Annotated in this window: 49 protein-coding genes, 1 rRNA gene, 1 pseudogene and 1 riboswitch (1 of these 52 running past the window's edge); of the genes and pseudogenes, 4 read left to right on the top strand and 47 right to left on the bottom strand. The window is 47.5% G+C overall.

Annotation, left to right across the window (positions count from 1 at the left end; translation table 11 throughout):
• From ftsH to RQP52_RS33955, 34 genes and pseudogenes are all read right to left on the bottom strand, one after another.
• A protein-coding gene (ftsH, locus tag RQP52_RS34120; RefSeq protein ID WP_315955961.1) for an ATP-dependent zinc metalloprotease FtsH crosses the window boundary here: on the bottom strand, window positions 1–218 show its beginning. The gene continues 1,735 nt to the left of window position 1, outside the view; the window shows 218 of its 1,953 coding nt (coding positions 1–218); its start codon is at window positions 216–218; the stop codon falls past the left edge of the window.
• Between the two features lie 97 nt (window positions 219–315).
• Window positions 316–855: a hypoxanthine phosphoribosyltransferase gene (hpt, locus tag RQP52_RS34115; protein ID WP_127457153.1), complete on the bottom strand. Its 540-nt coding sequence runs from the start codon at window positions 853–855 to the stop codon at window positions 316–318.
• A 70-nt stretch (window positions 856–925) separates the two neighbouring features.
• Window positions 926–2,341, bottom strand: a complete 1,416-nt coding sequence (gene tilS / locus RQP52_RS34110; protein WP_315955960.1) for a tRNA lysidine(34) synthetase TilS — start codon at window positions 2,339–2,341, stop codon at window positions 926–928.
• Window positions 2,342–2,377: 36 nt separating this feature from the next.
• Window positions 2,378–3,289, bottom strand: coding sequence for a serine/threonine-protein kinase (locus RQP52_RS34105; protein ID WP_315955959.1), 912 nt, complete (start codon window positions 3,287–3,289; stop codon window positions 2,378–2,380).
• Window positions 3,273–3,992, bottom strand: coding sequence for a vWA domain-containing protein (locus RQP52_RS34100; RefSeq protein ID WP_127457174.1), 720 nt, complete (start codon window positions 3,990–3,992; stop codon window positions 3,273–3,275). Before RQP52_RS34100 ends, RQP52_RS34105 begins: the two co-directional genes overlap by 17 nt.
• A gap of 143 nt (window positions 3,993–4,135) precedes the next feature.
• Window positions 4,136–12,364 carry an S-layer homology domain-containing protein gene (locus tag RQP52_RS34095; RefSeq protein ID WP_315955958.1) on the bottom strand — a complete coding sequence of 2,743 codons (8,229 nt, stop codon included), beginning with the start codon at window positions 12,362–12,364 and terminating at the stop codon, window positions 4,136–4,138.
• Window positions 12,365–12,690: 326 nt separating this feature from the next.
• Window positions 12,691–16,083, bottom strand: a complete 3,393-nt coding sequence (locus RQP52_RS34090; RefSeq protein WP_315955957.1) for a collagen binding domain-containing protein — start codon at window positions 16,081–16,083, stop codon at window positions 12,691–12,693.
• Between the two features lie 183 nt (window positions 16,084–16,266).
• A complete protein-coding gene (locus RQP52_RS34085; protein WP_315955956.1) occupies window positions 16,267–17,028 on the bottom strand; it encodes a class D sortase in 762 nt (253 codons plus the stop codon).
• A 93-nt stretch (window positions 17,029–17,121) separates the two neighbouring features.
• Window positions 17,122–19,614, bottom strand: a complete 2,493-nt coding sequence (gene spoIIE, locus RQP52_RS34080; RefSeq protein WP_315955955.1) for a stage II sporulation protein E — start codon at window positions 19,612–19,614, stop codon at window positions 17,122–17,124.
• Window positions 19,615–19,964: 350 nt separating this feature from the next.
• On the bottom strand, window positions 19,965–20,555 hold the full coding sequence (locus RQP52_RS34075) for a S1 domain-containing RNA-binding protein (protein WP_157324483.1): 591 nt from the start codon (window positions 20,553–20,555) through the stop codon (window positions 19,965–19,967).
• Window positions 20,556–20,660: 105 nt separating this feature from the next.
• Window positions 20,661–20,981: an FtsB family cell division protein gene (locus tag RQP52_RS34070; RefSeq protein ID WP_161407612.1), complete on the bottom strand. Its 321-nt coding sequence runs from the start codon at window positions 20,979–20,981 to the stop codon at window positions 20,661–20,663.
• 15 nt (window positions 20,982–20,996) lie between these two features.
• Window positions 20,997–21,572: a spore cortex biosynthesis protein YabQ gene (yabQ, locus tag RQP52_RS34065; protein ID WP_315955954.1), complete on the bottom strand. Its 576-nt coding sequence runs from the start codon at window positions 21,570–21,572 to the stop codon at window positions 20,997–20,999.
• Window positions 21,569–21,856 (bottom strand): sporulation protein YabP, encoded by a 288-nt coding sequence (gene yabP / locus RQP52_RS34060; RefSeq protein ID WP_157324487.1) that lies wholly within the window; start codon window positions 21,854–21,856, stop codon window positions 21,569–21,571. Before yabP ends, yabQ begins: the two co-directional genes overlap by 4 nt.
• Before the next feature lie 117 nt (window positions 21,857–21,973).
• Window positions 21,974–22,237 carry an RNA-binding S4 domain-containing protein gene (locus RQP52_RS34055; RefSeq protein ID WP_127457143.1) on the bottom strand — a complete coding sequence of 88 codons (264 nt, stop codon included), beginning with the start codon at window positions 22,235–22,237 and terminating at the stop codon, window positions 21,974–21,976.
• A complete protein-coding gene (locus RQP52_RS34050; protein ID WP_029197991.1) occupies window positions 22,237–22,509 on the bottom strand; it encodes an HU family DNA-binding protein in 273 nt (90 codons plus the stop codon). Before RQP52_RS34050 ends, RQP52_RS34055 begins: the two co-directional genes overlap by 1 nt.
• A gap of 168 nt (window positions 22,510–22,677) precedes the next feature.
• Complete coding sequence (yabN, locus tag RQP52_RS34045; protein WP_315955953.1) at window positions 22,678–24,195, bottom strand: bifunctional methyltransferase/pyrophosphohydrolase YabN; 1,518 nt, start codon at window positions 24,193–24,195, stop codon at window positions 22,678–22,680.
• A gap of 387 nt (window positions 24,196–24,582) precedes the next feature.
• A complete protein-coding gene (locus tag RQP52_RS34040) occupies window positions 24,583–26,325 on the bottom strand; it encodes a putative polysaccharide biosynthesis protein (protein ID WP_315955952.1) in 1,743 nt (580 codons plus the stop codon).
• 95 nt (window positions 26,326–26,420) lie between these two features.
• Window positions 26,421–26,963 carry a stage V sporulation protein T gene (gene spoVT, locus RQP52_RS34035; RefSeq protein ID WP_315955951.1) on the bottom strand — a complete coding sequence of 181 codons (543 nt, stop codon included), beginning with the start codon at window positions 26,961–26,963 and terminating at the stop codon, window positions 26,421–26,423.
• A gap of 250 nt (window positions 26,964–27,213) precedes the next feature.
• Complete coding sequence (locus tag RQP52_RS34030; protein ID WP_127457140.1) at window positions 27,214–28,320, bottom strand: peptidylprolyl isomerase; 1,107 nt, start codon at window positions 28,318–28,320, stop codon at window positions 27,214–27,216.
• Window positions 28,301–31,828, bottom strand: a complete 3,528-nt coding sequence (gene mfd, locus RQP52_RS34025; protein WP_315955950.1) for a transcription-repair coupling factor — start codon at window positions 31,826–31,828, stop codon at window positions 28,301–28,303. The genes RQP52_RS34030 and mfd overlap by 20 nt, the downstream gene beginning before the upstream one ends.
• Before the next feature lie 95 nt (window positions 31,829–31,923).
• A complete protein-coding gene (locus RQP52_RS34020; protein WP_145669352.1) occupies window positions 31,924–32,148 on the bottom strand; it encodes an anti-sigma-F factor Fin family protein in 225 nt (74 codons plus the stop codon).
• Window positions 32,149–32,277: 129 nt separating this feature from the next.
• A complete protein-coding gene (gene pth, locus RQP52_RS34015) occupies window positions 32,278–32,838 on the bottom strand; it encodes an aminoacyl-tRNA hydrolase (RefSeq protein WP_315955949.1) in 561 nt (186 codons plus the stop codon).
• A gap of 389 nt (window positions 32,839–33,227) precedes the next feature.
• A complete protein-coding gene (locus RQP52_RS34010; RefSeq protein WP_315955948.1) occupies window positions 33,228–33,866 on the bottom strand; it encodes a 50S ribosomal protein L25 in 639 nt (212 codons plus the stop codon).
• 142 nt (window positions 33,867–34,008) lie between these two features.
• Window positions 34,009–35,412, bottom strand: a complete 1,404-nt coding sequence (glmU, locus tag RQP52_RS34005; protein ID WP_315955947.1) for a bifunctional UDP-N-acetylglucosamine diphosphorylase/glucosamine-1-phosphate N-acetyltransferase GlmU — start codon at window positions 35,410–35,412, stop codon at window positions 34,009–34,011.
• A gap of 138 nt (window positions 35,413–35,550) precedes the next feature.
• Window positions 35,551–35,835, bottom strand: a complete 285-nt coding sequence (spoVG, locus tag RQP52_RS34000) for a septation regulator SpoVG (protein WP_028557369.1) — start codon at window positions 35,833–35,835, stop codon at window positions 35,551–35,553.
• 118 nt (window positions 35,836–35,953) lie between these two features.
• A complete protein-coding gene (locus RQP52_RS33995) occupies window positions 35,954–36,337 on the bottom strand; it encodes a RidA family protein (protein WP_315955946.1) in 384 nt (127 codons plus the stop codon).
• 4 nt (window positions 36,338–36,341) lie between these two features.
• Entirely contained in the window at window positions 36,342–37,178 is an 837-nt protein-coding gene (purR, locus tag RQP52_RS33990) for a pur operon repressor (RefSeq protein WP_315955945.1), read from the bottom strand.
• 271 nt (window positions 37,179–37,449) lie between these two features.
• A complete protein-coding gene (gene ispE / locus RQP52_RS33985) occupies window positions 37,450–38,304 on the bottom strand; it encodes a 4-(cytidine 5'-diphospho)-2-C-methyl-D-erythritol kinase (protein ID WP_315955944.1) in 855 nt (284 codons plus the stop codon).
• Between the two features lie 349 nt (window positions 38,305–38,653).
• Window positions 38,654–38,824: pseudogene (locus RQP52_RS33980) on the bottom strand (small, acid-soluble spore protein, alpha/beta type); the annotation flags it as partial.
• Between the two features lie 154 nt (window positions 38,825–38,978).
• Window positions 38,979–39,254: a biofilm formation stimulator Veg gene (gene veg / locus RQP52_RS33975; RefSeq protein ID WP_028557365.1), complete on the bottom strand. Its 276-nt coding sequence runs from the start codon at window positions 39,252–39,254 to the stop codon at window positions 38,979–38,981.
• A 264-nt stretch (window positions 39,255–39,518) separates the two neighbouring features.
• Window positions 39,519–40,391: a sporulation peptidase YabG gene (gene yabG, locus RQP52_RS33970; protein WP_315955943.1), complete on the bottom strand. Its 873-nt coding sequence runs from the start codon at window positions 40,389–40,391 to the stop codon at window positions 39,519–39,521.
• 55 nt (window positions 40,392–40,446) lie between these two features.
• The gene (gene rsmA / locus RQP52_RS33965) at window positions 40,447–41,355 is read right to left on the bottom strand and encodes a 16S rRNA (adenine(1518)-N(6)/adenine(1519)-N(6))-dimethyltransferase RsmA (RefSeq protein WP_379174471.1); all 909 of its coding nucleotides are present in this window, start codon (window positions 41,353–41,355) and stop codon (window positions 40,447–40,449) included.
• 62 nt (window positions 41,356–41,417) lie between these two features.
• Window positions 41,418–41,960, bottom strand: a complete 543-nt coding sequence (gene rnmV, locus RQP52_RS33960; RefSeq protein ID WP_157324505.1) for a ribonuclease M5 — start codon at window positions 41,958–41,960, stop codon at window positions 41,418–41,420.
• Window positions 41,961–42,076: 116 nt separating this feature from the next.
• Entirely contained in the window at window positions 42,077–43,216 is a 1,140-nt protein-coding gene (locus RQP52_RS33955; RefSeq protein WP_315955942.1) for a ubiquitin-like domain-containing protein, read from the bottom strand.
• 290 nt (window positions 43,217–43,506) lie between these two features.
• Window positions 43,507–43,700: riboswitch (cyclic di-AMP (ydaO/yuaA leader) on the bottom strand.
• 282 nt (window positions 43,701–43,982) lie between these two features.
• Between RQP52_RS33955 and RQP52_RS33950 the strand changes: the two genes are divergently transcribed.
• Entirely contained in the window at window positions 43,983–44,726 is a 744-nt protein-coding gene (locus RQP52_RS33950; RefSeq protein ID WP_157324507.1) for an ABC transporter ATP-binding protein, read from the top strand.
• Window positions 44,723–45,955, top strand: coding sequence for an ABC transporter permease (locus RQP52_RS33945; protein ID WP_315955941.1), 1,233 nt, complete (start codon window positions 44,723–44,725; stop codon window positions 45,953–45,955). The genes RQP52_RS33950 and RQP52_RS33945 overlap by 4 nt, the downstream gene beginning before the upstream one ends.
• Here the strand turns inward: RQP52_RS33945 and RQP52_RS33940 are convergent.
• Window positions 45,941–46,708, bottom strand: coding sequence for a TatD family hydrolase (locus RQP52_RS33940; protein WP_315955940.1), 768 nt, complete (start codon window positions 46,706–46,708; stop codon window positions 45,941–45,943). The two genes, RQP52_RS33945 and RQP52_RS33940, sit on opposite strands and share 15 nt — an antisense overlap.
• A gap of 27 nt (window positions 46,709–46,735) precedes the next feature.
• Entirely contained in the window at window positions 46,736–48,013 is a 1,278-nt protein-coding gene (locus RQP52_RS33935; protein ID WP_127457123.1) for an HD domain-containing protein, read from the bottom strand.
• A gap of 371 nt (window positions 48,014–48,384) precedes the next feature.
• On the opposite strand from RQP52_RS33935, the gene RQP52_RS33930 reads away from it, so the two are divergent.
• On the top strand, window positions 48,385–48,639 hold the full coding sequence (locus tag RQP52_RS33930; protein WP_127457122.1) for an AbrB/MazE/SpoVT family DNA-binding domain-containing protein: 255 nt from the start codon (window positions 48,385–48,387) through the stop codon (window positions 48,637–48,639).
• 370 nt (window positions 48,640–49,009) lie between these two features.
• On the opposite strand, the gene rsmI is transcribed toward RQP52_RS33930, so the two are convergent.
• From rsmI to RQP52_RS33880, 10 genes are all read right to left on the bottom strand, one after another.
• A complete protein-coding gene (gene rsmI / locus RQP52_RS33925) occupies window positions 49,010–49,897 on the bottom strand; it encodes a 16S rRNA (cytidine(1402)-2'-O)-methyltransferase (RefSeq protein WP_315955939.1) in 888 nt (295 codons plus the stop codon).
• A gap of 54 nt (window positions 49,898–49,951) precedes the next feature.
• The gene (locus tag RQP52_RS33920; RefSeq protein ID WP_315955938.1) at window positions 49,952–50,707 is read right to left on the bottom strand and encodes a tRNA1(Val) (adenine(37)-N6)-methyltransferase; all 756 of its coding nucleotides are present in this window, start codon (window positions 50,705–50,707) and stop codon (window positions 49,952–49,954) included.
• 82 nt (window positions 50,708–50,789) lie between these two features.
• A complete protein-coding gene (gene yabA / locus RQP52_RS33915) occupies window positions 50,790–51,131 on the bottom strand; it encodes a DNA replication initiation control protein YabA (RefSeq protein WP_127457119.1) in 342 nt (113 codons plus the stop codon).
• A gap of 59 nt (window positions 51,132–51,190) precedes the next feature.
• Window positions 51,191–51,994, bottom strand: a complete 804-nt coding sequence (locus RQP52_RS33910; protein WP_127457118.1) for a PSP1 domain-containing protein — start codon at window positions 51,992–51,994, stop codon at window positions 51,191–51,193.
• Window position 51,995: 1 nt separating this feature from the next.
• Window positions 51,996–52,973 carry a DNA polymerase III subunit delta' gene (holB, locus tag RQP52_RS33905; protein WP_315955937.1) on the bottom strand — a complete coding sequence of 326 codons (978 nt, stop codon included), beginning with the start codon at window positions 52,971–52,973 and terminating at the stop codon, window positions 51,996–51,998.
• Window positions 52,974–52,989: 16 nt separating this feature from the next.
• Window positions 52,990–53,436: a YaaR family protein gene (locus RQP52_RS33900; RefSeq protein WP_315955936.1), complete on the bottom strand. Its 447-nt coding sequence runs from the start codon at window positions 53,434–53,436 to the stop codon at window positions 52,990–52,992.
• 33 nt (window positions 53,437–53,469) lie between these two features.
• Window positions 53,470–53,799: a cyclic-di-AMP receptor gene (locus RQP52_RS33895; RefSeq protein WP_079417169.1), complete on the bottom strand. Its 330-nt coding sequence runs from the start codon at window positions 53,797–53,799 to the stop codon at window positions 53,470–53,472.
• Window positions 53,800–53,862: 63 nt separating this feature from the next.
• Window positions 53,863–54,519, bottom strand: a complete 657-nt coding sequence (gene tmk / locus RQP52_RS33890; protein WP_315955935.1) for a dTMP kinase — start codon at window positions 54,517–54,519, stop codon at window positions 53,863–53,865.
• Window positions 54,520–54,559: 40 nt separating this feature from the next.
• Window positions 54,560–56,071 (bottom strand): aminotransferase class I/II-fold pyridoxal phosphate-dependent enzyme, encoded by a 1,512-nt coding sequence (locus RQP52_RS33885; protein ID WP_315955934.1) that lies wholly within the window; start codon window positions 56,069–56,071, stop codon window positions 54,560–54,562.
• Window positions 56,072–56,166: 95 nt separating this feature from the next.
• Entirely contained in the window at window positions 56,167–56,367 is a 201-nt protein-coding gene (locus tag RQP52_RS33880; protein ID WP_315955933.1) for a sigma factor G inhibitor Gin, read from the bottom strand.
• A gap of 133 nt (window positions 56,368–56,500) precedes the next feature.
• Between RQP52_RS33880 and RQP52_RS33875 the strand changes: the two genes are divergently transcribed.
• Window positions 56,501–57,028, top strand: coding sequence for a hypothetical protein (locus RQP52_RS33875; RefSeq protein WP_315955932.1), 528 nt, complete (start codon window positions 56,501–56,503; stop codon window positions 57,026–57,028).
• A gap of 523 nt (window positions 57,029–57,551) precedes the next feature.
• On the opposite strand, the gene rrf is transcribed toward RQP52_RS33875, so the two are convergent.
• Window positions 57,552–57,668, bottom strand: a 5S ribosomal RNA gene (gene rrf / locus RQP52_RS33870).
• Window positions 57,669–57,671: the final 3 nt, after the last annotated feature.

Genomic DNA, 57,671 nt, shown 5'->3' with positions numbered 1-57,671 from the left:
CCGCTTGGAGGATTAATATACTTACCTTTAATCAAATACGTGTATCCATCGAACTTGAGGGTTACGGATTCCACATTTTTGTTAACAACCGCTTGGCGGAATTTATCGTAAGTAATTAATTCCTTTTGTTCGTTTTGGGTACTGATGAAATGGACGATACCTACTGTTACCAAAAATATAAGTAAATAAAAACCGGTATTCCGGATAATTCGATTCATCCCAAGCCTCCTCTCGAACGGCACACTTTTATTATTTTACCATATCCCGGTAAAGCACTACAACATAACCGCAATGAAGAAGCCCGGAGATATGACATTAGGTTGAGTAAATCTCTGGTTTCAATATGCCGATAAATGGAAGGTTACGGTATTTCTCTGCATAATCCAGACCATATCCGACAACGAACTCGTCTGGAAGCACATAACCTGCGTAATCAGGTTCGAGTTCAACGGTTCTGCGTGCCGGTTTATTAAACAGCGCAACGACCGAAATCGTCTTCGCATTGCGTCGCTCTAGCACATCTATCAGATAACTCAGTGTTAAACCGCTATCGATAATGTCTTCCACAATAAGAATGTGCCGTCCTTCTACGGGAACATCAAGATCTTTGATAATCTTGACGACACCGGATGACTTCGTGGATTGACCATAGCTCGAAACGGCCATGAAGTCGAGTTCCAATGGCACTTTAATTTGCTTCACAAGGTCAGCCATGAAAATAAAAGCTCCCTTAAGCACGCAAATGACCAACGGATTCTTGCCTTCGTAATCTTTGGAGAGTTGTTCTCCTAATTCTTGAATCTTCCCTTGAATCTGTTCTTCACTGTAAAGAACGTCTTGAATGTCGCTGTACAAGGATGAACCCCCTAGTTTATATTATGAATCCTTATAAATTTACATTCTAGAAGAACGAAATTTACGCATGTTACTTCAGCACGAGCTTCAAATGAAGCACACGTTCTGTATCGGGACCAACAAGAGCGTGCTTGGACCTACGAAAGCCGGCAATCCAGAGGATTTGTCCGGAAGCATCGACCAGTAACGGGATGACATCACGCCGACTTAACGGCATTTTGGCATCAATGAACATATCTTTTACCTTTTTGGACCCGTTTAAACCATACGGTTCCAATCGATCTCCTGTTCTGCGGCTACGAAGAACTAGCGGCAGCTGAAGTTGATCCAGATCCAAAAATACGTCCGTTGCGGATGAGAGCAAAGCTGCTGTCTCTAGCGAACTGACGGGCATCCATGAGCAAAGCAGTTTGGCTTCTATTTCCGGCAGGTTCAGTTCATCCGTATCGGATCCGATCGCATAAGCATAAGGCTTCGGCGAAGGAGCAGATATCTGAAATTGAATGGCTTCATATTCTCTCACAATATAAAGGGCATCATCAACCTGCAGTACTTGATTAGAAACCTGATCCTGCAAGATCAGCTCGCGGATACTTTCAATCCGGTTAAATTCCAGCCGGTCCATTCCCAAACAAAGACAGTTTAATATTAATTTAATCAAACGCCTTTGTAAAGCAACGTGAAGTCCGCTGAAATCACTTCTCTGTAGCCGGCAAGCCGCTTCCTGAAAAGTCACTATCCGGCGTAAAACCTGCTCGGTCTCCCCAGCCAAATAATCATCTTCAGCGCGCATCATATCCGTCAATCGATTCAGCGACTCCGGCAGATGTTCATTGTACTGCTTCAGCATCGGCATAACATCCAGCCGAATTTGATTGCGAAAGTACTTCCGCAGCTCATTGCTGCTGTCTTTACAATAAGTAATGTGATGCTGAGCGCAATAATTCACAATATCTGATTTGTATATACGTAGGAAAGGACGAATCAGTTCCACTTTTTTTTCTCGCCTGCGTTCCGGCATCCCGACAAGCCCGGACGGGCCTGTTCCTCGGAGGATTCGCATCATAACCGTTTCCGCTTGATCATCGGCATGATGCGCGAATGCAATTCGCTGAGCATCATAATCTTCCGCAACTTGATGAAGGAATTCGTACCGCTTCTCACGCGCGGCTGCTTGCCCATTCAACGCCGTTTCCTCTATATAAGCCGGTACATCGATGACGCCAATTTCACAAGGTAGACCTAGCTTCTTCGCCAACTCCATCACAAAATCAGCTTCCCCGTCCGATTCCGCACCCCGGAATTGATGATTCACATGAGCTACAACCAACTTCCAGTTGAAACTGGGTATCAGCGCAAAAAGGACATGAAGCAGCGCCACGGAATCAGGTCCTCCTGAAACTGCAACGATGACGACATCTCCCGAATCCGCCAACTTCTCTTCGGTCACTCGCTGCCGCACCTTGGCGACAAGATCGATTTCCATACTGTCTTCCTTTCCGACTTGCATGTTCCCTAATTATTAATTTAACCAGTAAAGATAAACAGTTGCTACAAAAATAAAAATGGAGGCCGCGAAGCAAACCTTAAGCCACGGCATTTTCAGAGCGGGCTGTGAAAGTTTTTTACCCAAAATGAGTTTTTTCCAATAATGAAAAGCTTCCTGCGATGTAGTAAACTCGCCTCTCAATGCTTTTTGAAGAAATGGCGCGATCTGGGCCGCTGCTGAATTTTCTCGCATAATGACCATAAGCTGATCGACATCTCTATTTTGAGGGAGCATCTTGCTCATTGCCGTGAAGCGTTTGCGCTGATCGAGCGATTTTAAAAGTAAAATGGCAAATGAAAATAAATCATAGCTCTCTTCCGCTACCCGTTCCCCCATCTTCCAATAGCCGCGGTCATACACTTCGGTCAGCTGCTTAATCGCTCTGCCTTTGGGTGTCACCCCACCGAAATCAATGAGATCCACATCGCCATACTTGGATACGATCATGTTCTCAATCTTCAAATCCCCAAACACATAACCGCTCTTATGAATCTCCGTCAGCTTTCTGAGCAGGTTGGAGCCAATGACATAGATCCAGTCCTGCCCACGCTTATGTATAAAATGAGAAATTGTCATTCCATCAATATACCGCATGACATAGAAAGAGATCTCTTTCCCGCGAACCTGCATATCATCCGCATCGATTAAGAAGTTCTTAAAGGATGTATCTGTGAGGGATATGGCGAGAAGCGAATTAATCTCCGATTGGTGGTCAACCGTTTCATGTCCTGCTTTTAGAGCAAATCTGGCCGTTCCTCTTCGTACGAGAACCACAACACCGTTAGAGCCAGCACCTAATAAACGTTCGACCACATAACTTCGGCCGTTCCATTTGCCTTGGATTTCTGTCCCTGGACGGAAAGCTTCCTCATACCACGTAGTCACTCAGCATCCCATCCTCGGTTGTTGGTGCGACAGGCTTCTCCGTCACGAACTGCAGCGTCTGCAGGAGCGCCGGACCTGTCGGAGTCGTACCCTTCATGTTTATTTTATAGAACATCTTGTCTAAATTTGCAAGTTGATTCGTCCAGTTGAGATCCATCTCCAACTCTTGGTCCCTCGTTTTTGTTGACGGAAAGTGGAACACGGCTAATTCACTTTTGCCGCTGCGGGCCCTAAGACTTAGCAGAAGATCATGAATAGCTTCCCGCACCGCTGCAAGCTTGGGCTTCATACTAGCACTAGCATCTATTAAAAGCGCTACGCGAAGGGAAGTAGTTTCACTCATGGAATCTATCACCTGCACGACCTCTGCCCGCTTCTCAGGCGGCAGCTGCTCTAATTGATTAATCCCCAGAATGCTTTGCAATTCTTTGCCTACCGCATGCTGTATCGTCGTTGTTACGGTTTTGCGCGTCATCATTTGAACGGTTTGGGACAGCTGGACTGAATTGACAATACGGCTCATCCCCCCGCCTGCTGCGGCAATCTCACGAATCTCCTCCGTCCCTAACAGGCCTAACTCCCCTTGGTCGACCACACCTATGACATTCACAGTTACACCTTCCGTATGCGCTTGTGCAGCCGCTATGACTGGACTCACGCCAACATTCGAACATCCATCTGTAATTAACAAAATCTGTTTCATCATAACAATTGCCTCCCTGACATAAGGAAAATTTGCTCTCTAGCAGCTCATCTCCTAGTTTTTCCATTTTTGAGAGGCTCTAATCACCTGGAAGAGAAAGAAAAGAAGCAGGATCCCCCAAAGGGCTCCTGCCTCTATTTTCATTACCAGAGTGGCTCCGGTATCATCTTGGTTAATGTTTCTGAGCCGTCTTCATTGCGTTTGTACTCGTGCGTATTGGCGCTTTCCTCTACTTGCTCGAAGCCCCAATAAGACGGGGAGACGTCAGGGAAAGACTGACTGGCGTTTTTCAATGGACCGCGGTGCAGGAGACGATTAATCATCGTCACCGCTTCTGCGCGAATCATCGCTTGCCCCGGTTGGAAGGAGCCGTCCGGATATCCGTTAATGATGTGATAACGGTAAATCTCCTCGATCTCATTCTTCGCCCAGTGCGCAGAAATATCATTGAAATGAAGATTGTTGGATGCATCTGCTTTCAGGTTCAGGTAACGGGCTATGACAGCCGATAGCTCAGCACGCGTAATCGCGGTATCCGGCCGGAAGGATCGATCCTCATACCCGCCAAATAAGCCGGCTCTCGTAGCAGCCTCAATGTACTCACTGCCCCAATAAGCGATTGGCACATCCGGGTAGAGCACTTCCCCTTTCACTGTGCTGCGCAGATCCATGATCCTTGCGAAAATTGCCGCCACTTCTGCTCGGGTAATATTGCGCAGTGGCTTAAACTCCAGATCAGGGTATCCCATGATATATCTGGTGTGCTTGCTATTCTCATAGCGGTTCGAGAACAACATCACTTGAAGTGTAGACTTATCGTCTTCCAGATGTACGAGTGTTGTCTTACTTGAAATCCATGCTTCGTTCGTTACGTTTTGTTCCGCTTTAAGAAGGGCGTTGGATAACACTTTCACTTTGTAGGTCAACGACCCTTTTCCATTCGCGGCCAAATCACCGATCGCCCACGTGATCGTATTTCCGTTCACGGATCCGCCTGCTGCGTCAGCGACCGTCGTGTAGGTCGGAATTTGTGCGCTAACGCTAACTCCCTGCGCTAATATACCTGTTTTGTTGCTGTATTCAACCGTAAACGTGATTTCTTGTCCTTCTCCATAATTGGCTTTATCCGAAAATAAATGCACGGACAAGTCAGTTTGGCCCGGCAGAATCATACCGCCTCCGACAGAACCGCCATTGCCTTTGTCTGATGTTGATTCCCGCTGCATTTGCAAATCATGCTTAACGATTGCATATTCTACGGATATCGTCGGGCTGATATACGTCACATATCCCGGTTTCGTGACTCGGATGTAGTAATCCGATGTCGGGAAGACCATATAAGCGTAATCTCCGGCAGCGTCTGTATTCTGCGGGTTCTTGTTATCGTTTGGCGCGAAGCCTACAAGAACAGGGAGTGGAACCATGGTATGCTTAGTTTTTCCATTAATTGCATTTCTAGGCGTATCTGCATAGTACAGCTCAACATGCGCATCTTCGATTACTTCTCCCGTGATGGCATCCGTAACTTTACCATAAGGGTCGATTAGTTCAAGCGCAATGTTCAGTTCGCCATCGCTGCTGATTTTCAGCTTCGACAGTTCCCCTTGGGCGTTCTCATTCAGCACAATGAATACGCCCGGCTCTACTTCGTAGCTAATTTCCATCTTGTATTCGCCTTGCGTCAGGCCGTTCATACTGAACGTTCCGTTGGCTTGAAGCGGAGCGTTCGAAATTTCATGATTCGAGCCGTCCAGCAATCGAACTCGCATTTTGTTCGTCATGTCCGCAGGAAACACACCGACACTCTGATTGTCGTTACCTACTGCAATAAGACCGCTGGCCCCTTTGGAAGGCATAAATTCTTCATGTCCTGCTCCGGAAACCACACCTGCCGTTATCGTTTGTGTGTAAGTAATAAGCTGAGTGTGTCCGCCGATTTGAACGGGCTTCGTAATTTGCATTTGATAATCGACGCCTCCGCGAGGGATCGCGATCTTGTAATAGCCTTGGTACGTATCTTTCGTAACCGTGTAAGCTTCTCCGGTAAAGTCGATGCCGGGATTCGCGTCAAAATTAGCCGTAATGACAACATGAGCACCATTAACCGGTGTGACAACGCCATCGATCATCTCAGTAACAATCCCTACAATACTCGCCGGCTCAAAAGTCATGATAATTTGCGCTTTGGCATGCAGGTCACGCGGACTGTCGTCAGCAATTGCCTGAATCGGGAACCGCTCGGAGATGATGCCTTCAATAACGGCAGACTTGAACGTTACCTTTGCTTCACCTTTTTCATTCGTGACAGCCGATGAGCCACCAACGAAAGTACCTATTGGAGCACTGAAGTTAACTTGAACATTCGAAAGCGGTTGACCCGCTTGATCCAATACGACTGCCGTTAAAATAGTCGTAGACTGCCCATCGCCGACAATGCTGCTAGGATCAGCTGTTAAGATTAAGCGATATTGGCTGAGCTCGGCATCTACGATAACTTGGTTGCTTCCAACCGTGCTCGGTATCGCATAGAATGCTTTGCTTGCCTCTGCGTAATTCTCAGCTTGTACTACGATGCTGTAACGTGCTGCCTTACGTTGTCCAAAATTGTAGCCACCGTTTGCATCCGTTGTTGTTTTCGCGATTTCCACATGGCTGGCATCTTCATTGTACAAGGTAACGGTAGCACCAGCGATTGGCCGGTGTTCTCCTGCAACTGTAATGGTACCCAGAATTTCAATCGCATTTTTCACCGTAAAACCATTATTGCCGCCAAATGCGCCGTTAGGTGCATCTGTCTGGATGTCATGACCGCCGATTGCCGTATCATAACCCTTGAAGGTTAATTTGAACGACTCTGACGTCTGATTACCCAGAATATCGTCCGGCAACCGTGTCAGTACGTTTTTCCATTCTTTATGGCCATCTGTGATGTATGTTTCCGAATTCGTCAGGACGAATTGAATGACTTCGGAATGGGTGCCATGGATATAAACAGCTTCCACTCGCTGTACATCGTTAGAGCTAACGGCTGAAAGCTTCAATGGATCCCCTGGTGCAAGCACCGGCTCTGTCCATGGCGAGCGCGGCTGACTACCTGCCCATCCGTCAAGCGGATCCCCAACAACGTATAGCTTATCTTGAATGCTCTCTTCTTTTCCGCTCTCAACAGCCGATGCCTTCAGGCCGATCAGATACGGATGATCGTTGTCATACGGAGTGCCTTCCGGAACATGAACGACTAACTGCAGCGCCTGCTGCTCTCCGGCATTTAACTTGAAGCCAGGAACTCCGCCTTGATTCACATCCGGGGAGATATAGGTCCATTTCCACTGCCCTTGATCGAATGCCCACGTGGCTGCCACTTGGCCATTAACGATCACATCCGTAGTAAATGGCGTGTTCACTTCAAGCTTAAAGAGATCTACACCCGCTCCAGTATTCGTCACGATGTGCGGGAACGTTGCCGTTTGTCCGGCCTTCACACTTTGATCCGGAGCTGTATTCAACGTGTGCTGCCCAAGTACAATGGCGTTGATTAAGTTCGAACTCAGCTCATCATACTTCTTCCCGCCCTTTGAAGGGAGAGAATAGTATTCGTTCAAGGTATACTTGACGCTATATACCGAGCTAACGACGGTTGCGTTATCCGCCTGTACCTTGAATTGTAATTCACTGTTGCTGCCAGGCTGAATCGGTAGGCTTTCCCAAGTCAAGCTATAGGTAGATCCGCTTACTGTAGCCCTAGGGTCTGCCCAGCTGATATGAACGCCGGTTGGAAGCTGGATCGTCGTGAACGGGTTGAACGCGGTACTTTGCCCGTTATTCGTCAGCTTCATCGTGAAGAGAAGCTCTTCACTCGCCGTATCGAACGGAACGGAGCCGTCCTGACGAGCCGGTTTGCTGCTGCTTAGCAGCAGGGAAATGTCGGGTTGCACGACGTTCACGGACAGCATCTCGGCTGATATTGTTCGTGGCGCGCCTGCAGTCTCCGCCGTCTGATAATCAAGCTTCGGCGTGATCTGTGCGATGTAGCTACCCGCCGGTCCATCCGTTTTCAACCTTGTAACAATTTGATACTGCGCGGATGGGTCCATCGGACTGGCATCCCCTGTAATAGACCCGAGTGGATACTTATCTCCAACTTTCGGAATGTCAGTGACCGAGCCGCCAACGATTTTACCTACCGAAATGATTTCCTGTTGAACAAGCCCTGACAGCGAATCAAGATTTACATGATACGTGGTCGTATTAAGCGGCTGATCCAGACTCAGGAGATAGGTCACTTCATCGCCAGGGCGCACTGTCGTCGTGCTGTTGTTTGTCGATTCTTTGATCGAAGCCGATACCGTCAACACATCGACAGAGAGTACCTGCGGCAAGGACACTACAGGCGTGTAAATGGCAACTGGGGTGCTCTCCCGGGACTCGTATCCGGTTATTTTACCGTTGATCGTAATACCCGTTGTCCCCGGTAAAACTTCTGGCTTCGTAGTGACTATGAAGGTCACTTTCTTTTTGCCGCTTACAGCAAGATCAGAGAGCGCTGACCATGTAAGCGTGTCGCCACCGCTAAGGGATCCGCCATCCGAAATCGAGCCTGGCTTCACATTCAGTTCGCTTGGCAGCTTGACTTCCACCGAAGGTTTGTATGCTGTCGCGTTCCCAACGTTGTTCAGTTCAAACTCAACTGTGATTTCGGTGTTGGTTTTGGAAAACTTCGTATCGGCAATCGCCACCAGAGCCATGGTTAATTTCGGCTGCAAAATTGCAATGCTTGTTACTGCATCAGCCGTTTGCGCTGAGTCGGAGCCGTTCTGCTTATTCCACTTGGCCACGGCCGTAGTTTTGTACGGAACTACTTCACTTGCGTCGAAAACACCTGCCTTCGCTCGTGCTTGAAAGGTGTATGTGAAAACTTTGGCCCCCAGTGAGGCATCCGTCTCCGAATTAGTTAGAACTTTGGTGAGCTTGTTTCCTGAAACTGTAAAATTATAAGGATTGTTCGTTAACGTAAAGTTGCTTCCAAGAGAGTCGACTACATCTTCGACAACAACGTCGTACGCTATCGTCCCGTCAGGTATCGTAACTTCAACTTTGTAGTCTACGGTATCTCCTGGACGAATCTTGGTGATATCGCCACTGCTCGTTGCCGTAATAACATTTGTAATCGTGACGCGCGGAACATCAACGGTAGCTGAACCTGCTACGTAATCATACTTGGCGCCGCCACTATCAGGCAGACTGTAGTAGTCTCCAGTGGAAGCTAAAATGCTTTGCGTTGATCCTGACCCCTTGACGTTGTCAAGACGAGCAGTGAATGCGTATGTTTGCTCGGCATTATTAGCAAGTGTCGCAACTTGCGGGAACGTCATCGTAACCCCAGCGGCCGTCCCGTCTCCAGAAACAAAACTAAATCCTGCAGGCAGAGTTACTGTTGGCGTAAAGGTATAGGCCGGGTTCAGCCCCTTGTTCTTCACAGTGACGGTGTAGGCTCGGGTGTCGCCTGCTTTCATGGATGTTGTACCAGGACTTAAGGTGATTTCCAGCTGCGGCGCTTTAATGGTCACCGTAGGCTTTTGTGCGCCCTGAACAGATAAGGTTTTCTCTGTTGCGGATGCTTCTGGCTTCCATTTGAAGGCTGCGCCGGATGTATCACTTACGGATGTACCGGCATTAATCTTCTTAACGGTGGTTTTAACATAATACGTATACGTCGCGCCCGGTACCTCCGCCATTCCGGCGAGTTTAATGAGGCCTGCTGTTGTCGTATCAACAGTTGGTGATCCCGTACCTGTATGTGTCAGGGAATCATACCCCGTATACGTCGCAACATAATCTTCATTACTTGGTATTTCAATTTCTACCGATGGTGAATAAGCCACATTGTTAGCCGGGACTTTCACTTCCACCTTGTAGACTACCCAATCTCCAGGCTTCAAAGAGGTTTTCGTACCCGAAGTATCCTCAACCGTCTTCGTAATCGTCGGTCCGGCTGCTGTCAGATTGGTCGTCGTCGTCTCCTGCCCGGTGTAAGGGCGATTGATGACTCCTGCTGATGTATTATTTTGCCCATAGTAGGTCCAGCTCGCATCTTTCAGCACAATATCTCTGCTCGCGCCGATTGGATCGATTAACTGAGCTGTATACGTCAGCGTCACCGAGTTGGCATTGCCCGGTTCTATGGTAGGAATTTCATTGAATTTGATCGAAGTGCCTGTCTGCGTATAGTCTTCACTACCCGGTAAGTCCTGCAAGCCATCCGCTAACTTATCCGTCAGCTTCACATGATAGGCCGGTGTCGATCCATTGTTCGTTAGCTTGATTGTAACTGTAACGGATTCATTTCCGTGAAGGTCAATCGTTTTGTTCACTGTGCGCGTTATGCTCACATCTGGTTCTACATAGGCTAATTCAACTTCCTTGCGCTTGCTCTCAACAATACCTTCAGAATTCTCATAGGTAAGGACGACCAGGTTTTTAGCCCCTTTGTCCTTGGTGACGTAGCTGGTATCGTTTTGAATCCGCACTTTTACCTCGGTGGCAAGTTGGCTTACCTGACCCTCAACTAGATCCGTGTTGCCAAAATCCCACACGAGAGCTTGCATATCATCTTCGTATGTAGGCGTTATTCCATTAATTTGATAAGTGCTAAGTGAGCCTTCATACATGGTACCGAGAGGCAGATAGTCATAAAGCTTAACTTTGTGCTGTTTCGCCGGCAGGCCCACAGCGTCGTATGCCACTTTAAAGCTAGCTGTATCACCTACAGTTACCGCTTGCTTCAGCTCATTAACCGGCTGGCCTCCCACGGTAGTTCCATCGTTCACTCTAACGATTTTTTCACTAACACTAGGCGTTGTCACATGAATGTCCGTTGAATCGGAATCGGTAACCGTTCCTGACGAAACAGATACACCGCTTACCTCAGCTTTGTTGACGAGAACGTCCGCTGCAACTACATTGCTTCCACCGGATTTAGCAACCTTCCAGGTCGACCGAACGGTGGCTTCATAAGTAATCGTGAATTCACGATCCGTAGCACTCGCGTAATCCATATTTCCTAGCGTCCACGTTAAGGCTGTAGTTCCATCCACTGAAGCTGTTTCCGATAAACCACGGGATATTGATGCACCGGTTGCATCCTTAACTTCTGCCGAACCATCGACAAAGACCTGCCCGTCACCCAGCGTATCTTTCACAGTGATCCCTGTCACAGGAACGTACTCGTTGACTTTGACACGCAGCGTGTACACAAGCCTGTCGTTGTATCCGACCTCGCTTCCCGCTGAAGAACCCGCCTTCTTCTGTACACCTTTATAAATCACGATATCTCTAGCAGTCACCTTCTGTGTCACAGACCCCGTAAAAGTTTGACCATCCACGGTAGCAGAATAGTCAAACTTATCGTCCTTCTGTGTGCCATGCGTCATGATATGATTGCCTGCGTCCGTATTTAAAAAGGCCGCCTGATAACTAAACGTTTTCTTGCCTTTTCCGTCCTCGCCTGCCACTGTTAGTGCCGGAAGCGTCCAGTTAATGGTGCGCACCCCGTTGGCAACCGTTTGTGTCGGCGTTCCGGTTTGGCCTGTAAAACCGTAGTGCTCAACTGCCGCATCCGTTGTCTCTTTAAAGAGTGTAAATGTTGTAGATGACCGTGCATTGTTAACCATTTCGATCTTATAAGGAAGCTCTCCCCACTCTGCGCCTCCTGCAGGAGGTGCATCATCAGGGCCCGCCCCCTTCACATTCTTCACATCATTGATAAGTCGGATGGAAAAAGGCGTGACCTTAATGGCTTTGCTCCACGTCTTGGTAGGAAGCGCAGCGTCATAGTATAACTTGCGGGGATCACTGCTCGCATATAACCGAACCGTAGGCGTCAACATGGTCCCAAACGGAACCAGACCGCCGCTATTTGCTTTCCTGTAGTTATTAGAAACTTTGATTTTCACAGGAAAATCGAAGCTTTCCCCGGCAGCGATATCTTTGATATCCTTCCAAAAAGCTGTAATGGTTCCTGTTACGCCATCCGTTACCACCGTACTGGGACTCATATCCGATGCCAGCTCAAGACCGTCCGGCAGTACAACTTCAACGCCAGCGTTGAAGGCCATCGTTCCCGGAGCTTTATTATGGGCATGGACCAAAATTTCCGTATCGCGTCCTAGTACAGCTTCCGATAATTCTTTCTTTTGTAGTCCATCCGGATCATTAGGATCTGAATCGTACCCGGTTACATTAAACTCATCGAGCTTGCTTCCGTCAAATGCATAGGATGGTGCAGCCTGCACCGCGCCAAGCATACCGCCAATTAACTGGATGACCAGCATCAGCGACATCAGAATGGCCATTTTCTTCCGATAACGCAGCATGATTTACCTCCATTATAATTGTCGCAACCCAAATACTGTTCGCTCATCTTAGATGCACGATTGCTCAGATTTTCCTCAGCTCAAACACTTGATCTTCCCATTCTGTAAACCCAACATTAACGACTCCCCACACAACCTATTGCCATCCCTCACCCCATTTTTTTAACTGTAAAGAATCTATTTATAGTTAACCATGATTATAGTCCTACTTGCAAGTAAATATAGGACCTAATTCCTATTTATTGCAAGAAATATGTCATAATTTATCACAATAAAACAAAAAAAAGCCCTAACAGCAAATGAGCTGTTAAGGCTTGGCATCAACTTTAGTTTTTACGCCATTTTCTCCGTAAGAGGAAGCCTAGAAGAATGAGCGCCAAACCGGATAATTTCACTGCCGTGTGACTGGACTCGCCTGTCACCGGGAGTGTCTCCGGCTCGGGGCCTTCCAGTGTCGTTGGCTCTGGACTGAGCGAAGGCGCAGACCCGTTTGATTGGGCAGGCGTTGGACTCGGCGACAAACCAGGACTTGGGCTCGGGCTTGGATTCGGGCTTGGGCTTGTGCCCAGACCCGGACTTGGCGAACCGGACGGAGCAGGCGACGTACTTGGCTTCGGTGATGTTGAAGCACTCGGAGTTGGATCCGGATCATTCGATGATGAATCGTGTTTTGGCGGATTCGTTGGCGTGCTGGATGGTGGGTTAGACGGCGTACTAGACGGCGAATCAGTTGGCGTACTAGTAGGCGGGTTAGATGGCACGGTAGACTTAGTATTGGTTACAGTGATTGAATAATTCTCACCCGAACTTAAGGATACCGGATATTCCTTATCCGCATCCAAAGCGTACCCAGCAGGCGCTGCACTTTCCTTCACTACATAATTGCCCTTAAGCAAGCCTGTGAAGTTAGCAACTCCATTTTCATTCGTGGTCATTGTACCAATCCGATCCAACACCCTGTCGGACTTCCGGTACAAGTCAAAGGTTGCTCCACTGAGCAGTACTGTGTAATTGGACGCATCCACCTTTTTCACGGAGAGCGAGCCCCTTACACCGCTGCCTGTGCCGGAACCGCTCGAAACGCCAACAATAATATCCTGTACGGTTTCCTTGGTCACTGTCGTTACATTGTTGCCACTCAGGATAACCTTATTGGAAACCGTATCCTTATCATTGGCCGCGATGAGCGATTGGTACTCCAAGATATAGGCGGAACGAATAGGATTCACAAATTGCAGGCGGAACGTTTGTTTGCCGCTTGCATCTGTTTCGATAACCAAAGTATAGTCGACTTCCTTGGTTAACTCTGCCCCTTTCGTTACATTGCCATTCATATCAACTATCGTTTTAAACAGATGGAACGTATCCAACAGCAGCAGCTGATTTACCGTAGGCGTATCGATTAATAAAGCATCATTCAAAGTTGACTGTCCTTGATTAATCGTTATCGTCCAATTAATCTTGTCGCCGCTTTGTAACCCTTTTTTGCTGACGTACTCGCCTCCATGTGGAATGTTCACGGTCGCTTTCAGATCGTTCGACACAGGTTTATCCGCATCGAATAGTTTGGCTGTGTTGTTTACAGTGGCACTGTTAATCAACTGTCCGTCCAGACTCGTTTTAAAGACGATAGAATACGGCCCTAATATAGGTTGTTTAAATGAGAGTTTCAATTTATTAGCTGCATCAATTTGATACTCGTACTCAGAAGCATCTACTATACTGCCTAATGTTGTAGTCCCATTTGGGGCAATGACCATCTTATAAACATTAAGCGTGACTACATCGAGCTTTTGATTTGAGTCCAAGAGATCCTCAACGACAGCTTGTTCAATGGGCTTACTATTATAGTTGACCCCTACGGTCCAAGTAATCTGTTTGTGCGCAGCGTCATAGGTACCGTTTTTGAAACCATTATTCTTGACTTCGTCCCTTGTATAAAAAATATCCGTAACTGTCTTGGTTTGCTCATTTTCCCAACGATCCAACCAGGCCATTTGAGCTGTGTTATAGAAATCTGTTCTGCTGCCTGCAGGTTGAATCCAATCCAGATTAAATGCTGTTTTGTAATTAATGGTCACCGGTCCGGTTAAAGGATTCTTGAATCTTACAATAAAGCCATCCTCAGGAGCTACAGAGTCGTCTAATGTATATTCAGATGGATCCAGCACTCCTGCGCCTTGCTTGACTTTAAAGGTATCTGGAAGAAGACGAAGCCCCTTGTAAGGGAATGTATCTGTCACAACCACGTGGCTCATTTGCTGGTTGTCGCCATTAATCGCAATATTCCATTCAACTATCTTAGTATTATAATCGATATGCCCGTCGCTTTTGACAATTGCCACCTGATTAATTGGCTTAACAACCGTATCACTGCTTCCACCACCTGAAGTAACTGTGTTGGTTACGGAACCATTGTCCAAAACAGGTTTGCTTGCCTTCGTTTTATAAATTATTTTATAAGCTGATGAAATATCTTGAAGAAACTGCAGCTTGAATCCCTTCTTACCCTCTGCCGTCTGCGGTGTTAATGTATACTCTGTAGCAGGCACTACACTACCCAACACTTCGCCGCCTGCCCCATTAAATGTGACCGGAAATACTTGAAAGGATTCGGCTACTAACTCGTGGGACTCATTGAATAGGTCTGATAACCAAGCTGTCGATTGCGGGATATTCCCCTCATTATAATTATATTGAATTGCCCAACTTATCGTCTGCGTTCCTGTCGCGTAGTCAGTTGCGATCTTCTTAAGCACGCTTCCATGCTTGACTTCAACTGTTGCAGTTGCTTGAACCGGTGTCTTATTGCTTCCGGACAGTGTCGCTGTGTTCACAAACGATGACTTGGTTGAGTCCGTAATTGGCGTTGCGAACTGTATCCGGTATGCATGAGTAATCGGGTTATCAGCAAAGTGAACGGCAAGAATGCTGCCATCCGTGCTTACTGTATACTGGCTGCTATCCAACAGCTCTCCCAAAATCATAGTGCCATCCAATTTTACGTCCAGAGAATAAACCGCAACGGAAACAGGAACAGCCAACCCCGCAGGTATAGGATCTTTTACGACCGCTTGTTGAATGGAGTCCATCGACTTGTTCACATCAACGGTCCAATCAATTTGCTTCGCATTAAAACCGTTAGCCACACCTGCTTTACTTATGGTAGAAGGAACATCCGGCCTGAAAATAAGGGTAAAGACCTCTTCTCCCGAATTTATCGGAATCGTAATAATTTGCGTTGTCGATCCAGTTATTTGGCTTTTATTAAACTGGGTATTGATCGTGAGGGTCCCTCTTACATTATCATGGCTTTCAATGAAGTTATTAAAAGTAATGATGACTTGGCGGCTGTCCTTGTTCACTTGAAAGGTTCCAACTTGATCGTCACCAGTAGTCAAAGTCCCACCCACGTTATTAAATAACAAAAATTGCGCTGGCAGCATAAACGTATAGGTGTCGCCTGCACGGTAACTATGACCGTCCGGCAAAGACCAGGTATAGTCCAGCCTTACTCTAGCTCCCTGATCGTAGACGTTTCCTGTTACGACTTGTCCCGCACTGTCGTAAACAGCCATCGACACGCTCTCCAAAATGTTATCAGTATTGGAGATTTCAGTAGCGTTTGCTTTGGTTGAAACACTGACTGCATACAAGCACTGCATGAAAACTAACAATATAACGAGTAGCAGCTTCAATTCCTTCTTCAACATCTTCATAAATTCCCTCCATTCCTACACGTGTGTGGACCAAAAAAACTTAATTCACCTTTGATACAAAATGTATCAGAAAATACCACACTATACAATACATAACGTATCAATATAATTATTATATGATACATTTTGTATTGTATACGTCATAACTGTTTCACATCGGACTAAAGTGAAAGCAAAATCTTTTTAGTCCGATGATTCAACAATTTTCCCTTTTATAATTAAACGGTGCGTCGGATTAACCATGGGGTCGCAGGTAATTAATGTTATTTCCTTATCCTTGCCATTACCCTTTAAGACCGAAACATCTGTAGGAAGGACATATTGCTTATCCTCCACCATGTATTTGAAATGTTTGCTCCCTGTCTCCACTTGAATGATGTCACCCAGATCAACTTCATCTAATCGGTTAAAATTTTTCCCATAGGTCAAATTTCTGTGGCCAGCTATCGCATAGCTGCCTACCTCGCCCGGTTTCCCCGTATTAGCAATACTTGCAACGGATACCTTCAAATTCTGCACGGTTGCGTCGGTCAAAATAGGAAGTTTCAAATTGATTTTATCGATCCGCAGTACACCCTCCACATTTTTGGGCAGCGGTGTCGGTTTCGGCGCAACTTGCATCTCCAGAGGCTGTGCCGGCTTTACACTAGGCGGATTAATTGGTGGATTAGTAGCAGCCGAATCAACAGATCCCGCGGTATCCACTGGGCCCATAGCACCCAAGCTGCCAGTTGCCTCGACTTTTCCTATGAGCGTATCCACACCCTCAGTTTGTGCACTCTCACTCTCCTCCTGCGGGATCTGATCCATGAGCTGCAAACTTTCCTGCCATTGATTCATAATCTTCTGCTGCTGATAACTCTCGTACCGGTCATTCAAGGCTGGATATAGAAAAATCAAGACCCCGAGGATGATGCATGCGAGAGAAAGCACTTTCCTGAACATGCCATACCGCCTTTCTCATAAATCCTGTAATACCCTTATTTTCCCACACCAAAACCGCAACAGCAAATGAGCTGTTACGGCTTCATTTTCTAACTAACTGACTGTTTTGGGACGCTCCATGCGCGTAATCCCCGGCCAGCGGAATGTCGCCCACTCCGGCTGCCGCTTCTCTACGCGAGCGACAACGACCGTCATATCATCCTGAATTTCGCCATGATGATGGCGGAAAATTCGTTCCAGCAAACAATCCGCGAACTCTTGCGGCAAGGTCGTGTCAATCTCATGGATCATGCGCTTCATCCACATCTCCTTATTCACCGCATGACCAGGCGCATCATAGATCCCATCGGTCATCATGACGAGGATATCTCCCGATTGGAGAGGGATAGAAACCAGATCGACATCGATCTCGCTTAAAATGCCCACAGGCAGATTATTCGCGGAGATGGAGATCACCTCGTTCCCTCGCTTAATAAAGCTCGGTATGGAGCCAATTTTCATGAACGTCGTATTGGCATTGTACATGTCAATCAAAGCCATATCCACCGTTGCATACATCTCATCGGAGGAACGGAGCATCAGCACGGAGTTCAGAGACTTGATCGCCAGCTTCTCGTCCATCCCGGACTGCAGCAGCTGCTGCAGGATGCTAAGGGCGGTCTGACTCTCGGCCCGCGCCCGCTCGCCGTTGCCCATGCCGTCGCTAAGCGCAACGGCATACTTGCCATTGCCCAGCTCCACCGTGGAGAAGCTGTCGCCCGAGAAAAGGTCGCCCCCTTTGGCCGCGCCGGCGACCCCGGTCTCTACTACGAATTCTTTGGCAGAGCCGAATACGACCGTGCTGTAGCCTTCGCCGCGCTCATGCATCTCTTCGCGCATTACGGCGACATTCTCGCCGATGATTTCGCTCAGCAGCGGCGCAATGATTTTCCGGCATTCATCGAAGCCTTTCGTGTATTGATGAATGATTTCAATTTCAATATTTCCTTCATCTAAGGAAATGATGTCGATTGTATGAATCGATAAGCCCAGCTCCTCTAGCGCATTGCGAATTTGCTCCTCCTGAAGGAACAACTCCTGCCCTTCCCGTTTAATTTCCTTCGCCAGGTCCTCCATCACCTGCGAGACACCAGATAGCTGATCTGCAACCAGATGACGGCTATCCATAATTTGTTTTTTCCAATGCAAATCATTTTTGTACAAGCTATATTGCTGCTTCATCACATCAAGCACCTGATCCGTCCGATTACACACCTTCTTCCATTCCGCAGGTATTTGCTTCTTCGTCATATTCTCCTTTGTCTCAATATTGGTCATCATATCCGTCATAAACGTATAGGTTTGGTAAAATTTCTGATCCCAGCACTGGCTCTTCTTCCAGCAGGATTCACAAGTTTTCTGTGCAACGGCATTCATGAAATGCCCAACTTCCTCCTCCTTACGGCTGACCGCATCATCCGTCGTTAATTGTTTAAAGCTGCGTGACAGCTGCCGGAACACTTCCGAGAACTGTTCCACACGGCTGGCTGTCACATCGCGAACCCGCTTCGCATAGTCCTGCTGCGATTTGAGATTCTCCTGCGTGCCAGGCACATATTTGGCAAGCGTAAGAATCAGGCTCCTCGGCGTAAGGAGAAACAGCGTAACGGCCGCAAGCGATTCCCATGCGGAGTTGATCATATCGGCACTCGAACCTATATAGAACGATAGAATCGAAGATCCCAGCAGCATACCGAAAGCAACAGCGAGCCGATTCCCTTCCTTGAGCAGTCCCGCTAACATTCCAGAGAAGGCAAGCAAGCTCATTTGATAGATGGCGTTGCTATTTGCAAGACTTAAGATAAGCCCTGTGATGACGCCAACCGAGGCTCCAAAAGGCGCTCCGCCTACCAATGCAAATAGTAGAATCAAGTATCGGGAGAGCACGTGCTCTACGGTGACAGGCCCCATTACCCAGCTCACCGTCCCTGTCATAACGGATGCCAACAAAATGATTAAGCAGATGATTTCCTCATGTTTCAAATGATAGTTTTTACGGGTAAGTGTGAATACCGGAATAGCTTGTATGAAAATCAGTGTCAGCACTAAACTAAGCAGCGCCTCTACGGACAGCATCATCAGGGAATACCAGCTTAAATTCGATACGACCAACTCTGCAAAAAGCTGAACCAGGAAGGTTGAGCTGAAAACGAGCAGCGGAGCGAGTGTAAGATCGGAACGCTCAAACTTTTCAAACGCTTTTTGAATGAGCAGGAAGACGATAATCTCAGTAACAAGATATCCTGTATTCGAATTGATGGACAGTAAGCTACCGGCAAACGCCGCAATACCCACCCAATGTAAAATGTCTCTCCTCGTAAAGTAGATAACTGCGATAAAGGCTAAAGCAAACGGAGATAGCTGTTCGAGGATCATCGCACGTCCAAGAAGGAATGCCATGACGATGAGGAGAAAAGACCACTTCTTAGCCACAAAAGCTTGAACAAAACGATTTTCCACTGCCGCACTATGAGCACCTGTTTTCGCTCTTTGCCATATTCCTGACCATCCACCGCTAATCGTCGCTCCTAGGCTTCTTCTTTGCATGCTTTGAACACCATCCATTCTTCCCTTATTTGTTTCTCTAGTATAGAGACAATCTAGCAGAAAGTTTGTCAGAATGAGTTGATAGATTCAAAGAAATTTCCGACAAGCCGCGCCAGCCGTGTCACCCACCCCCAGCCCTTGCCGCGTCTCGCTTTATTACGCTGAAAGCGTATCCAAAAGTCTGATCCTCCCGAACTTTCGCCACGCAGATGGGGGAGATACCCGTAACTCCATGTCGATTGGAATTGACCATACGATGAATTGTAATAATTGGTAATTCGGCAGAAACCATTGCAAAATAAAAAAACCACACCCGCCTAAGCGAAATGTGGTTCTATTATAAGCATCTATTAGTCTCTTCTTCCGCCTCGACCACCGCGTTTGGACTCGGTGTTCTTCTTCAGAGACGAAATCCGCTCTTCACTATCTTTAAGGAAACGAGATACTTTATCTTCGAACGAGAACGGTCTAGCTCCGCCTTGCTGCTTGTTAAAGCCGCCGCGACCGCCACCACCGCCGCCGCCACGATTGAAGCCGCCGCCGCCTGGACGACCGCCGCCTGGGCCACCACTAGGAGGACCACTGCGTTCTCCGCCACTGCTTGGACGACCACCTTGGAAGCCGCCTGGACGATCTCCGCTCGGGCGTCCTTGATAGCTGCTGCCACCTGTACGTTCAGGACGAGCTGGTCTTTCCTCAACTGGCTTGTCAATCGTTTGCTTGATCGACAGTCCGATCTTGCCATCCTTGTCCACGTTAATCACTTTGACCAATACTTTGTCTTCCAGCTTTAAATGGTCATTAACGTCTTTCACATAATTGTCTGCGATCTCCGAAATGTGAACAAGACCGGTAACTCCTTCAGCAAGCTCGACGAATGCTCCAAAGTGAGTAATCCCCGTCACTCTACCCTCTAACTTGGTGCCAACTTCAATTGCCATAAAGTAAAATGTTCCTCCCTTAAAATGTTGAAAACACTGGCTACGCCGATTATAACCGATGCAGAAACCACGGTCAACACGGCATTCGCCCCTTCTTCAGTCCTTTTATTGCTTCGAGACACTAAGTGGCGTCTCTCCCGTTTTGCTATAGTGAAAATCCCGGCGAATAATTTGATCCAAGTATTCGTCATTATGAAGCCTACTGATTTCCTTCTGCGTCTGCTCCTTGACCTTCTTCGCATCAACGAGCTGTTGCTCCATATTCGCCACGGCATTTCTCTTCTCGTGAAGCTTAGCGAACTGCCCCCAAATGTTAACAGCAGCCCAACTCATAAAACAGAGAACAAAGATCATCAGAAAACGCAGTCTTCGCTTTGAGCCTACACTACTGCTGCGCTTGTTTGGTGCGGTTGCTTGAGCCTGCATGTATAGGAATTCCTCCTACTTTGAGAATAACCTGCGATATAACGTTACGATCTTGCCCGTCAGCTTCTTCAACCAATCAGGGATCACGAAATATTTATGCACAGGCCGAGTCATCCAGAGGAGTAATCTCCACAAAGGATAAAGCAATTGTAGCACAATTCTGTAAAGGAATATAGCTACAGCAAGCAAAAAGCCCAAAATTATCACAGTTAGACGATATAAGCCAATGATCGGTTTAATGATAAGAATTTCGACGGTTTTTGCAATAAACTTGTAAATCGCGATAACTACTCGTATGAGAAACAGCGTCAGATGAACCACTACCTGGCTGAGGAAGGCGAAATAAAAGCAAATACCGATCCCCATTCCCAGAAAAATAAACATACGAACTTGTCCTTCATTGCTGTAAATCAACAGTCGGAACACAAGGATTGTCGCCACAATCCAATACACCGTATCAACGAGCGGAATCGTCCATCGCGGCAGCCTGAGCTTACCGGAAAGCACTCGAAACACATCAAACATCGCGCTAATGGCGACCCCGCTCAAAAACATCATAAAAATCGTGTGGAATTGAACGTTCAGCGTCACTTGAATAATTTACCAAGAAATCCCTTGGATTTCTCCTGGGTATTTCCATCCACATACGATAATTCTTGAATAAGTCCTTCAATGGCGACTAACCCCTGCTCCAAGCTCAAATTCTTAATGTGCAAATTCTGCCCCTTGATCATCAAGTAGCCCATTTCCGTTTCAAGGAGGAACTCTTCGCTGTCAAAGCTCTCTACGTTCAAAACTCCGGAGATCTCCAAGAGCTTGCGATTCAGCATTTTGATTTCTTGCCGTTTGTTCGTATTTTTAACGGGTTCCATCATGGCCTGTACCCCTCCTTCATCTATCATTACGATATGGGAGGATGTCCTATTTTAGAACCAAAAAAAAGCCCAAGATCCCTCATCCGGGAATCCTGGACTATTCGGTGTTCAACCGTGTTACTCGGACTGATAAGCCTCTTCCTTGACCAGCGTGTACATCTTCGCAGCGTCTTCCTTACGGGTCGACTCCGACAGGAGCTCTACGCGAATCGTCACCTTTTTCTGACCAAATTGAATAGCCAATTCGTCGCCGACTTTCACTTGCGTACTCGCCTTGGCATCTCTGCCGTTAATCCAGACACGCCCTTGGTCGGACACGTCCTTCGCTACGGTTCGGCGCTTAATCAGTCGAGATACTTTTAAAAACTTGTCAATTCGCATTATTTTACAGCGTCTTTAAGCTTGTTACCCGCTTTGAAAGCTGGAACGTTGGATTCCGCGATCACAATTGGGTTACCAGTTTGTGGGTTGCGGCCTGTACGACCGGAACGTTTGCGAGTTTCGAAAGTTCCGAAACCGATTAATTGAACTTTATCTCCGGATGAAAGAGCGTCTGTAACTTCACCAAGGAATCCGTTAAGTACAACTTCTACGTCTTTCTTAGTTAGTCCGCTTTTTTCTGCAATGTTGTTGATCAAATCCGTTTTGTTCATGTGATTTGTTACCTCCCAAAAATAGTTGAAGATCATGTCTTCTATGTACCAAAATTCGCAAAGCTGAGAGACTTTGAACGATGTTCAAATATCCCTACTATTAAATTTCCATATTCAACCTTACACCAAACTTAGTATTCTTCTTTTTTCGTCAAATTCCTTCTATTACTAGCGAAGTTTTGTAACTTTTTTTGCTTCCTGCCAATAATTTTCCATCTCTGATAACCCAGTTTGTTCAAAAGAAAGCCCTTTTAAACGTAGCTGATCTTCAATATATGAAAATCTTTGAATAAATTTTCGATTTGTGTGTGCAATAGCTTCTTCCGGATCAATTTTGAGGAATCTAGCAACATTTACGATAGAAAAAAGCACATCCCCAAGCTCCTCAAGCCGATCTTGAGCCGCGTCTTCTGACGTATTTTCGATTGCCTCCCGCAGCTCTGCCAACTCTTCATCCAGCTTCTCAAGCACCTCTCGCAGCTCAGGCCAATCAAAACCAACGGTAGCCGCCTTCTTCTGCAGCTTCAAGGCCTTCATGAGCCCCGGCAACTCCCGTGGAACGCCATCCAGGACCGATTGCTTCGTCACGTCAATGCCTTTCTTCCGCTTCTCCTCGACCTTCATCGCATTCCAGTTCACAAGCGCCTCATCGGCATCTTCCGCTTTGTTGTTCCCGAACACGTGCGGATGGCGGCGAATGAGCTTCTCGTTCAACGTAGCAATGACGTCATACACAGTGAATGTCCCGATCTCCTCTTCCATCTGCGCATGGAGCATAACTTGCAGCAGCAAATCTCCCAGCTCTTCGCACATGTGCTCAGGATCATCTTCATCGATCGTCTCCAGCACTTCGTAAGCTTCTTCTATGAGATTTTTGCGGAGGCTGGCATGCGTCTGCTCGCGATCCCAAGGACAGCCCTCTGGACTCCGAAGAATTTGCACGATTTCATGCAAACGGCCAAAAGTGCGATAGTGGACCTCGTCCTGCTCGCTCTTCGGCACCCAAACAAGCGATAAATTTCCGTAACCTTTCACATGATCCAGCTCATGCAGCGGCACTTCGATAATCTGCTCGGCACCTGCCACGCCCAGAGAGTGGCCGACAACAACGCGATATTCATCCGGGTACGTCTCCATGAGAGAAATCTTGAGGTCTGACGCCGTGTAGGTGTCGTAGACCTGCCCAATAATTGTATGCATCTGCGGATTAAGCGCATAGCGGCTGAGACTGGTCGCATCCAGCAACTGGAAGCCATCAATCGGATCAAAGCCGAAGCGTAAGAATGCCTGATCCAAGAAGCTTTCTCCCCCCATGACTTGGAGCGAGATCCCTTCTTCCGGACACCGCTGCTTCAAAAGCTGAACCGTGTACTCCGCCACCATGGGGTGACCCGGGACAGCATAGATGACCTCGCTGGATGAGTCTTTGGCAGATTGAATAAGTGACTCCGCTATAGATTCGTAAACCCCTTCAAAACTTTGATGAGCAATATAATTGGCGTCGAAAGTTTGGTAAGGGATTTGATTGCTGTCCAGCATACGGACCATCGGATGGTCCTCCGTGCGCAAATAGAGCACGGCTTGTGATTTCGCTGCACTTTGGAGCTTTTTCCAGACGCCGAGTGTGAGCTGGTCTTCGTCTCCCGTTCCGAGTCCGACGACAGTTATGTGAGCTTGAGTTGACATGGATGGCACCTCCTGAAATATGTATGGGACCCGAATTGGGTCTAAAAAGCCCAGGCTCCTCTCCTTCGCGGGAGGGTTAATCACGGGTTAAGGGACTCTTAGCGGGCTTACTGCAAAAAGTGCAGGTCTTTGCTAGGTAAATCCCCTCGTGCGCAAGTTTTACTGCAAGAAGTGCAGGTTATTTTAAGCAAATCAGCCGATTTGGCTGTTTTTCGAGGAATTTCCTGTATGAATTGCAGGACGTGTCAGGATTAGCCGCCATGATGCTAATTTCACTGCACATTTTTCAGGAAATTGCATTTGATGCAATGTGCAATGGCAACTGCAAAGCTAATAGCAGGGGCAACTGCAAGGGCAAGGGCAGCGCATGCGCAGCTGCCGGGAACCCTACCGGCCGGCCGAACGCCCCGCCGGCCAGATCCGAGCCAGGACCGGCGCCAGCTTCCGGTCCAGCTCCGGCATCAGCCGCAGCTCCTCGCGGCTGATGCTGCCGCTGCGCAGCAGCGCAAGCCCGTAGACGGCCGCGCCGCCGGCTACCCCAACCAAAGCGATTGCGCTCGCGCTCAATCGCTCAGGCAAGTGCCATGCCGCCACAGCGGGCATGGCTAGCAGCTGCAGCGCTGCGAGGCAGACGCCCATCGCCACCACGCCCAGCGTGGGTGCGATGACGTACGGCCGCAGCGCGAAGCGCGCCCCGGTGCAGCGGCGCAGCTGCACCAGATTCAGCCCCGCCGCAGCGGCGTAGGCGATGACCGCGCTGAGCGCGGCGCCTTCGATGCCCCAGCGGGGCATGAGCACGACGTTGCCGAGTGCTTTCAGCACGATGGCAACGAGCAAGGCCTGCGCCGGCGTGTGGATCGCGCCGGCACCCTGCAGCACGCTGGCGGAGACAGCGTTCAGCGTGCTGAACAAGGCCGTGAACGCCAGCACGGCCATCGTTAGGCTCGCCTCGCTGTTTTTATACAGCATGATATTGATCGGCACCGCGGCAAATGCGAGTCCAAACGAGGCGCCCAGCCCAATTAGCCAAGAGAGCCGGATGGACATTTCCGCGCGCGAGCGCATGACGTCGGTCAATCCTCTTGCCTTCGCATCCGCCATGGCAGGAACGAGGACAGCTGACATTGAGGAGGCTACCATCACAACAAGCTGGACCAACGGCAAGCCGCGGTTATACAAGCCAAACTGCCGCATCGCTTCAAGCTCACTACCTTGCGAAGCTTCTAGCAGCCGAGGCATCGTAAACGTGTCGACCAAAGTCAACAACGGCACTACGATCGCTCCTAAGCAGACAGGAATCGCATAAGCTGCAATCCGTCTCACCCACTGTCGAGTGGACAGGGCCTTAGCTTCAGGACTACTTCCGCCCTCCCGCTCCTCCGAACCATTCAGACTCCGCATCGCTTTTCGCCAATATACATACATAACGACTAGCCCTGCGGCTGCACCGGTAACGGAACCGAAAGTCGCTCCTGCTGCAATCCACTCCTCGTCATAAGCAAGTGCCGCCAAATAAAGCAGTAAAGCAACCATCGTAATAACCCGAATCAACTGCTCCATGACTTGTGAGACCGCGGTTGGCAGCATATTTTGATACCCCTGAAAATAACCGCGCAGCACCGCCAGTGTCGGAGCTAAAAGCAATGCAAAAGAAACGCTTCGAATCGCCTTCTCCGTCTGCTGGATCCCAATCCAACGGGCAATCTCGCCCGCTCCAAGATATAGCAGCACGAACAAAACGATACCGCTGCCCAGCAGCACTGTTCCCGAAATGCGGGCGATGCGTTTCGCCTCACGATGATCGCCGTGAATGACACTCTCCGCCACAAACTTAGAAACAGCGACAGGAAAACCTGCCGTAGCCGCAAATAAAATCAAAATATAAAGCGGATAAACCGCATTATAGATACCAAAAGCGGCATCTCCCGCTACATTTTGCAGCGGTATTTTTTGCAATGTGCCCAGTAACTTCGAAAGCACAGCCGCCGCACCCAGAACCGCAGCCCCTTTTAACAGCTTGGCTGTCCCCTGTTTTCCGGCATTCTGATGGAGCTCTTCGCGATCCATCTGATGCCCCTTGCCGGTCTCCCCCATCCTATTTCTCCTCTGCCTGATGTGATACCTATACACGTATTATAACGAAATAGCTCTATGCAGACAAAAAAAGCTTCTCTTACAGATGAACATCACCTCAGTAAGGAAGCCTTTGTGTTTTATGATTTTCTCTATTGTTCCATCTGTTTCGCCAGAAAACCGGCCGCTGTTTCTACCATCTTCACTTCCATGTTCCCCATTTTTACACTCTCGTCTTTCGAGATCAAAATAACGGAGCCAATAGGATCGCCCCCCGCCACAATCGGAGCAGCGACGAAAGAAGAGAATGTCTCATTCATATCCTTAATAATCTCAAACTGTCCGGAGTTGCTCTCCAAAATCGGTTTACGGTTTTCCATACAGGATTCAATAATTGACCCCACTGATTTTTCTAAGAAATCCTTTTTGGACCCACCAGCCATAGCAATAATCGTGTCTCGGTCTGAAATCATGGCAACATGATTCGTACTCTCAAATAACGACTCTGCGTACTCCTTAGCAAAATCACCGAGCTCTCCAATAGGCGAATATTTCTTCAGAATCACTTCACCATCGCGATCAACGAAAATTTCCAAAGGGTCGCCTTCGCGAATTCGCAGTGTGCGTCGTATTTCCTTGGGAATAACAACTCTCCCTAAATCATCTATCCGACGGACAATTCCAGTTGCTTTCATACCTCTAGATGCCTCACTTTCCGCTCAAGAATTAGATACGACAGGAGCATGAAATCTTGTATGCTAGATCGGGTTTTGGTGGGAACTTGAATTCTATCCATAGTATTCTTCACTTCCCAATCTTCTATGCAGTCGCTTCTGCTAAGGAATTTTTCTTTATGTAGCTTTGCATTGCACCCTGCTGTGATTATGTTGTCCAAAAATAACAAATAAAAACAGGATGTCCATATTCGGACATCCTGGTAAGTTCTTACTTTGCCGCCGGGCTTGCTGCAGGGCTTGCTGCTGGACTTGCAGCAGGGCTTGCCGCTGGAGCCGGGCTTGCTTCCGGTTTAGGCAAATTATTGGTTTCGATCAAGTTCGGGTATTCTTTCTCTGCGAACTCAGAAAGGGATTTCTCCGCAAGCTGAGATTTGATTTGTGTTTTAAGCGTGTCATCTAGCTGTTTCGTGCTTCTGGATTCCACTTTCATAACGTGGTAACCAAAAGAGGATTCAACCGGATCAGAAATTTTGTTCAAAGGAAGTGTACTTGCCGCTTCTTTAAATTCAGGCACCCATTGGTTGATGTCTGCATCTTTGTACGTACCGCCAGCATCTTTAGAACCTGGATCATCGGAATACTCTTTCGCTAGAGCCGCGAAATCTCCGCCGCTATCCAATTTGCCTTTTACTTCTTTCGCTCTTGCCAAAGCTTCGTCCTTCGTACGTAGATCTTTCTGAGTAGCTGCATCCTTCAAGGAGATCAAAATGTGGCTAACTGTTGCGATATCAAAAGCATGTGCAGCCGCTTGCTCGTTATAGGAATCTTGAACAGCTTTGTCCGTGATTTTGCTTTCCATGCTGCCCATTGTGTAGAAACTCATTTTCATCAAAGATTCGATATCTTTCAGCTCGATACCGTTGTCTTTCAACTGCTTGTCCATTCCGCCTTCTTGTTTACCGAAGTAATCCGTGATAGCTTTCATTTGCTCAGTGACTTGTTTGTCAGCATCCGCTTTTACTTTATCATCCGCTTTTGCAGACAATACGCGGAAAGTAACCATTTGCTTCAACATATCTTGTTGAAAAGCCGGGTCTGTCATGAATTGCGCCAATTGTGGTGAGAACATTTTGTTCACATTGATGAAAGAATCGAATTCACCGCGCGTGATTTTGCCGCCTTCTTTGTAAGTCGCAATCACGTCAGCCGGATTCCCTGTTGCTGTTGCAGCTGCAGATGGGGAAGGTGAAGCGGTTGCTGCACCCTCCTTTTTGCTTCCACAAGCACTTAATACGGAAAAAGCAACAAGCAATGCCACCATGCTTAATATCCATTTTTTAGAAAAAAGTCGTTTGCTAGTATGATTTGGCAACATCCTTTAATTCCCCTTTCGTTTTCAGAACATCCTTATATTGTACCAAGAACTTCTCCACCAACTCGATGGAAGCTTCTGGCTTCATACCTTTACAACGAATTACAATATGCAGCTGAGGGTCTGCATTGAGCTTGATCCGCCCATCAAAGCCTTTGGACAAATGGAGCAGTTTCTGACCATCCAGCCTGCCATTTTGGTCAATATGCACCTTGATTAGGTAATCATCCCCTTTTTGGCTGATCGTTTCAATTCGGTACTCCGCACCGTATGCTTTCAGGCGAGCCACTGACAGCAAGTTAAACACGGCCTGCGGCAGATCTCCGAAGCGATCCACGAGCTCATCATGCAGGTCTGCCGCTTCTTCCAACGTGCGAATCGCGGCCACTTTTTTGTAAATCTCGATCTTTTGCATGCTGTCGTAGATGTAGTCGGATGGCAGATAGGCATCCAATTGTATGTCGATGGAAGTGTTCCATTCCGGTTCCGGGACGGTCGCTTCCCCATCTATTTCTAGTTTCAGCTTTGCAATTTCTTCGGCTAACATTTGTGAGTAGAGGTCGAAACCTACAGAAGCAATGAAGCCATGCTGTTCGGCACCCAGCAAGTTCCCTGCACCGCGAATCGACAAATCCCTCATCGCAATTTTAAAGCCTGAGCCAAGTTCTGTAAACTCTTTAATCGCTTGAAGCCTTTTCTCCGCTACTTCCGTGAGCACTTTATCCCGCTGATACGTGAAATAGGCATACGCAACGCGATTCGATCGTCCTACGCGCCCGCGCAGCTGGTACAGCTGGGAAAGCCCCATTTTATCCGCATCATGAACGATAAGCGTGTTCACATTCGGAATATCGACACCGGTCTCGATAATGCTCGTACTGACAAGCACGTCGTATTCTCCATCCAAGAAATCGAGAATCGTTTTCTCGAGTTCCTGCTCACCCATCTGGCCATGGGCAACCGTAACACGGGCATCCGGTATCATCATTGAGATTTGATCGGCGATCTGTGTAATCCCTTGAACGCGGTTGTAAAGGTAATACACTTGACCTTCACGCGCTAACTCCCGCTCGATCGCTTCCCGAACCAAAGTCGGGCCATATTCGACCACATAGGTCTGGACAGGGAAACGATTTTCCGGCGGCGTTTCAATAACGGACAAGTCCCGAACGCCGAGCATAGACATATGCAGCGTTCTTGGAATCGGCGTTGCTGTCAGCGTCAGCACGTCAACATTCGTCTTAAGCCGCTTTAGCTTCTCTTTGTGGGACACGCCAAACCGCTGCTCCTCATCGACAATCAGCAGGCCCAGATCCTTGAATTGCACGTCTTGTGACAGCAATCTATGTGTTCCAATAACAACGTCAACCGTTCCTTTTTTGACGCCCTTCATGACTTCCGTCTGCTCTTTCTTCGAGCGGAAACGGCTGAGCACTCTCACATTAAACGGATAGCCTGAGAAACGCTCGCGGAATGTCTCATAGTGCTGCTGCGCCAAAATCGTTGTCGGCACCAAGACCGCAACCTGCTTCCCGTCAATGGCCGCCTTAAAGGCCGCACGAACGGCAACCTCGGTTTTCCCGTAACCAACGTCACCGCAAAGCAAGCGGTCCATCGGACGCGATTTCTCCATGTCGTTCTTAATCTCTTCGATCGCACGAAGCTGATCCCGTGTTTCATCGTAGGGGAACATGGCTTCGAACTCGTTTTGGTAGGAGCTGTCTTTGCTAAATCCATAACCTGTCGTAGCCTGTCGTTCCGCGTAAAGCTTAATCAATTCATCCGCAATATCCTTAACGGATGCTCTTGCCTTGCTCTTCACTCTAGCCCAGTCGGCTCCGCCAAGCTTATAAACCTTCGGTTCCTTCTCTTCGGAACCTACATATTTCTGAATCAGATCGATCTGGTCAATCGGCACAGACAGCTTATCGCCGCCGGCGTACATGATATGCAAATAATCTTTATGGATACCGCCCACTTCGAGCGTACCTATACCGACGTATTTCCCGATCCCGTGGTTCACATGAACAACGTAATCGCCAATTTTAAGCTCTTGATAGCTTTTGATCCGCTCGGCGTTCTCCAGCTTCTTCTCAACTTTACGGGCTTTGCGCTGTTTCTGTGTGAAAATCTCGCCTTCCGTAATGACAACCAAATGAATCGAAGGCAATTCAAACCCTGTTTGCAGATTCCCATCTACAATTTCAGGCACTTCGATCTGGTAGTCATTCAGAACACGCCTCACCCGTTCAGCACGCTCTTCGCCGTTGGCGAGGAGAATAACGTTGGCTCCGTTTTTCTTCCAACGCTCCATCTCCGCTTTGAGCAAATTCATTTGCCCGTGGAAATTTTGCATCACGCGACTGACGAAGTTCACGATATTCTGCGGTTGAATCCCAACGACCTGACGCAGAAACAGAGATAAATATAACGTTGGAAACGGTCTGCGGTGCAGCAGCGTTTCGTAAGATTTGGACAGCACAAAAGCCGGCAAGCTCTTCCCCTCTGTCAGCGCATGCATCATCCACTCTGCCTCGTCGCGTTCAAGCTGCTTCGCGGTCTCCAGCAAACGAGCCGGTTCGTCGATAATCAGCACAGCATCCTTAGGCATGTAGTCTATGAGGGTCTGTCTTTCCGTATATAAAAGAGAAATATATTTATAAATGCCTGGGAACGTCTGCCCTTCACGGAGCAGTTCAATGTCGTGTCCGATCCCTTCAAGCAGCTTGTCTTTGGCTGTTCGGTCGGTCATCTTCTCCAGCTGTGCCTGCAGCAGCTCATACGCATGCTGGGCAGCAGATTGTAATCGCTTTCTATCCGCTTGAATCTCACGGCAAGGAGGAATCGTAATCGACGTTAATTTATCTATTGACCGCTGGTCACTCACATCAAAAGTACGAATAGAGTCCACATCGACATCAAAAAGTTCAATCCGAATCGCATTTTCCGACGTCAATGGAAACAAATCCAAAATGCCGCCGCGAACGCTCATCTCCCCTTTGGTCTCAACCCGCTCCACGCGTTCGTAGCCCAAATTGGATAAGGTGCTGAGGAGCTCATCCAGTTGAATGGTATCCCCGACTTTAACGGTTATTCGGGATTCTTCGAACACTTGCTTAATCGGAAGTAATCTGCGCACGCCTGCGAACGGAGCAATCACAATGCCGCGGTAACCGCCCGCCAGCTTCGTGAGCACATCAATACGCTGTGCCAGCATCTCCGGACTGGAAGCTGCTTCTTCCGCTGTCAGAAGCTCTTGCGACGGATAGAGCAGAACATCATCGGATGATAGGCATTCTAGCAAATCCTCCGCTATTTTTTGAGCGGCAAACATATTATGAGTAACAATGAATAGCGGGCGCGTTAGCTCTCGCGCAAGAGTTGCGATCATCACTTGCTTGGAGGAACCGGTAAGTCCGGCAACGAGCTGCTCTTTCATCTCGGACCTGATGCCTGACACGATCGTTTGAAAGTCGGTATCCGCAGAAAAAGCCTGAATTAAAGCTTGCAAACAAGTACACTCCTCTCACAAAAAGAAGCCTTGGCACACTTGCCTCGGCTATTAACTCTTCATCTTCATCAATTTAATTCAGCGAAAACATCATGTTACTGCAATGGACTGGCCAGCAGCGACAACTCTGGATTGGCCTCCAGCGCCTCGCGGCAGTAATCGCAAACAACCCTAACCGTAACATCACCATTCGTGTTATACGATATTATATCTCTACGCTCATCAGGGGTCAAGAAATGGAAACCGAGTTGCTGCTCCGTAATTGCTTGATTAATTTCCCCAACAAAGGTATGACAATGCCTGCAAATGTACTTAATCATATATGTATGCCTCCTTCGACGATTCAATTACATCCTAGTATGGCCATTCTCCGGAGAAATTAGCCGAATGTACCATTGTCATTTTCGAATAAGGACCATGCATATGATGTTGGAGACAAACCGTGTTACTTATTTATTAAATTTGCCCATCGTCTTCTCGAAAGGCTCGTCCAGGCTCGACAACATCGCTTCGCAGGTCAGATCCAGCACCTGATCCAGCGACTTCATCTCTTCCTTGGAAAAGTTTGCCAAGACATAATCAGCGATATTATAGCCTGGAGCAGGTCGGTTTACGCCTATGCGGATGCGGTTGAAGCTCTGAGTCCCGGCATGCTGAATAATGGACTTGATCCCATTGTGGCCGCCTGCACTTCCTTGATAACGGAGCCTGATTTGCCCAAAAGGCGTGTCCATATCATCATAAATGATGACAACATCCTCCACCTTCGCTTTATAGAAATCCAAGATTGCTCTCATCGATTCACCGGAAAGATTCATATACGTCATCGGCTTGAGCAAAAATACTTTCGTGCCGTTCACGTTCCCCTCTCCCAGCAGTCCCTTACCCTTACTTTGAAAAGAGTTTATCCCCCATTTGGCGGCAAAACGATCTATGGCCATAAACCCAACATTATGGCGATTCATCTCATATTGCTTTCCCGGGTTACCCAGTCCGATAAAACATTTCATTTTTTTCCAGATCCTCCTAGCCTTTTACTAAAAAATCCTTGGCGTAACCTGCATCTTAAGGTTATTGTTTACCTATATGTTACTAAAGTGAACATCAAATTCATAATTGCGGGTGAAACAGCGAATATGTATCTAAACGGTCAACAACTTACAAGCGATCATCATTTTCAAGATCATATAGATGCCGGTATTCCCGTCCAAGTATACTATCAAAACCTGCATAAGGATATAGGCTATATTGAATTTTACAGCCCGCATTTTATTAAAATTAATAATACGTTTTATAACAGAAATACGCACTTCATTGTTTCCCGGCCTGGATATTAACGGAAGAAAGAGGAAAACAAAGGATACCCTTTGCGCGGCGGCGAGGGTACCCTTCTTTAAGTCTATACGGTCTGCTCTTCTTTCGCTTCCTCATTAACCTCGTTTGGCTTATCCTCTTTGCCCTGAGCAGCAACATCCTCAGGAGCCTCTTTCTGAGGCGCAAGAATGGTCAGCACAAGCTCGCTCGGATCCGACTTGACTTCAATCGTCCCCGGCACGCTAAGCTCACTGACCAGCATATTTTCTCCTATTCCTACATTCGAAATGTCCACAGTGATGGATGCTGGGATTTCACTCGGTAAGCAGCGGATCTCCAGCTCATGCAATTGAATCTGCAAAATGCCGCCCTCTTTCGCCCCAACGGCATCCCCGATGAACTCCAAGGTGACCACCGTTTTGACCGGCTCATCCATATTGATTTGATGGAAATCGACATGGAGCAGCTGCCGGTTCAGCGGATTGCGCTGGATTTCATTGATCATAACAGGCTGCTTGCCGCCGCCGTCCGGCATCTCCAGCTCAATAACAGCGTGCGGGCTTTTGCGTAGCAGCGCCACTAATTCCTTCTGGTCGACGGTTATCACCGTCGCAGCCACCTTTTTGCCATACACGACCGCAGGCACCTTGCCTTTCACTCGCAGTTGTTTGATATCGTATTTCGTTGTGTCCTTGCGGGCTTCCGCTTTCAGTGACAATGCCATAAGAAAAAGAACCTCCTAAGAATTTTGCTTAGCACACTTACTTTCGTAAACGACGCCAAGTGGGTAACAGCTAGTTCATAGCGTACCCATCCTTCAGAGATTCCATCCAAATTCCCCCTCGCAAGGGAGATTTAACGTTTTCCTATTCTTTTTTTGCTTTGTTTTCTTTCTTCGCTTTCATCCGGCCTTTGATTTTATCCGCATAACCCGGTTTGTTCGTTTGTCTTTCCCGCGCGATAGCCAAATCCCCATCGTTCACGGCATGTGTAATCGTCGAGCCTGCGACAACGTACGCACCATTGCCGATTTTCACCGGAGCGATCAAGTTCACATTACTGCCTACGAACGCATCGTCCCCGATTTCCGTTAAATTCTTATTGAAGCCATCGTAATTCACCGTAATCGCGCCGCAGCCAATGTTAACATTCGTGCCAACAATCGCATCTCCAACGTAACTTAAGTGAGACACTTTCGTGCCCTCGCCAAGCTTCGAATTCTTGATTTCGACGAAGTCGCCGATCTTCACTTGCTTCCCGATGTCCGCTCCAGGTCTCAAATACGCGAAAGGCCCTACGCTAGCCTCATTATCCACATAAGCCTCTTGGAGAACGGATTGCTTAATCGTAACGTCATCCTTCACAACAGAATCGATGATTTCGGTTTGAGGTCCGATCGTGCACTGCTCGCCAATAATGGTTTTCCCGCGCAAAATAGTGCCTGGAAGCAGAACAGTGTCCGCTCCAATCACAACATCCTTCTCGATGTACGTGTTAGCTGGATCAATAATCGTAACTCCGTTCAGCATATGCTCACGGTTAATGCGCGCTTTGAACAAGCGCTCCGCTTCGGCAAGCGCAACACGGTCGTTCACGCCGATAGATTCTGCAGCATCCGCCATGCAGTACCCTTGCACAGTTTCCCCTGCACTTGTCATGATGCCGATGACATCTGTCAAGTAATACTCATTCTGAGCATTGTTGTTTGTGACAGAGCCCAGCGCTTTGAAGAGCTTCCGGTTATCGAAAATATAAGTCCCTGTATTAATCTCCTGAACAGCCGCTTCCTCGCTGCTGCAATCCTTCTGTTCAACTATTCGCGCAACTCTGCCATCTTCACCACGAATGATACGGCCATAGCCTTGCGGCTCATCAAGCTTCGCTGTCAGGATCGTAGCCGACGCGCCAGAACGTTGATGAAGTTCTATCGTATTCTTAAGCGTTACGTCTGAGATCAGCGGCGTATCTCCGCAAATGACCACCGTCATTCCGTCTTCATCGCCTAGCACATCCTTCGCTTGCAGGACCGCATGACCGGTTCCGCATTGCTTCTCCTGCAGCGCATACTCAACTTGATCTCCAAGATAGTTCTGGACGGCTTCTGCTCCAAATCCTACGATGACCATCGTTCTTGTTACATCTATTTGCCGAAGGGTATCTACAACATGCCCTACCATCGGTTTGCCTACAACCGGATGAAGCACCTTATACAGCTTCGATTTCATTCGTTTACCTTGTCCTGCTGCCAACACAATCGCCATGAGTTTCAAAGACTATCCAACCCCTTTATTATAAATACCTGTATGATTTATGCCTAAATGATGTAGTTAACAGTTCTTTACCAAATATAGCATCAAAGCCCCCAAAAAGAAAAGAGAGCCCTTAAGGGCCCCCTCAATTATTATACATTATGCGCCTTCTTCAATAACCTCTTCTTCTACCGCTGCACGGTCATATTCAGCCAATACGGCAGCTTGAATTTTCTCACGAGTTGTAGAAGAAATTGGATGAGCGATATCTCGAAACTCCCCATCCGGCGTTCGCTTGCTTGGCATCGCTACGAACATACCGTTGTTCCCATCGATAACACGTATGTCGTGTACTACGAACTCATTATCGATAGTTATGGAAGCAATTGCCTTCATCCTCCCCTCGGAGTTGACCCGGCGGAGCCTTACATCTGTAATTTGCACTTGTGTTCACCACCTTTTTCCATCTCTGAGACTTGGGTGTAATATTCCACATCGTTGTGCAAATTCCTTCTTATTTTTTTGAAATTTTCGATAATTTTATACAATCTTAATGTTACTGTTAAATTTCGACAGGAATCACAGCAATTAACTCTATTTCGACAAAAACATCACGTGGTAATCTAGCCACTTCGACAGTCGATCTAGCCGGTTTGTGATCACCAAAGTAGGTACCATAGATCTCATTCAGCTCAGCAAATTGATTCATGTCCTTGAGGAAAACAGTCGCTTTCACAACTTGATCGAAAGAAGTACCCGCTGCTTCCAATACACCTTTCAAATTTGCAAACACTTGATGAGCTTGCTCCTGAATGCCGCCCTGTACGATTTGCCCATCTAAGCCAAGCGGGATTTGTCCCGAAGTAAACAGCAAATTACCGAGCTTAACTGCTTGTGAGTAAGGTCCGATAGCAGCAGGCGCTGCCGTTGTTGAGATGAATTCCATCGTTTTACGCGTCTCCTTTTTTACTATCAAAATAATTACCTGGCTCTACCGTGATTTGTTTGGTCTTGGAATCGACGCCAAACAATCGAGCCAGCGATACGTATTGATCTACTAAACGCTCTTCCACTTCCACAGATTCCATGAAGACCCCAACACCTTGAACGGAGGCTTTGAACTCCGCCAACAGATCCATCATGCCGTGAATTGTTCCGCCAACATGCATGAAATCGTCGATGATAAGCACCTTGGATTCTTCTTTCAAGGCGCGTCTTGCAAGTGACATGGTCTGAATACGCTTGTTGGAGCCAGAAACATAATTAATGCTTACGGCTGAGCCTTCTGTTACCCGATTATCCCTGCGAACAACAACAACGGGTAGATTCATATAAGTAGCCGTCGCGTACGCGAGCGGAATGCCTTTCGTTTCTACGGTCATAATCACATCGATATCACGCCCTGCGAACGCAGATGCGAACGTTTTGCCAATTTCATTTAAATACTGGGGCTGCCCCATGATATCGGACATATATAAGTAACCGCCTGGCAGGATCCGTTCAGGCTGCTGCAGCTGCAAACAGAGCTGCCCTATGAACTTCAACGAGGTTTCCTTCGGCACCTTTGGTGAAAACTTCACGCCGCCGGCTGCGCCCGCAAGCGTTTGCAGTTCCCCGAGTCCTTCTTCTTCAAAAACCTCTTTAATAATCGCCAAATCCTCACTGATCGAGGATTTCGCTGAGTTGTAACGCTCGGCAAAAGTCGTTAAAGGAATTAACGAATGGGGGCGAAATAACAAGTATTGCGTCATTTCTACCAGCCTAGCGCTCCTTTTCAACTTTTTCATCGCACTACCCCCCAAAAATCCGAATAATATAAAGAAAATATACCACTTTTATACGTATTTATTCAAGCTTCACATGAAAATTAACTTAACATATACATAACACAATGCTAACATAACGAAAATTACTTCCCGGAAGGTGAATATTTCCACAAAAAAGCACCGCCTAGGCATGAGCCTGACGGCTTTATCGTTCTAGCAGATTAAGCGCTGCCCCTTTATCCACTCCGTTAAAAAAGAGCCCCTTCGGGCCCCTCGCACACAACTCCACATGCTAGGTCAACATCCGCACCGCATAAACATCCTTACAGAATCCTCGAAGCCCATTATAAATACGGGGAACTTTCGCTTCCTTGGAGACAAGGCCGAACACCGTCGGCCCGCTTCCGGACATTAATACGCCGTCTGCGCCGAGACGCTGCATGCATTCTTTCAATTGTCTGACCTCCGGGTACAGGTCCAGCGTCACTTCCTCCAGCACGTTGCCGAGGTTGCCGCAGAGCCGATCAAACTGTTTCTCACGAATCGCGTTCAGCACATTCTCTGTTGAAGGGTGATTCTTGATCTCGCGAGCGTTCAGCTTGCCGTAAATCTCCGACGTGGACACATTGATGGGAGGCTTGGCCAAAACAACCCAACATTGGGGCGGTGAGACGATCGGCTCCAGCTTTTCTCCGCGTCCTCTGGCGACAGCCGTCCCTCCGGTGACACAAAAGGGCACATCGGATCCAAGCTCAGCGCCAAGCACCTGCAGCTCCTCCATAGGGATGTTTAAATTCCAAAGTCGATTCAAACCCCTAAGCGTTGCCGCCGCGTCACTGCTGCCCCCTGCAAGTCCTGCAGCTACGGGAATCTTCTTATCCAAATGAATGTAGACGCCTTGTTTGACGTCATAGCGATCCTTGATAAGCCGCGCAGCCTGAAAGGCCAAGTTCTTCTCATCCAATGGAATATAGCCCGCTTGACTGGAAATAATGATCGTATCCCGTGAAAGCTCCTGCATTTCAATCCGATCAGCGAGGTCAACCATCGTCATGACCATCTCTACTTCATGATAACCATCTGGTCTTTTATGTAAAACATCTAAGGATAAATTAATTTTAGCCGGTGCTTTTTCAAAAATCTTCATCAGGATCACCTTCTTTTGCTCGTTTGCCGTTAAAATATTATAACAAAAGCGCAAAAAAAAAGCTAAAGCATTCGCTTTAGCTGTAGTAGGGACGCCGTTCACCTTGCGCCGACTGTTGGATTGCTGATGCCATAGGATTCCAGCCCGCTTGTGACTGACCACTAGGCGAAGACGAGGTGTACGCGTTTTGAGAGTTATAGGAAGGTGTAAAAGCCTGCGTTTGCTGTCCATAGTGCTGTTGAGACTGTACAACCCGTTGGTTATACACTGGCGCCTGCGAGAAGCTTGGCTGCGTAAAACTATTCTGCCCATATGAAGTTTGCGTAACCGGCGGCGCAGAGGTTGCATACTGCTTCGCCAACTGTTCTTCCGCAATCTGAATAGCCCGCTTCACCATGTTCCCGGCATCTTTGGTACGAATCCCTTCCCAGCCCTCGCGCTGAACGACATCATAGAACCCCAGATCTTTTGCCAACTCATTTTTGAAACTTTCGGACATAACACCTCTTCTGCGACTCATCAAAAAACCTCCTTTTCCTGAGCTTAGTCTGAGCTTTGATCAAACAAAGCTGACAGCGTAAGCGTAAAGTAAGGTTAGTATGCCCAGACGCACCAGGTCCATTCAAATGCAAAAACAGACCCTAGGGTCTGCTCATTATAGAAACTTATTAAGCTTAATGTTGGATATAGGTGATACGAACCTGACCATCATCATTACATACCGTAACTTCAACAGATTCGGTAAGAATGTCGGCGTAGCTGTATGACACTCGTTTAAAGGCGTGTGATTCTTGGTCAAGCTTCACGATAAACACAGAAGGGTAGGTTTCTTCTAAAACACCGGAACGTTCGACTGTCTTTCGACGGCCACCATTCGCTCTCAACATGATCTTCTGCCCGACGTGGGGCTCCAAACTGCGTTTGATTTCCAACAGCGCATTTTTTGCCATTGTCAACTACCACCTCTTTCCTTGTTAATTATAACCCATCCTGACAAGCATGTCAAACAGGGTCAAATATTATATCAGCACCATAATCCAGTTGTCAACGGCATTTTCACCTAATTTCTGAATTCCCCATTGTACAGGTTGTCTCCAAAGTTCGCAAATTATTCACTTTTCCAATAAAAAAAGAACACTCCCCTGCTGCCCTCTCCGAAAAGAGAAGCATCAGGCAAGTGTCCTTGAAAGAAAATCATTGTAATGAGCAAAAATTTAAGCATGCTCATCTGTATGTTGAATACCGGGAACGCCCATTCGATAGCTCCCTCTTGTCTCTACACCACCCAGCCCATCAAGCCCCGTCACCGTCAAATCCATAATGTCCAACATCGAAATCGTGTCCTTCACGGATGTATAGGATAGCTTTGCGGCGATACACAGCGGATCTAGCGCGTGGATGAGTATGCGCGCCGGCGAGCTGGCGAAGTTGGCCCCAGCCCGGAGCAAAGCCTCAAAATGTGACTGGCAAGCTCCAGCCACGACAATCATCGCGTCGCGATTGCGCTCATACTGCCGCGCTATTTGAACCGCGTTCACGAAGTTCTGCGAGTTCTTATAGCTGGACAAGCCGCCTGGCCCAGCAGCTTTGCGATGCTTAAGTATTCCGTCATGCCCTGTGATGACGACAATATCCGGCTTAATTTGCGGAAGCAGCCGGTGGAGCGCGTCGGCCATCTGGGGCTCGGGAATATAGAAGCCCTCAGCGGGCACGCGAAGTTCACCATAGAGCTGCATGCTCTTGCGTAGATAAGTCGGATCTCCGTCTAAGTGTAGGACTTTACCCGGGACTTCGAAATATCCCGCGTTCACTTTCTGCGTATGGGCAACCGAGAGTTGGTTTTTCTCCTGAAGCTGCACTTGGGCAACCGCCAGCCTTCGCAATGACTCGCGAAATTCAGGCGAACTCGACCTGGGATGGTCCATCGACTCTGTCGGATTCTTCAACGTTAAGTCCACTAGAGGCGCGTCCGCAAGCAATCGGTAATCGACGCCGCGCAGGACTGCCTTCAATTGATCGATACGTTCAATCTTAAACATGACGTCGCCGCCATAGGATTTACGGGTTACAAAATCACCTTGCCTCATCGCACAAATCCCCTCCATGGGTTATCCTATGGCGGGGCTGGGCATTTGGTGCGGGTTATTTACAGCCGTGCGCGCGAAGCGCAGTCGACAAGCGCGCGAATTCGTCCATGCTGAGCGTTTCGCCGCGGCGCGAAGGCTCGATGTTGATGCTCTGGAGCAGAGTTTCCAGCTCCGATTTGTTTTCTTTGGTAAAGAACCTCGCAGCGAGGTTGTTGTACAAGGTTTTGCGCCGCTGGACGAAGGACGCCTGGACGACAGCGAAGAAGAAGTCCACGTCCGCCACGTCAACCGGCGGCGTTTTGCGCACACGCAGCCGGATGACGGCAGAGTCCACATTCGGCTGCGGCACAAAGACGGTGCGCGGCACGATCGTGACAAGCTCCGGCTCGCAGTTGAACTGCACGGCAATGCTGAGGCTGCCGTAATCTTTGGTGCCCGGGCGAGCCGCCATGCGGTCGGCCACCTCTTTTTGAATCATCACGACGATGTTCTCCAAGGGAAGCTTCTCTTCGAGAAGCTTCATAATAATCGGCGTCGTGATGTAGTAGGGCAGATTGGCGACGACACTGACGCCATCCAGCCCGTCAAAATGCTGCCGGAACAATTCCGGCAGGTCCGTCTTCAAAATATCGCCATGCACGACACTCGCATGGGGATAAGGCTCCAGCGTCTCGCCTAGGATAGGCAGGAGACGCTGATCGATCTCCACGGCCAAGACGCGCCCTGCGAGCTTGGCCAGCTGCTGGGTGAGCGCCCCAATGCCAGGGCCGACTTCCAGCGCGCCTTTGTTAGGCCCAAGCTCCGCAGCCGAAACGATCTTGCCCAAGATATTCTGGTCGATCAGGAAGTTCTGACCCAGACTCTTTTTGAGCACGAGATTGTGCTTTTTTATAATTTGTTTCGTCTTACTGGGTGTTGCGACATCTTCCGCTGTTACAATCACTTCACTGCCGGGTATAGTCATTATGTAGCCCTCATTTATCTATAGGTTCTGAATTCCGAATTCCACTGTTATTCCTTACTTTACTATATCTTCGGCTCCAGATGCTCCAAGGCTGCCTCAAATTCCTCACGTGAGATCTGGAACATCGCACATCGCTTATAAAATTGTTTGCCATTGCAGTAACCGATACCCAGGGCATTGCCAACAACGAGCCTCCTGGAAGCCGCCTCCGGATGAACGATCAGCCCTGCGGCTATGAGATCCTCCATGGTAAGCTGCGAGACAGCCCCGTCGTACTCTGTCCGCAGGTTCTGGAGCGCCTCCCGGACAATCTCCGGCGCTGCGTTCTCGACGCCGATGTCGCCCTTATATTCGGCCTGCGCCTGCGTGATAAAGGCATGCTTGCAGCCAGGCACCTTGGCTGCCACAATCTTCCGTATCCGCTCACCTGCGTGATCCGGATCCGTAAAGATAATGACGCCTCTGCGCTGCTGCGCGAGGGCTATTCGCTTCAATACGGCTTGCCCGATGGCTGAGCCGCCTGTCTCTATCGTATCCGCCTCGACGGCTCGGCGAATAGCGGCCGTGTCGTCCTTGCCTTCAACGACGATGACTTCTTTAATCATAATCGGTTCCCTTCCCAGTACGCAGAAAAAGAAGAGGGATTCCCTCTTCTTTCGCCCAGGCTGCTTGCCTGGCAACGTATATTGACATTGTTCCCGCTGAAACAGACGTTTACACGTTAATTTTCAGACGGCTTTTTCGGTCCTACGACATAGACCGTATACCCTTGTTTCGTTCCGAATTTATTGGCGTAGCCATGATCTTCAAAGTACACATCGATCATTTGGCCTTTCACACCACTGCCAATATCTTCAGCACGACGGAAGCCAACGCCCTCAATGTAAACCCACCATCCCAGTGGGATAACTTTCGGATCTACCGCAATCGTTCTGCCCTCAGTAACTGTCGTTCCTGTATACGTCTTCCCATACCCAGGAGTTCCTTCGGCTTTCCCTGTCGAATCGGCTCCCGCTGAATAAGCCGTGAGTTTCACGTTCTTGAGGATTTGTTTATACCCAAATGTTACACCATTCTTAGAGACCTCATCCACGCTAGGGGATGATGCCGACAGAACGACAACGGGATTTTTCGTGCCAACGGACACAACTTTTTTAACACTTTGTTCCTGTACTTCTTGACCTACAACAGCTTCTGCAACTAATACGCCATCTTCGTAAGTCTTTTCTTTCTTTTTCAAAAGTACGCCCTCTTTACCTTCTTGAACGACCTGCTCTTTACCCTTAAGCAACGATGCATCATTTTTCTTTTCCGTGTCGAATGCAATCGGTTCTGTTACTTCTTCCGTCTCTTTTTTCACACGGACGATTTTGATTTCATCGCCTGAGCTTAAAGAGGCTGTCGGTTCGGGAGTCAGCTTATCGTGCTCCCCAAGTGCAATATGTAAACGTTGCAATGCACTTTCAACCGTTCTTGCAGTTGTGTAAACAGTGGTGGTCTTTCCATCAGCAGTCAATTGAATTGGAGAAGCGTGTTCGATGACGAATTTGTCCCCGCCCTTGATTGTAGCCGTAGGGTCTGCAGATATTTCATCGTGTTCACCAATCGTTATGGCTTGTTCATCCAGTAGGCGTTGCAGGACCCATTGCTTCGTGTGCACAACGGTTTCTTGTCCATTCACAACCACGGATACGCTCTTGGTAGCCGTACCGTACAACAACACCAAAAACATGAAAGTCATTGCGATTGAGATTATAGCCAGGCTTAAAATCAAACGCAAGTTTTCATGCTTCCATCGCAATGCGAAGGACATGCTGGATGATCGTTTTACATGGGTCTCGCTAAAAGAGATACTGCCCACTTCTTCGGTCCTCCTTCAAAGCCTCGCCGCCAGGTTACAGCATGATTATATTTGACGCGACTAAGGTTTTTAATTTAACTTAACGTGTCGTCCATCCGCAGTTGTTTGGAAACAGCTACGTTCTGGTCGTCCCACCCCGCTTTGCTATTCATCATCCTATGAATTCCGGGTTACGAATAGTCGTCCGAAACAGTTAAAGGTCCTTATGGGGACAAAAAGCCAGCAAGAAGAGGACTCTTCTCGCTGGCTTAGTTTGCATAGTAAAAATACACAAATAGCACGCACGACAATCGTTACCTCTCTTACGCTTACGAGGTTAGCTGACGGATTCGGACGTGAGAGTCGCCCTACTCAGACGTAAACTTACGTTCAACGTCCAAGATTCACCCCTGTTACTCACTCTGTTTACTTCGTCAGCGATACCGCTTTATAAGCTAACAGTGGTTCCCCCGTTCCCATAATTGGAACTCAGCGAATGGAAAAATGGCAAATTGGTTATTAAGTTATTATGAAAAGTATATTACGCTGTTAATCTCTGCCTGTAAAGGGATTAACACCTACTAAAAAGGGCTAAATCGATTAAAAATAGCTTATTTTCAAGATAAAACCACCTTTTATCTACATTTAACTCATTATAACGTACGAATACTAAGTTTCTTCGTGTTTTCACTCTTAAACTAGGCTTCGAATCTAAATTTGTTTATAATTATCAGGTATGAAACCTATGTATAAATTCCAATAATTAGATATTTAGGGAGGCACTGAGATGGGTCCCATATTACAAGTTGACGCTTTATTCGGGGGATATTTACCAAATAAACCTGTTCTTCACGACCTCACATTTTCCATCCGTCAGGGTGAAATGATGGGATTAATCGGACTGAATGGCGCAGGAAAAAGTACGACCATCAAGAACATCCTTGGATTGCTTCAACCGCAAAGGGGTTCAATTAAAATTAACGGTTTGACGTTAGCCGAAGATCCGCTGCCTTACCGTGCCACTTACGCTTATGTGCCCGAAAGTCCAGAGCTATATGAAGAGCTTACGATTCGCGAGCATCTGGAGTTAACCGCCATGGCTTACGGCTTAACGAAAGATGACTATCTCTCCCGCTCTCAAGCGCTGCTCGAGCAGTTTCACATGCAGGACAAGCTTAACTCTTTCGCAAGCCATTTATCCAAAGGGATGAAGCAAAAGGTCATGATCATGAATGCGTTCCTGATCGAACCTTCCCTCTACATCATTGATGAGCCTTTTCTCGGGCTCGATCCGCTGGCTATCCGCTCATTACTGGAGTTGATGGTCAAAATGAAGCGACGCGGCGCGTCATTTCTCATATCCTCGCATATTTTGTCTACGATTGAAAAATATTGCGATAACTATGTCGTCCTTCACAAAGGACATATGGTCGCTCAAGGCGATTTAGTCGAATTGCGTCAGCAGACAGGGCTCCAGCAAGCGTCATTGGACGACATCTTTTATAAACTTGTAAAAGGAGAATTAGTATGAAGGCGATGGACATGGATACCCGTGCCCTATGGCAGAAGAGATTTGAGCATTATATGAAGGAATCCATGGGTTACCTGCAGTATGCAGCGCGCAGCAATTTTTTCGGCTTCCTGCTATTTCTTGTCATCCTTTCTTCCTATTATTATGCAAAAATACTACAGCGCCTTCCGACAGATTATCCCTATCTGTGGATCGTCCTTTTGCTGCTGGTACCATTGTTAGCCTCAAGCCCCATTCGCACGCTAGCTAGAAGCGCAGACCGTATGTTTCTAATGCGCGTTGAACATCAGATGGGTCCTTACTTCCGCGGCGGATTCATGTACAGCCTAGTGCTGCAAGCATTCTGGACATTTCTGGCATGGGTTGTCCTATGGCCCTTGTATCATCACTGCCTAGGCCGCGATGAGCAGCATTTCTTATGGATGCTTGCTTTGCTTCTATTAATGAAGGTAGGCCATTTATTGGCCAGCTGGCAAGAAAGCCGATTTACTAATGAGCGCGCAAGAAGGATTTCCGTTAGCTTCCGCTGGCTGGCAACAGTTGTCCTGATTTCTCTGCAATTTCTGACAAGCGTCCTCTGGGCAAGCGGAGCTGCTCTTGTACTTACACTGGCTTGGTTAACTGCTACGCATTACGTATCCAAATACTACATCGGGTGGGATTATCTCATTGCGAAGGAAAGGCAGCAGCAAGCGCGATTATATGCCTTTTTCAACTGGTTCGTGGATGTTCCGCAATTGGGAACACGAATAGCCCGCCGAAGCTGGATCAGCGGGGTCACAAGATTTATTCCTTTTAAACAAGATGCTGCCTATCTCTACATATATATGAAAACATTTCTACGTACGGAGCTATTCGCGATTGTCTTACGTATATCCTTACTGGGCACATTAGCCATCGCCGTTTCAAGCAGCAGCACAGCGAGACTGCTCATCTTCTTCATCGCTTTGATCATTTCCATGGTTCAACTTACGCCACTTGAGCGTTCACACCGCTATACCTTTTGGCTCGACATGTACCCGCTTAACCGGCAGTTGAAAGCCGGCTCCTTAGCCTTCATCATTTGGTCAGCCTTGCTGCTAGAATTATGTATGCTTTCGATTCCGTTCATGATTCGATCTTCACTTATCTACATAGTCGTGCCGCTCATCGGCTTCCTCTTTATCTCACTCAGCTGTGGAGTATTTCTACGACGAAAATTTGCAAAGAATGCTTTACTTGAGACCTAACAAGGCAATGGCGTTGTTTGTCGTTATTTCTGCAAGTTCTTCCAGACTTATACCCTTAATTTCCGCGGCGGTTTCGGCCACCAACCGAACATAAGCCGATTCATTGCGCTTGCCGCGGAAAGGATGCGGGGTCAAGTAAGGAGCGTCCGTCTCTATGAGTAAGCGGTCCAAAGGAACCTGCGCGAGCACTTCCTTGGGTTGTTTTGCATTTTTGAAAGTGACAGGTCCCCCAAAGGAAATATGGAAATTCATATCCAAACACTGCTTGGCCGTCTCCCAGCTCCCCGAAAAGCAATGCATGATCCCCCCGACTTCAGCTGCTTTCTCTTCTTTTAAAATGGTCAAAATATCCTGATGCGCATCCCGGTTATGAATCACAATCGGCATTTGAAGCTTGCGCGCCAACCTGATTTGCTCCCGGAAAACTCGCTGCTGTACTTCTTTAGGCGATTTATCCCAATAGTAATCAAGTCCGATTTCGCCGATTGCCACCACTTTTTCGTGTTGACACAGCGATTCGATCCATTCCAAATCTCCCGGCATCATGTCAATCGCATCGACAGGGTGCCACCCCACTGTTGTATAGATAAAATCATATTTTTCAGCAAGAGCTATTGAACTAGGAATTGTCTCTCGGTTAAAGCCAACATTCACCATTCTAGTAACACCGGCTTCACGAGCCCGTTGTATAACCTCGTCCTGATCTTCCTGAAATTGTTCTGCATTTAAATGAGTATGTGAGTCTGTTAGCATGTTCTTCTCCTTACTTCCTCTTATGTATTATTCCTGCTCGCCTAGCATCTCCCATAGCTCCGGATATTCAGAAGCATTCAGACGCTCAAGCAACTCCTCCGGGTAATAAACATGATGCTTACCCATTTGAAAGCCGCTAATCGACTGAACGATCTCCGAGCGGTGGGTGATTTCGGTCAGCGTCTCTTTATGATCCAAAAGCAGAATCGGCAAATTATCCTCCGTCTCCCCCGGCCTGTACACATCATAGGATTGATTCGACGGGAAATCAATTTCCATGTAATAGATTGGATCGAGCCCAACCTCGGCCATTACTTTCTCCATAAGCTGAATCATTCGCTGATTCGACTCGTCAAAGGTACTGTATTTATACAATTTGCGGTCTAAGAATCGTTTGCACATATCAGCAAGGATAGGATCCTTTTCGCTCATCCAAAACGTTAACATCGCCTGCATCACAGATTCGTCGAGAAGTAAATAATCCTCAAGTGAAATCTTATTCTGAATCAGATGCAGGATCGGATCTGTCATAAAACCAAACGTATAGTTATCTTCATATAAATGTTTGGCGCGCGCAAAGATTTTGTGCAACAGAATTTCCGCACTCCGAGTCACCGGATGGAAATAGACCTGCCAATACATCTGATATCGTGACATTAAATAATCTTCTACAGCATGCATACCGCTTTCTTTAACGACAATATGCCCACGATAGGGCCGAATAACTCGGAGAATACGTTCCAAATCGAACGTCCCGTAATTAACACCCGTGAAATACGCATCTCTCAACAGGTAGTCCATCCGATCGGCGTCCAATTGAGACGACACCAGGCTTACAACAATTTCTTCATTGTAGGATTTGCAAATGACTCCCGCCACTTTTTTGGGGAAATCAGGTGAGACCCGGCTCAAAACTTTATTGACCTCCGTATCCCCCAACACAATTTTACAAGACCAATCCTCATGTCGGGTTCCAAAAGCCTTCTCAATGGAATGGGAGAAAGGCCCATGCCCCAAATCGTGCAAAAGTGCCGCACAAAGACAGATCAAACGCTCTTCCTTCGGCCAATCTTCATATTGGTTGCGTTCGAATTGGGAAATAATTTTGCGCGTGATCTCGTACACACCAAGCGAGTGCGAGAAACGGCTATGCTCGGCCCCATGAAAAGTTAAATAAGAGGTTCCTAACTGCCGGATGCGACGCAGCCTCTGGAACTCTCGCGTATTAATCAAATCCCAGATCGTGTTATCCTGCACGTAAATGTATTTATGAACGGGATCTTTAAAAACCTTCTCTTCCTTCATTCAATCACAACCTCTCTTTATTAAAATTCTACATCTTTTCGACATTTCACACCATCATGTCGACACATATGTCGTAATTTGTCGAATTTACTAATACCAATTTTTCATTGCTTTCATCCACTTAATTAGATTGGTTAAATCCACCTTTTCTCACATCAAATAGTAATATATTATTTACAAATCCTTATTCTACTTGGCTTTTCCTCTCTTTTCAGATGTGATCAGATTTCAAAAAAATATTGCTTTCGGGCCCAAACTAGCGAAAATATGGTTGACTATTTTGGGAATGGTTGGTATCATAAGCTTAAGAGATATGTCGAAACATGACGATATTGATAAAATTTTTATAAAATCGAAAGGGGTTTATATATATGATGAAATCTACGGGCATTGTAAGAAAAGTTGACGAATTGGGGCGTGTCGTTATTCCAATTGAACTTCGCCGTACACTTGGAATTGGCGAGAAAGACGCTCTTGAAATTTACGTAGATGGCGAGCGTATCATGCTTAAGAAATATGAGCCTGCTTGTATCTTCTGTGGCAACGCTGAAGGCGTCTCTTACTTTAAGGGAAAAATTGTTTGTCATATTTGTTTAGCGGAAATGCCAACACCTGTGACAAAATAAGAAAAATAGTATATAATAGAAGTAGCACTTATCCTATTGGTAATTCTAACCTTTTTCATATCTCCTCTAATCTCTAATTTGTTGGCTTCGGCCACGGATTAGAGATCTTTTTTTGTCTGGACTTCTTCCGCAGCGCGGACCCTGGCACTGACCCCACACCCACGGAGCAAAGATGAGAGAACTATGATCCGCTATTTCGCAAATCAGACTCGATAACCGTCTAACTTAAGCAAAATAACGCCCTATAGTTCCCCTTCAAGTGCTAAACACGAGTTTTGCCCTCACTTAGCGGCTTGTAGTTCCCTCAAAGAAGTAACGCTAGTAACTTTACAGCACTCCAGTCAGCCAACACGTTACACCGCCCGAGCGCTTAGCGCTCAAGCAATGCGTTGTAAACATCCCGCTTGGATAGTCCACGATCGCTCGCAACCTGCTTCATCGCTTCCTTTCGGTCACTGCCCTGCCCCTCATAGTGCTCGACATGCTCGCTAAGCGACATCGCCTCCCACCAACCGTCGGCGGCTTCTTTGGCGCTCTCTGCCGACGCACCTTCAGCGATCACGCAGTACTCGCCCTGTGGCGGGTGCTGCGCGAGATGCTCGAGGCACTCGGCAATCGTGCCCCGCAGAAACTCCTCGTACCGCTTCGTCAGCTCGCGGGCGAGACACACCCGGCGCTCCGGCCCCCACACTTCCGCCATGCGGGCAAGTGTTTTGTCGACGCGGTGCGGCGATTCATAGAACAGCAGCGTGTCCTGCACGTGCTGCAGCCCTTCCAACACCTTCGTCTGATCCTTTTTCTCCCGGGGGAGAAATCCGACGAAGGTAAACCGCTCTGTCGGCAGGCCTGATGCAATCAGCGCCGACAGGGCCGCATTCGCGCCGGGAACAGGCACCACCGGCGCGCCCTGCTCTACGGCCATCCTCACCAGGTCATAACCTGGATCGGAGATGGCCGGCAGTCCGGCATCGCTGACTAGCGCGATGCTTTGACCTTCAAGCAGCAAGCGGACGAGTTCGGGGCCGCTTGCCTGCTTGTTGTGTTCGTGATAGCTGACGATTCGCGTAGCGATTTCGAAGTGCGTCAGCAGCTTGCGGGTTTGCCGCGTATCTTCGGCGGCAATCAGGTTCACTTCCTTGAGGATGCGAACCGCCCGAAAGGTCATGTCTTCGAGGTTGCCGATCGGTGTGGCAACCAGGTAGAGCGTACCCGAGGTGTTTCCGTCCTCGCGATAACTTTTTTGCACATTTATGCCCACGGTTTGTCCCTCTTCACTTTAGTCATATGCTTCCATATACCCTAATATTTATTTTTATGAAAACTCTAAGGAAGCTCTGCCCCCATAATAAATTTCCTTCAATTCCTTACAGTACTCCTGGTTCTCGTCATAAACAATGAGCGGAGGCAGTGTACGAACTTCCGGTTTGCCATCCTTCATTCCCTCAATTAGCACCATCATCGCCTCTTCCCCAGCGCGTGCGTGCACGTAGCGAATTCTTTTCGGCTCCAGACGGTAGCTCCTCATTAAACTGATAATATCAACCAAGCGCGTTGCCCGGTGAACCATGGCTACTTTACCGCCTGCTTTGACCAGCTTCGCACACGCAGCAATTACATCCTCCAAGTTACAGTGGATTTCATGACGCGCTGCCGCAAAATGCTCATTCACGTTCTGCTCCCCATTTGGAACAGGCAGATAAGGCGGATTCACTGTTACAGCATCGAATTGGCCGTGGCCTAAAGTGCCATGAATCGTCTTTAAATCGCCTTGTATCATATGCAGTCTTTCGCCCAAATCATTTAGCAAAGCGTTGCGAACCGCCATATCCGCAAGTCTCTCCTGGATTTCGACGCCCCAAATATCTGCCTTAGTTCGAGTAGATAAGAGCAGCGGCACCACACCGTTGCCTGTACATAAGTCGATAACCCGCCCTTTCGGCGGCAAACTGCAAAATCGGCCAAGCAGGACAGCATCCATCGAAAAGCTGAACACTTCCTCGCTTTGAATTATTTTTAAATCATACGTTAATAAATCATCAATTCTTTCAGTCGGTCGTAAAGGCACCATACGTTGTTCTTCATTTCCTTTCTAATTCTCGCTCATCTATGGAAAAAAACCGTAAGGCGTAAACCCCTACGGTCAAACACACTTATTTATTTAAAAAGGATAAGCAAAACAAACAATCTCCCTCGGTCCGAAGGTGTCCATAATACACATTGCATATGTGAAATCCTTCATTGTACAAGCGGGTCAAATTATCATATCCGGCTCCCGGTAACGAAACCGTTTCCTCCGCCTCTCCGACAGGCTGTTCGACCGTCGTCTCCTCTTGTCGAATCAACTTGCGCAGTTGCTGATTTTCTATGCTTAGTCTCTTATTTTCTTCGATGAGTATAATGATTTGTTTCTTTAAGGCACCCAACTCGGCATAAGTGGCACCCATTCGTTCTTCGATCCCATCTATTTGTCCAAAAATATCCTGTTTATCCACGCTTTCACCTCTAGTGCCATGCATGCTTACTGGCCAGCGCCTCCTTGGATCCTTTGCCGCTACTCTTGTTCAACTACATCATCGAAAGGTAAATCAAGTGCTTTACCAAGGTCGAATAATTGAACCTTCGCGGTACGCTCACTGATATTTAACCCTAGTACTTTACCATTACCAAAAGAAGTGATCACATGCCTTCCAACGGTTGGCAGAGAGTCCTTCGCACTTTCATAATTATCATGTTCGTACTTCAAGCAGCACATTAACCGGCCGCATAAACCCGAAATCTTCGTCGGATTGAGCGATAAATTCTGATCTTTGGCCATCTTGATGGATACCGGTTCAAAATCACCTAAAAACGATGAACAGCATAGAATCCGCCCACACGGACCAATACCGCCTAACATTTTGGCTTCATCCCGCACGCCAATTTGACGCAGTTCGATTCTTGTCCGGAAAATGCTCGCCAAATCTTTCACGAGTTCCCGGAAATCAACGCGCCCCTCAGCTGTAAAATAAAAAATAATTTTATTGCGGTCAAAGGTATACTCTACGTCCACAAGCTTCATCTTAAGACTATGATCTCTAATCTTGTCGTGGCACGTTTGGAAGGCATCTTTGGCTGCTTTCTTATTCTCTTCAACCAAGTCAGCATCCGAATCATCCGCGATGCGAATGACCTTTTTGAGTGGAAGAACGACATCATTTTCTTTGACAATCTTCTTGCCCACTACGACTTTGCCATATTCCACACCGCGAGCGGTTTCAACAATAACGGCACTTTCTTGCTCAATCGGCAAATCGATTGGATCAAAATAATATATTTTACCCGCTTTTTTGAAGCGGACGCCTACAACCGAATACATCTTACACCCCCTGCATCTCCACGAGCATTTTCTCTATAACCAGCTGAGAGTTGGCGTTGAAGCGCAGTCGCTTTTGTAAATCTACGGCTTGCTCCATCATACGCACCCAGACTGAGACATCCCGGCTGAACGCTAGGGAGCTCATCCAGTCTAGCTGGTCATTATATACAAGCCTGTCCCTGCGCTCAAGGCGCAGTTGCACCATATCTTTAAACCAGAGAATCAACAAATCGAAAAGACTCGACATGTGTTCTGCAAGTTCTGATTTCACAATTCGTTGCTGAACCGTAATCATAGAAGTAGGAAAACGTGTGAGCGTCTCCTTCGCTAATTGTAACATTACGGTTCTCATTTCTGCAAACCAATTCGCACCGATTAACTCCCTGGCTGCTTGTAATCCTGCCGTTAAATGTGCTGCAGGCTGCACAAGAGCAGCTGGAAATCCTTCTTCCAACAGCGCCAGCACCATTTGCTCACGGGCCATCGGAGTGAATTGAATCCACTGTGCCCTCGACTGAATCGTTGGTAATAAGGCATTTCCATTCTCCGTGATGAGAATAGCCACGACTCGGGAAGTTGGTTCTTCTAAAAATTTCAAAAGGCTATTTGCTGCCTGTACGGTCATTTTCTCTGCATGGTGCAGAATATATATTTTCGTGCCGGAAGCTGTCGCACGGTAAGCAAATTCCTTCTGAAGCTCCCGAATTTGCTCAATCTTGATTGAGGCGCCTTCAGGTGCAACGATATGCAGATCGGGATGATTCCTGTGCTCCACCTTGCGGCACTCCAAGCACTCACCGCAAGCGTCATCCGTTCCGTGCTGACAATAAATCGCTTTCGCCAAGGCTATTGCCATTTCGGAACGCCCTGTCCCAACAGGCCCGCTAAATATATAGGCGTGTGACAGCTTGTCTTGTCGCAGCCCGTTCTGCAGAAGTTGCTTTGCCGCTGCTTGCCCCGGTATGGTCTGGAAGGACATTCGCTATGGCACCATCCTAAAATAACAAGTTAATCAACATACCCCGGATTTCTCCGATTTTTTGCAAAATCTCAATACGACCTTGCTCGCTCTCCAGCAATTCATCCGCTAATGTGAGGAGCTCTTGATCGATTTCTTCCAAAAGCTTATATCGCTTCGAACGGCCGCGACGATCCCAGCCCTTCGTATCTCGTAAATTGACACCTCGGCGAGCCGTCTCCTCCAGGAATTGTTTAATCAACAATTTATACTGGAGAAGCTCTCTTACGGTCATCCCCCGTGAAAGACGGTCGCCTTGCAGCGTAATCTGCTGCACCATTTTGGACAATTGCTCCTGCGTAAATTTCTCATCCTGCTGCTGCATTATGTCAGAGAAATTCCGGGGGGCCATCTGTGGCGGCGGTACGTTCTCATTCACTTTGACGTTCTTCCCAATGGGCTGCCACCCCGGATTAATTTTCAAGACGCATCCATCCTTAATTAGGTCATTTATAATTTAGTAATGCTCGAAGCGTTCAACCGGCAATACGAATACCGCGGCTCCACCCACTTGGACTTCCACTGGGAAAGGAATATAAGAATCTGTCGTTCCTCCCATTGGAGAAACCGGTGTAACAAGCTGTTCCCGAATTTTGCAATTGGCGCGAATGACCTGCATGACCTCTTGCACTCTCTCATCTTCCGTACCGATCATGAAAGTCGTATTTCCTGCGCGTAGAAAACCGCCTGTACTTGCCAGCTTCGTAGCGCGAAAACCTTCTTTAATTAACGCATTGGAGAGACGGTTACTGTCCTTATCTTGTACAACAGCTACGACTAGTTTCATAGGGGTTGCCTCCTCTTATTATAAACTAAGAATGGATTTTCTGCTTCTCACGGAAAAATGTTCCTAAGCAAAATGTTCCTCAAGCAAACGGTTACACTGGCTCCAAATATCTGCTGCAATCTCATCTACACTGCGGTTAGCGTCAATCACTCTTACGCGCTCAGGATGATCGGATGCGATCTGGTGGAATCCTTCCCTTACCCGGCTGTGGTAATCCACATGTTTCTGTTCGATGCGATCCAGCTGTTCCGCTGTCGTTGTTGCGCCTGATGCTCTTTGATGCAATCGCGCCATACTGACTTCTACGGGAACATCCAGAATGAATGTTCGGGTCGCTTGTAAGCCTGAGCTTGCATAGCGTGAAATCGCTTTGACTTGCTCAACATCCAAGCCTAGTCCGTATCCCTGATACGCAACACTTGCATCAATGAAACGATCGCACAGGACAATGCGCCCTGCTTCTAGTGCCGGCAAAATTAACTGATGCACATGCTGCGCTCGGGATGCCGCGTATAGCAGCACTTCCGCTTGATCGACCATTTCTTCATTCACAGGATCAAGAATAATACTGCGAATCTTATCGCTGATTGCTGTTCCCCCTGGTTCTCTCGTCACCAGAACATCATGTCCTAATTTCTTAAGCTCTTCACCTAATTTCTTGAGCTGCGTCGTTTTTCCGGAACCGTCCGGTCCTTCAAAAGTAATGAAAATTCCGTTCACTCTTCCTCCTGCGTGCTGCTTTACCAGTCCATATAATAGTTTATGTGTATATCTTTAACTTGTGTGTCTGCCCAAATTCCGTACCTTGAAACTTGATTCCGTTTGCCGCTAATTGTAGTAAAGCCTCAGCCACGGTATCCTTAATAACTTCACCCGGGTATAGATAAGGAATTCCTGGTGGATACGGGATCACCATATCCGCAGAACGCTTTCCAACCGCATCCTCCACGCTTACCTGTCGATAAGCTTCCACTTCCCGCCCTTCTCTTGAGATTCCTCTCAGATCAAAAACAATTGGTGAAGAGATTTGTGTGTAGTAGGGTAATTTAAGTATATTCGAGATAGGCGCATGAAGTTCCTTCTTTTGTACTGGAACGTCCAAACAAATGTTGGATAACACGCCAGTAACCCTTTCTAAATCCGCTCGGCTCGTAGCCGGTGTGAAAACAAGCAACACATGACGGCCATCCGTCATTTCTACGTAAATGCCCTGCTCCTCTAATCTTTCCTTGAGCTCCGCTGCACTTAAAGTTTGTGTCGCATCACAAATGGCCACTTTAAAGGGATCCGCCGTCTCATATCCTTCACTTCGAGATAACGGGAATTCCTTAGGGAAGTAATGAAATCGGTTCATTTCGTCTAGTAGGGATCTAAATTCTTTAACAAGCGTAATCCCCCCCGACAGCCAGGCTTCCCCTTCCGTATGCATTCTTTTTCTCGCCAAATCTAAGGATGCCATGATCGGGTACGAAGGGCTTGAACTTTGCAGCATCCCCAAAAGCCGGCGAATCGCTTCCCTGTTCATACGCGGCCCCTTCAAATGAAGCATGGCTCCCATCGTCATCGCAGTAAGCATTTTATGCGTAGACTGCACGACTGCATCCGCTCCCTGCGACAGCGCAGAGGCTGGTACCTCCGGATGAAATCCGTAGTGAGCACCATGGGCCTCATCCACCAAAAGCATCTTCCCCTGTGCATGCATCAACTCGGCAAAAGGTGTTAAATTTACACCCATGCCATAATAGTTGGGATTAGTCAAAAATAAAGCATTTGCCTCCGGATATTGTTGCAACGCTTGTTTCACAGCTTCTATATGTACATTTGTCGCAACACCCGTTTGCGGATCAATGGAAGGTGAAATGAACACAGCTCTCGCTCCTGCCAACATTAACCCGTGAATAACCGATTTATGTACATTTCTTTGGACAAGAATGACATCGCCCCTCTCACAGACGGCTGAAATCATGGCGATATTCCCCACCGTACTGCCACCAATGAGGAAGTGGGATTCCTCTGCCCCAAAGCAAGCTGCGGCTAACTGTTCCGCCTCCATAATGACACCCTCTGCATGATGCAAATCATCCAGACCTGTTATTTCCGTAAAATCAATTGACATTATATGCTCAAAAAAGGGTACCCCTTCATCCAATAACCCCTGACCCGATTTGTGGCCTGGTACATGCAGACTTACCGGATTTTTAGCTTGATGAGCTACCATTGCTTCATATAGTGGTGCTTTGAACTGTTTCTCTGAATTGTAATTGCTGCTCATGCGAATAGACTCCTTGAACTTTCTACTTACTACCCTTATAGTAGTGGATTGAAGCAGAAAAAACAAAAAAGCTTCCAGACAGAAGCTTCTCTCATTTAGTTCATATATTGTTTTGAGTTCCCCATGTAAAAAGCTTTTTTCATCTGTTTGACGAAGAATGGATATTTCTGATCGCTCACATTCGTTTTGACGATTTCACCGCTGCACTCATCACAAATGAAAGCTGTAATAATATGAATGCCGCCATTTCGCTGCTGCTCACAGATCATACATATCCCAATTCGGTTCTCCTCCATATGATCACCCCATGTACTTTTACTACTAGTATATCCGAATCTCGATTCTCCTAAACTAGCTAAACGCTCATATCTTGGAAGGAATATGCCGATATTACCTCTATATCAGGTTAACCGGCTTACGGAGGTCATCATGTCAACAAAACAGGAACCAAATCTCTCCAAACAATCTACTATTTATAGTTATACTTTAGTGAAGCGCATTTATCATTCTTTGTATAAAAGGATTCTTTACTTCCTGATTCTCGCTTTGGCCTTATTCTTCAAATTTGACCCCGCAAACTGGCTCCCATTGATAGTCAGCTATCCGCTCTTACTTGTGTTCCATACGCTGCTTGTTCGGGCTTATTTTCAATTCACCATAGGCATGGCCATGAGAGGTTGGTCCTATCGATGGGGAATTTTCTGGTGCGGCTCACTGCCGGATGGCCATGCGTCGGTTCGGTTAGTAGGCAAAGTACAGCTCCATCTATTCTGGATCGGTCTATCCCTTATTACGATCCTGTATCCCTGGATTCCGACTCCTTGGTTGATTTATTTCATGATCTTTCATATCTGGATGCTCATGCCGCGGCTTTGGATGCTGTTTCGATTCCGTCCTTATCGGAAAACTGGTTTAATGAAGATTTCTGAGAAAGAAACTTCTTGTTATTTGCAATAAAAAATAGACCTGTACTTTCTACAGAAACTGTAAAAAGTGCAGGTTTTTTGAATGCTTTGATGTAATCCAACAAACCTTGATGTAAAAAGTGCAGGCATTTACGGTGGAATGACCCGTTTGGGTAGATTCTTGTCGAATTACCTGCACAAAATGCAGCTAATGGGCTGAGATAAGTCTGAGGCTGTTGATTTTGATGTACTTTCTGCAGCTGAGCAGCCTTTCGAGTTACTCTTCTCGAGAGTACGCGCATCTTGAGCAAGTTGGAACTACGTTCCGCTATTTCTGGAAAAATCTAGCGATTATCCTCTTCATGGAATTTACGATCCGCTATTTAATTTTGGCTAAAAGCCTGCTTTTTTTAGGTGAAATAAGGGCCAGCAGTTCCACTTAACTGTTAAGACCTGACAGAGGCCAAATCAGATCAAATAACGGCCTACAGTTCTCTTGTGGCGCTCCTTAGAATTGTCCTAGGAGATGCAAAAAAACCTTTCTGAGATTTCTCTCAAAAAGGTTCTTTATCTGTGCTTGGCAACGTTCTACTCTCCCAGAACCCTGCGGTTCAAGTACCATCGACGCTGGAGGGCTTAACGGTCGTGTTCGAGATGGGAACGCGTGGGTCCCCTCCGCCATCATCACCAAACAG

The sequence above is a fragment of the Paenibacillus violae genome (assembly GCF_032461945.1).
GTDB lineage: Bacteria > Bacillota > Bacilli > Paenibacillales > NBRC-103111 > Paenibacillus_E > Paenibacillus_E violae.
The sequence above is the reverse complement of the archived record's forward strand: the minus strand, read 5'-3'. Positions and strand labels throughout refer to the sequence as shown.

Bases quoted from the DNA above. Each gene is read 5' to 3' on its own strand.
- RQP52_RS34090 (WP_315955957.1), bottom strand. From the start codon at position 16,083: ATGAAGATGTTGAAGAAGGAATTGAAGCTGCTACTCGTTATATTGTTA.
- RQP52_RS34070 (WP_161407612.1), bottom strand. From the start codon at position 20,981: ATGCAGGCTCAAGCAACCGCACCAAACAAGCGCAGCAGTAGTGTAGGC.
- purR (WP_315955945.1), bottom strand. From the start codon at position 37,178: ATGAAAAAGTTGAAAAGGAGCGCTAGGCTGGTAGAAATGACGCAATAC.
- RQP52_RS33940 (WP_315955940.1), bottom strand. From the start codon at position 46,708: ATGCTAACAGACTCACATACTCATTTAAATGCAGAACAATTTCAGGAA.
- yabN (WP_315955953.1), bottom strand. From the start codon at position 24,195: ATGTCAACTCAAGCTCACATAACTGTCGTCGGACTCGGAACGGGAGAC.
- spoVT (WP_315955951.1), bottom strand. From the start codon at position 26,963: ATGAAAGCAACTGGAATTGTCCGTCGGATAGATGATTTAGGGAGAGTT.
- RQP52_RS33945 (WP_315955941.1), top strand. From the start codon at position 44,723: ATGAAGGCGATGGACATGGATACCCGTGCCCTATGGCAGAAGAGATTT.
- RQP52_RS33875 (WP_315955932.1), top strand. From the start codon at position 56,501: ATGTCAACAAAACAGGAACCAAATCTCTCCAAACAATCTACTATTTAT.
- tilS (WP_315955960.1), bottom strand. From the start codon at position 2,341: ATGGAAATCGATCTTGTCGCCAAGGTGCGGCAGCGAGTGACCGAAGAG.
- veg (WP_028557365.1), bottom strand. From the start codon at position 39,254: ATGGCAAAAAATGCGCTGTTGGAAATCAAACGCAGTTTGGAGCCCCAC.
- RQP52_RS33950 (WP_157324507.1), top strand. From the start codon at position 43,983: ATGGGTCCCATATTACAAGTTGACGCTTTATTCGGGGGATATTTACCA.
- ispE (WP_315955944.1), bottom strand. From the start codon at position 38,304: ATGAAGATTTTTGAAAAAGCACCGGCTAAAATTAATTTATCCTTAGAT.
- RQP52_RS34020 (WP_145669352.1), bottom strand. From the start codon at position 32,148: ATGATTAAGTACATTTGCAGGCATTGTCATACCTTTGTTGGGGAAATT.
- yabG (WP_315955943.1), bottom strand. From the start codon at position 40,391: ATGAGGCAAGGTGATTTTGTAACCCGTAAATCCTATGGCGGCGACGTC.
- RQP52_RS34095 (WP_315955958.1), bottom strand. From the start codon at position 12,364: ATGCTGCGTTATCGGAAGAAAATGGCCATTCTGATGTCGCTGATGCTG.
- RQP52_RS34010 (WP_315955948.1), bottom strand. From the start codon at position 33,866: ATGGCATTGTCACTGAAAGCGGAAGCCCGCAAGGACACAACGAAATAC.
- holB (WP_315955937.1), bottom strand. From the start codon at position 52,973: ATGTCCTTCCAGACCATACCGGGGCAAGCAGCGGCAAAGCAACTTCTG.
- RQP52_RS33995 (WP_315955946.1), bottom strand. From the start codon at position 36,337: ATGGAATTCATCTCAACAACGGCAGCGCCTGCTGCTATCGGACCTTAC.
- rnmV (WP_157324505.1), bottom strand. From the start codon at position 41,960: ATGATTAAAGAAGTCATCGTCGTTGAAGGCAAGGACGACACGGCCGCT.
- pth (WP_315955949.1), bottom strand. From the start codon at position 32,838: ATGAAATGTTTTATCGGACTGGGTAACCCGGGAAAGCAATATGAGATG.
- RQP52_RS34050 (WP_029197991.1), bottom strand. From the start codon at position 22,509: ATGAACAAAACGGATTTGATCAACAACATTGCAGAAAAAAGCGGACTA.
- RQP52_RS34030 (WP_127457140.1), bottom strand. From the start codon at position 28,320: ATGTTGCCAAATCATACTAGCAAACGACTTTTTTCTAAAAAATGGATA.
- yabP (WP_157324487.1), bottom strand. From the start codon at position 21,856: ATGATGGAACCCGTTAAAAATACGAACAAACGGCAAGAAATCAAAATG.
- RQP52_RS33885 (WP_315955934.1), bottom strand. From the start codon at position 56,071: ATGAGCAGCAATTACAATTCAGAGAAACAGTTCAAAGCACCACTATAT.
- RQP52_RS33920 (WP_315955938.1), bottom strand. From the start codon at position 50,707: ATGGTGCCTTTACGACCGACTGAAAGAATTGATGATTTATTAACGTAT.
- RQP52_RS33880 (WP_315955933.1), bottom strand. From the start codon at position 56,367: ATGGAGGAGAACCGAATTGGGATATGTATGATCTGTGAGCAGCAGCGA.
- RQP52_RS33930 (WP_127457122.1), top strand. From the start codon at position 48,385: ATGATGAAATCTACGGGCATTGTAAGAAAAGTTGACGAATTGGGGCGT.
- RQP52_RS34075 (WP_157324483.1), bottom strand. From the start codon at position 20,555: ATGGCAATTGAAGTTGGCACCAAGTTAGAGGGTAGAGTGACGGGGATT.
- RQP52_RS33895 (WP_079417169.1), bottom strand. From the start codon at position 53,799: ATGAAACTAGTCGTAGCTGTTGTACAAGATAAGGACAGTAACCGTCTC.
- RQP52_RS33935 (WP_127457123.1), bottom strand. From the start codon at position 48,013: ATGAAGGAAGAGAAGGTTTTTAAAGATCCCGTTCATAAATACATTTAC.
- spoIIE (WP_315955955.1), bottom strand. From the start codon at position 19,614: ATGCAAAGAAGAAGCCTAGGAGCGACGATTAGCGGTGGATGGTCAGGA.
- RQP52_RS34055 (WP_127457143.1), bottom strand. From the start codon at position 22,237: ATGCGAATTGACAAGTTTTTAAAAGTATCTCGACTGATTAAGCGCCGA.
- RQP52_RS33910 (WP_127457118.1), bottom strand. From the start codon at position 51,994: ATGTATTCGGTTGTAGGCGTCCGCTTCAAAAAAGCGGGTAAAATATAT.
- RQP52_RS34100 (WP_127457174.1), bottom strand. From the start codon at position 3,992: ATGAAACAGATTTTGTTAATTACAGATGGATGTTCGAATGTTGGCGTG.
- RQP52_RS34085 (WP_315955956.1), bottom strand. From the start codon at position 17,028: ATGTTCAGGAAAGTGCTTTCTCTCGCATGCATCATCCTCGGGGTCTTG.
- rsmA (WP_379174471.1), bottom strand. From the start codon at position 41,355: ATGACTATACCCGGCAGTGAAGTGATTGTAACAGCGGAAGATGTCGCA.